54 protein-coding genes and 1 pseudogene (2 of these 55 only partly in view) are annotated in these 56,226 nt (G+C 68.2%); 26 read left to right on the forward strand and 29 right to left on the reverse strand.

The features are described 5' to 3' along the window. A protein-coding gene (mvaD, locus tag J2744_RS00550; RefSeq protein WP_209543113.1) for a phosphomevalonate decarboxylase MvaD crosses the window boundary here: on the reverse strand, positions 1-408 show its 5' end (the start). Its footprint begins 591 nt before the window's first position; only the first 408 of its 999 coding nucleotides appear in the window; the start codon lies at positions 406-408; its stop codon lies beyond the left edge, outside the window. A 412-nt stretch (positions 409-820) separates the two neighbouring features. Beyond that, positions 821-1,081, reverse strand: coding sequence for a hypothetical protein (locus tag J2744_RS00555; RefSeq protein WP_209543114.1), 261 nt, complete (start codon positions 1,079-1,081; stop codon positions 821-823). A 156-nt stretch (positions 1,082-1,237) separates the two neighbouring features. Between J2744_RS00555 and J2744_RS00560 the strand changes: the two genes are divergently transcribed. Continuing rightward, the gene (locus J2744_RS00560; protein ID WP_209543115.1) at positions 1,238-1,579 is read left to right on the forward strand and encodes a 2Fe-2S iron-sulfur cluster-binding protein; all 342 of its coding nucleotides are present in this window, start codon (positions 1,238-1,240) and stop codon (positions 1,577-1,579) included. Between the two features lie 72 nt (positions 1,580-1,651). Here J2744_RS00560 and J2744_RS00565 read toward each other — a convergent pair whose 3' ends face one another. The 4 genes from J2744_RS00565 to J2744_RS00580 all read right to left on the reverse strand — a co-directional run bounded on the left by J2744_RS00565 (position 1,652) and on the right by J2744_RS00580 (position 4,774). Then, positions 1,652-2,167, reverse strand: a complete 516-nt coding sequence (locus J2744_RS00565; protein WP_209543116.1) for a hypothetical protein — start codon at positions 2,165-2,167, stop codon at positions 1,652-1,654. Between the two features lie 155 nt (positions 2,168-2,322). After that, positions 2,323-2,808 carry a hypothetical protein gene (locus J2744_RS00570; RefSeq protein ID WP_245203109.1) on the reverse strand — a complete coding sequence of 162 codons (486 nt, stop codon included), beginning with the start codon at positions 2,806-2,808 and terminating at the stop codon, positions 2,323-2,325. Positions 2,809-2,880: 72 nt separating this feature from the next. Further along, entirely contained in the window at positions 2,881-4,350 is a 1,470-nt protein-coding gene (locus J2744_RS00575; RefSeq protein WP_209543119.1) for a short-chain fatty acid transporter, read from the reverse strand. A gap of 106 nt (positions 4,351-4,456) precedes the next feature. Continuing rightward, positions 4,457-4,774 carry an ASCH domain-containing protein gene (locus J2744_RS00580; protein WP_209543120.1) on the reverse strand — a complete coding sequence of 106 codons (318 nt, stop codon included), beginning with the start codon at positions 4,772-4,774 and terminating at the stop codon, positions 4,457-4,459. Positions 4,775-5,538: 764 nt separating this feature from the next. Between J2744_RS00580 and pyrB the strand changes: the two genes are divergently transcribed. The 3 genes from pyrB to J2744_RS00595 all read left to right on the forward strand — a co-directional run bounded on the left by pyrB (position 5,539) and on the right by J2744_RS00595 (position 8,126). Continuing rightward, entirely contained in the window at positions 5,539-6,486 is a 948-nt protein-coding gene (gene pyrB, locus J2744_RS00585) for an aspartate carbamoyltransferase (protein WP_209543121.1), read from the forward strand. Beyond that, positions 6,483-6,941, forward strand: coding sequence for an aspartate carbamoyltransferase regulatory subunit (pyrI, locus tag J2744_RS00590; RefSeq protein WP_209543123.1), 459 nt, complete (start codon positions 6,483-6,485; stop codon positions 6,939-6,941). Before pyrB ends, pyrI begins: the two co-directional genes overlap by 4 nt. A 324-nt stretch (positions 6,942-7,265) precedes the next feature. Then, the gene (locus J2744_RS00595; RefSeq protein ID WP_209543125.1) at positions 7,266-8,126 is read left to right on the forward strand and encodes a glycoside hydrolase family 10 protein; all 861 of its coding nucleotides are present in this window, start codon (positions 7,266-7,268) and stop codon (positions 8,124-8,126) included. Positions 8,127-8,141: 15 nt separating this feature from the next. On the opposite strand, the gene J2744_RS00600 is transcribed toward J2744_RS00595, so the two are convergent. Both J2744_RS00600 and J2744_RS00605 read right to left on the reverse strand, forming a co-directional pair. Next, entirely contained in the window at positions 8,142-9,968 is a 1,827-nt protein-coding gene (locus tag J2744_RS00600; RefSeq protein WP_209543974.1) for a cation:proton antiporter domain-containing protein, read from the reverse strand. A gap of 669 nt (positions 9,969-10,637) precedes the next feature. Further along, positions 10,638-11,381 carry a ThuA domain-containing protein gene (locus J2744_RS00605; protein WP_209543127.1) on the reverse strand — a complete coding sequence of 248 codons (744 nt, stop codon included), beginning with the start codon at positions 11,379-11,381 and terminating at the stop codon, positions 10,638-10,640. A 92-nt stretch (positions 11,382-11,473) separates the two neighbouring features. Between J2744_RS00605 and J2744_RS00610 the strand changes: the two genes are divergently transcribed. Beyond that, positions 11,474-11,689, forward strand: coding sequence for a hypothetical protein (locus tag J2744_RS00610; protein WP_209543128.1), 216 nt, complete (start codon positions 11,474-11,476; stop codon positions 11,687-11,689). Positions 11,690-11,704: 15 nt separating this feature from the next. On the opposite strand, the gene J2744_RS00615 is transcribed toward J2744_RS00610, so the two are convergent. Further along, entirely contained in the window at positions 11,705-12,091 is a 387-nt protein-coding gene (locus tag J2744_RS00615) for a TlpA family protein disulfide reductase (protein ID WP_209543130.1), read from the reverse strand. 489 nt (positions 12,092-12,580) lie between these two features. Between J2744_RS00615 and J2744_RS00620 the strand changes: the two genes are divergently transcribed. From J2744_RS00620 to J2744_RS00630, 3 genes are all read left to right on the forward strand, one after another. Next, positions 12,581-13,498 carry a PLP-dependent cysteine synthase family protein gene (locus J2744_RS00620; RefSeq protein ID WP_209543133.1) on the forward strand — a complete coding sequence of 306 codons (918 nt, stop codon included), beginning with the start codon at positions 12,581-12,583 and terminating at the stop codon, positions 13,496-13,498. Between the two features lie 251 nt (positions 13,499-13,749). Then, positions 13,750-14,967 (forward strand): MFS transporter, encoded by a 1,218-nt coding sequence (locus tag J2744_RS00625; RefSeq protein WP_209543135.1) that lies wholly within the window; start codon positions 13,750-13,752, stop codon positions 14,965-14,967. 96 nt (positions 14,968-15,063) lie between these two features. Further along, positions 15,064-15,849, forward strand: a complete 786-nt coding sequence (locus tag J2744_RS00630; protein ID WP_209543138.1) for a PHP domain-containing protein — start codon at positions 15,064-15,066, stop codon at positions 15,847-15,849. Positions 15,850-15,972: 123 nt separating this feature from the next. Here J2744_RS00630 and J2744_RS00635 read toward each other — a convergent pair whose 3' ends face one another. The 5 genes from J2744_RS00635 to J2744_RS00655 form a co-directional block, all read right to left on the reverse strand. After that, entirely contained in the window at positions 15,973-16,233 is a 261-nt protein-coding gene (locus J2744_RS00635; protein ID WP_209543140.1) for a hypothetical protein, read from the reverse strand. Between the two features lie 44 nt (positions 16,234-16,277). Further along, positions 16,278-17,522: an RNA-guided endonuclease InsQ/TnpB family protein gene (locus tag J2744_RS00640; protein ID WP_209543142.1), complete on the reverse strand. Its 1,245-nt coding sequence runs from the start codon at positions 17,520-17,522 to the stop codon at positions 16,278-16,280. Next, on the reverse strand, positions 17,522-17,929 hold the full coding sequence (tnpA, locus tag J2744_RS00645) for an IS200/IS605-like element ISHko3 family transposase (RefSeq protein ID WP_209543143.1): 408 nt from the start codon (positions 17,927-17,929) through the stop codon (positions 17,522-17,524). The genes J2744_RS00640 and tnpA overlap by 1 nt, the downstream gene beginning before the upstream one ends. A 246-nt stretch (positions 17,930-18,175) precedes the next feature. After that, positions 18,176-19,558 carry an ATP-binding protein gene (locus tag J2744_RS00650; protein WP_209543144.1) on the reverse strand — a complete coding sequence of 461 codons (1,383 nt, stop codon included), beginning with the start codon at positions 19,556-19,558 and terminating at the stop codon, positions 18,176-18,178. Between the two features lie 334 nt (positions 19,559-19,892). Continuing rightward, positions 19,893-21,131: a mandelate racemase/muconate lactonizing enzyme family protein gene (locus J2744_RS00655; protein WP_209543145.1), complete on the reverse strand. Its 1,239-nt coding sequence runs from the start codon at positions 21,129-21,131 to the stop codon at positions 19,893-19,895. Positions 21,132-21,229: 98 nt separating this feature from the next. Between J2744_RS00655 and J2744_RS00660 the strand changes: the two genes are divergently transcribed. Continuing rightward, positions 21,230-21,712 (forward strand): TRAM domain-containing protein, encoded by a 483-nt coding sequence (locus J2744_RS00660; RefSeq protein ID WP_209543146.1) that lies wholly within the window; start codon positions 21,230-21,232, stop codon positions 21,710-21,712. Positions 21,713-21,726: 14 nt separating this feature from the next. Here the strand turns inward: J2744_RS00660 and J2744_RS00665 are convergent, their stop codons facing one another. Continuing rightward, the gene (locus J2744_RS00665) at positions 21,727-22,827 is read right to left on the reverse strand and encodes a geranylgeranyl reductase family protein (RefSeq protein WP_209543147.1); all 1,101 of its coding nucleotides are present in this window, start codon (positions 22,825-22,827) and stop codon (positions 21,727-21,729) included. Positions 22,828-22,885: 58 nt separating this feature from the next. Further along, positions 22,886-25,126, reverse strand: a complete 2,241-nt coding sequence (locus J2744_RS00670; RefSeq protein ID WP_209543148.1) for a thioredoxin domain-containing protein — start codon at positions 25,124-25,126, stop codon at positions 22,886-22,888. Positions 25,127-25,294: 168 nt separating this feature from the next. Here J2744_RS00670 and purD point away from each other — a divergent pair, with 168 nt between their 5' ends. Beyond that, complete coding sequence (gene purD / locus J2744_RS00675) at positions 25,295-26,578, forward strand: phosphoribosylamine--glycine ligase (RefSeq protein ID WP_209543149.1); 1,284 nt, start codon at positions 25,295-25,297, stop codon at positions 26,576-26,578. A gap of 94 nt (positions 26,579-26,672) precedes the next feature. Then, entirely contained in the window at positions 26,673-27,248 is a 576-nt protein-coding gene (locus tag J2744_RS15385) for an acyltransferase (RefSeq protein ID WP_209543150.1), read from the forward strand. On the opposite strand, the gene J2744_RS00685 is transcribed toward J2744_RS15385, so the two are convergent. Next, positions 27,245-27,589: a DUF5798 family protein gene (locus J2744_RS00685; RefSeq protein WP_209543151.1), complete on the reverse strand. Its 345-nt coding sequence runs from the start codon at positions 27,587-27,589 to the stop codon at positions 27,245-27,247. The two genes, J2744_RS15385 and J2744_RS00685, sit on opposite strands and share 4 nt — an antisense overlap. A 126-nt stretch (positions 27,590-27,715) precedes the next feature. Between J2744_RS00685 and surE the strand changes: the two genes are divergently transcribed. Continuing rightward, the gene (gene surE, locus J2744_RS00690; RefSeq protein ID WP_209543156.1) at positions 27,716-28,510 is read left to right on the forward strand and encodes a 5'/3'-nucleotidase SurE; all 795 of its coding nucleotides are present in this window, start codon (positions 27,716-27,718) and stop codon (positions 28,508-28,510) included. 67 nt (positions 28,511-28,577) lie between these two features. Here surE and J2744_RS00695 read toward each other — a convergent pair whose 3' ends face one another. After that, positions 28,578-29,276: a nucleotide exchange factor GrpE gene (locus J2744_RS00695; RefSeq protein ID WP_209543158.1), complete on the reverse strand. Its 699-nt coding sequence runs from the start codon at positions 29,274-29,276 to the stop codon at positions 28,578-28,580. Positions 29,277-29,367: 91 nt separating this feature from the next. Further along, the gene (locus J2744_RS00700; RefSeq protein ID WP_209543160.1) at positions 29,368-30,927 is read right to left on the reverse strand and encodes a trehalase family glycosidase; all 1,560 of its coding nucleotides are present in this window, start codon (positions 30,925-30,927) and stop codon (positions 29,368-29,370) included. A gap of 156 nt (positions 30,928-31,083) precedes the next feature. On the opposite strand from J2744_RS00700, the gene J2744_RS00705 reads away from it, so the two are divergent. Genes J2744_RS00705 through J2744_RS00715 form a run of 3 tightly spaced genes read left to right on the forward strand, consistent with a single transcriptional unit; the run spans position 31,084 to position 34,072 of the window. Further along, a complete protein-coding gene (locus tag J2744_RS00705) occupies positions 31,084-32,133 on the forward strand; it encodes an ABC transporter ATP-binding protein (protein ID WP_209543162.1) in 1,050 nt (349 codons plus the stop codon). Between the two features lie 4 nt (positions 32,134-32,137). Continuing rightward, positions 32,138-33,076: a carbohydrate ABC transporter permease gene (locus J2744_RS00710; protein WP_209543164.1), complete on the forward strand. Its 939-nt coding sequence runs from the start codon at positions 32,138-32,140 to the stop codon at positions 33,074-33,076. A gap of 6 nt (positions 33,077-33,082) precedes the next feature. Beyond that, complete coding sequence (locus J2744_RS00715; RefSeq protein WP_209543166.1) at positions 33,083-34,072, forward strand: carbohydrate ABC transporter permease; 990 nt, start codon at positions 33,083-33,085, stop codon at positions 34,070-34,072. A 90-nt stretch (positions 34,073-34,162) separates the two neighbouring features. On the opposite strand, the pseudogene J2744_RS00720 reads toward J2744_RS00715, so the two are convergent. From J2744_RS00720 to J2744_RS00730, 3 genes and pseudogenes are all read right to left on the reverse strand, one after another. Next, positions 34,163-34,360 (reverse strand): annotated as a pseudogene (locus J2744_RS00720) (DNA-directed RNA polymerase subunit M); the annotation flags it as partial. 122 nt (positions 34,361-34,482) lie between these two features. Continuing rightward, on the reverse strand, positions 34,483-34,788 hold the full coding sequence (locus tag J2744_RS00725; RefSeq protein ID WP_209543168.1) for a hypothetical protein: 306 nt from the start codon (positions 34,786-34,788) through the stop codon (positions 34,483-34,485). A 2-nt stretch (positions 34,789-34,790) separates the two neighbouring features. Next, a complete protein-coding gene (locus J2744_RS00730; protein ID WP_209543982.1) occupies positions 34,791-36,032 on the reverse strand; it encodes an ABC transporter substrate-binding protein in 1,242 nt (413 codons plus the stop codon). Between the two features lie 195 nt (positions 36,033-36,227). On the opposite strand from J2744_RS00730, the gene J2744_RS00735 reads away from it, so the two are divergent. From J2744_RS00735 to J2744_RS00750, 4 genes are all read left to right on the forward strand, one after another. Further along, the gene (locus J2744_RS00735) at positions 36,228-37,583 is read left to right on the forward strand and encodes a sulfatase family protein (RefSeq protein ID WP_209543169.1); all 1,356 of its coding nucleotides are present in this window, start codon (positions 36,228-36,230) and stop codon (positions 37,581-37,583) included. 140 nt (positions 37,584-37,723) lie between these two features. After that, positions 37,724-38,821, forward strand: a complete 1,098-nt coding sequence (locus J2744_RS00740; RefSeq protein WP_209543171.1) for a TrmB family transcriptional regulator — start codon at positions 37,724-37,726, stop codon at positions 38,819-38,821. Between the two features lie 237 nt (positions 38,822-39,058). Further along, positions 39,059-39,382, forward strand: coding sequence for a BolA family protein (locus J2744_RS00745; RefSeq protein WP_209543173.1), 324 nt, complete (start codon positions 39,059-39,061; stop codon positions 39,380-39,382). Positions 39,383-39,421: 39 nt separating this feature from the next. Beyond that, entirely contained in the window at positions 39,422-39,949 is a 528-nt protein-coding gene (locus J2744_RS00750) for a hypothetical protein (RefSeq protein WP_209543174.1), read from the forward strand. A 13-nt stretch (positions 39,950-39,962) separates the two neighbouring features. Here the strand turns inward: J2744_RS00750 and J2744_RS00755 are convergent, their stop codons facing one another. Beyond that, positions 39,963-40,565 carry a hypothetical protein gene (locus tag J2744_RS00755; RefSeq protein ID WP_209543176.1) on the reverse strand — a complete coding sequence of 201 codons (603 nt, stop codon included), beginning with the start codon at positions 40,563-40,565 and terminating at the stop codon, positions 39,963-39,965. 193 nt (positions 40,566-40,758) lie between these two features. Here J2744_RS00755 and J2744_RS00760 point away from each other — a divergent pair, with 193 nt between their 5' ends. The 7 genes from J2744_RS00760 to J2744_RS00790 all read left to right on the forward strand — a co-directional run bounded on the left by J2744_RS00760 (position 40,759) and on the right by J2744_RS00790 (position 49,614). Further along, on the forward strand, positions 40,759-42,168 hold the full coding sequence (locus tag J2744_RS00760) for a class II fumarate hydratase (RefSeq protein ID WP_209543178.1): 1,410 nt from the start codon (positions 40,759-40,761) through the stop codon (positions 42,166-42,168). Between the two features lie 54 nt (positions 42,169-42,222). Next, entirely contained in the window at positions 42,223-42,915 is a 693-nt protein-coding gene (locus J2744_RS00765) for a CPBP family intramembrane glutamic endopeptidase (RefSeq protein WP_209543180.1), read from the forward strand. A gap of 128 nt (positions 42,916-43,043) precedes the next feature. Further along, positions 43,044-44,189, forward strand: coding sequence for an ADP-forming succinate--CoA ligase subunit beta (gene sucC, locus J2744_RS00770; protein WP_209543182.1), 1,146 nt, complete (start codon positions 43,044-43,046; stop codon positions 44,187-44,189). After that, the gene (gene sucD / locus J2744_RS00775) at positions 44,186-45,055 is read left to right on the forward strand and encodes a succinate--CoA ligase subunit alpha (protein ID WP_209543184.1); all 870 of its coding nucleotides are present in this window, start codon (positions 44,186-44,188) and stop codon (positions 45,053-45,055) included. The genes sucC and sucD overlap by 4 nt, the downstream gene beginning before the upstream one ends. A 101-nt stretch (positions 45,056-45,156) precedes the next feature. Next, positions 45,157-47,745: a hybrid sensor histidine kinase/response regulator gene (locus J2744_RS00780; protein ID WP_209543186.1), complete on the forward strand. Its 2,589-nt coding sequence runs from the start codon at positions 45,157-45,159 to the stop codon at positions 47,743-47,745. A gap of 79 nt (positions 47,746-47,824) precedes the next feature. Then, entirely contained in the window at positions 47,825-48,145 is a 321-nt protein-coding gene (locus tag J2744_RS00785; RefSeq protein ID WP_209543188.1) for a helix-turn-helix domain-containing protein, read from the forward strand. A 92-nt stretch (positions 48,146-48,237) separates the two neighbouring features. Continuing rightward, positions 48,238-49,614: a tRNA (N(6)-L-threonylcarbamoyladenosine(37)-C(2))-methylthiotransferase gene (locus J2744_RS00790; protein ID WP_209543190.1), complete on the forward strand. Its 1,377-nt coding sequence runs from the start codon at positions 48,238-48,240 to the stop codon at positions 49,612-49,614. Between the two features lie 51 nt (positions 49,615-49,665). On the opposite strand, the gene J2744_RS00795 is transcribed toward J2744_RS00790, so the two are convergent. The 6 genes from J2744_RS00795 to J2744_RS00820 all read right to left on the reverse strand — a co-directional run. After that, on the reverse strand, positions 49,666-50,844 hold the full coding sequence (locus J2744_RS00795) for a sensor histidine kinase (protein ID WP_209543192.1): 1,179 nt from the start codon (positions 50,842-50,844) through the stop codon (positions 49,666-49,668). A 63-nt stretch (positions 50,845-50,907) separates the two neighbouring features. Then, a complete protein-coding gene (locus tag J2744_RS00800) occupies positions 50,908-53,028 on the reverse strand; it encodes an AMP-dependent synthetase/ligase (protein WP_209543195.1) in 2,121 nt (706 codons plus the stop codon). Positions 53,029-53,211: 183 nt separating this feature from the next. Further along, positions 53,212-54,195 (reverse strand): DUF7260 family protein, encoded by a 984-nt coding sequence (locus J2744_RS00805; RefSeq protein WP_209543196.1) that lies wholly within the window; start codon positions 54,193-54,195, stop codon positions 53,212-53,214. A 163-nt stretch (positions 54,196-54,358) separates the two neighbouring features. After that, positions 54,359-54,853 carry a hypothetical protein gene (locus tag J2744_RS00810; RefSeq protein ID WP_209543198.1) on the reverse strand — a complete coding sequence of 165 codons (495 nt, stop codon included), beginning with the start codon at positions 54,851-54,853 and terminating at the stop codon, positions 54,359-54,361. Between the two features lie 119 nt (positions 54,854-54,972). Continuing rightward, the gene (locus tag J2744_RS00815) at positions 54,973-55,815 is read right to left on the reverse strand and encodes a translation initiation factor eIF-2B (protein WP_209543200.1); all 843 of its coding nucleotides are present in this window, start codon (positions 55,813-55,815) and stop codon (positions 54,973-54,975) included. 117 nt (positions 55,816-55,932) lie between these two features. After that, on the reverse strand, positions 55,933-56,226 hold the end of the coding sequence (locus tag J2744_RS00820; protein WP_209543202.1) for a DUF726 domain-containing protein. The gene runs 444 nt beyond the window's last position; 294 of the gene's 738 nt are visible here — the last part of the coding sequence; its start codon lies beyond the right edge, outside the window — the gene reads right to left on this strand; its stop codon occupies positions 55,933-55,935.

Genomic DNA, 56,226 nt, shown 5'->3' on the forward strand with positions numbered 1-56,226 from the left:
GCGGGCGACGGTGGATACCTCGGGGAGCGACATGTCGAGTCCGGCGGCTTCCACCAGGGCGAGCGCGGCGGCCGCGAACCCTGACGACGAGGAGCCGAAGCCGATGTTCGACGGGAAGGAGTTCTCGCTTTCCAGCCGCACGGCGGCGTCGACGCCGGCCAGATCGCGGACGTGGTCGACGACCATGTCGATTCGCTCGGCGGCGCGCCCGTCGACTTCCTCGTCGCCGATGACGTAGGTGTCCTCGCTCGCGTCGGGCTGCCACTCGACGGTGGTCGTCGTCGCGGTCGGCGCGGTACAGAGGCTGATGCTGTCGTGGTATGGGAGCCGCAGTTCCTCGTCGCGCATCCCGTGGTACTTGACGAGCCCCTGGATCGGGTGGGCTCGCGCGGTGGCCTTGCCGGTCATACCTCGGGAAGCGTCCGGCGGGGGATTAGTCGTTGCGATGAGCGGGAGGGAGAGTATGACAGGTGCGATTGCGACACGATGAGTCGATCGAGAGAGAGAGATGCGGTGGCGCGTGCCTGCGAGCGGCCGCCCCCGGCGGCCGCGAGGAGCACGCGCGAGGGAGTCGATGGTCCGGAGCGAAGCGGAGGACCATCGACGAGGCTGGGGAGGCGTGAGGTGCGGGGCGGTCGGGTGGGACTCAAAGGGGCAGCCGTGAGGCGGGCGTAGCCGACGTAAGCACTGGAACGAGGAGCGAACGCAGTGAGCGACCGAGTGAAGCGCGCAGCGAGCGTACGCCCGCCTCACGGCTGGGGCTTTGGAGGCGTCTGCCGGTGATCCGCGATCAGTTATTCATGAACAAGACGTATCACGATCACTCCGAATTCCGAAGCAGCAGATAGATCACGACGACCAACAGCATCACGTCCAGCCCCGCGATCACCGTCAGCGGGGTGCCGAACCCCCACTGCCACGCCCAGTCGTTGTCCCGGGCCGTCGCGTCGTTATACATCCATCTGCCGAGCGTCGCCCAGAGGACGAGCAGCACCGCCAGCAGGAACAGTTCGTCGCGGACGACGGTGGCGCCCCAGATTCGATACGTCGGTAGCTGCGCGACGGAGGGTGCGAGGACCATCGATGCGTTCGGATATTCGTCCCGTTTATAAAAAACCGGTATCGGAAAATTACCTCTGACCGGATAACTCACCACCTCCCTCTCCCGCTTCCGTCCCCGCGACGGCGACGCGATCGAGGGGAACCCTTTTTGACCGGCCGGCGGGTACTCCGCGCCATGACCGAGTACACCGTCGAGTTCGTCGGCACCGACGAGACGATCGAGGTGACCGACACGGAGACGATCCTCAGCGCCTGCTTCGAGGAGGGGATCGCCCAGGAGTACTCCTGCCGCGTCGGGATGTGTCTCGCCTGCTCCGCCGAGATCGTCGAGGGCGAGGTGACCCAGCCGGCGGCCCGCGGTCTCACCGACGAGGAGGCGGAGAACTACGCGCTCACCTGTATGGCCCGCCCGCAGTCCGACCTGAAACTGGATCGCGGGAAGTACCCGCCGAGCATCGAGGACGACGCCGCGGTCTCCGCGGAGGACGGCGACGGCGCGGCCGCGGACGACGACTGAGAACGCGGCTATTCGACCCGACCGATCCGAATCGCCCTCTCCGTCAACGCCGTGCGAGGCAGGGCGGACGGGTCAGTCGAGTTCGGCTTCGAGCTTCGGATTGCGGTTCGTCGTGGGAATGTCGGACTCGATGAGCGCTCCGCACGCGTCGACGAACTCGGCGTCTCCGATCTCGCCACAGAGGACGTGTGTCTCCGCTTCGGTGGTGATGTACACGTCGATCACGTCGCGGTTCGAGTGCGACAGGAAGTCGTAGGTGGTGTTCCAGCCGCCGACTGCGAACAGCGACAGGAACGCGACGAGCGCGATTTCGGTTCGGGTCTCGACCTGCCCCTGGTAAACGAGAACGGCCGTTCCGACGGTGAGGACGAGCGAGACGAGGAGAAAGAACAGGCCGAGGAACACGTGTCGATGGAGACTGGTGTCCCGGTCGAACTCGACGTGTATCGCGTCGCTGACGGGAATCGATACCGCGGCGTCCGCTCCCGGTCGGGCGTACGTGAGTTCCCCGTCGGACGCGGCAAACACCGCCGTGTCCTCGCTGTCGATGATGTATTCGTCGACGTGTGCTTCCGTTTTGAAATCCATGGCAGGCGGGGTGTGTCGTGGTGATACCGTCGCCTGCCCGGTATGTAATCTTTGATACCTGTCCGGTTCCGTTCGTTTCGTCGGTATCCGGAGTATACGACCTACCGAGCACTCCTCTGCGACTCGTCGAATCCCCGCCGTTCGGATCCCTTGACCTACATCGCGACCGCGACGGCGTTGAACAGAACGAACACGCCGACGAGAGCGAGGAGGGCGCTCGCGACGGCTCGACGGGGGTGTTCGCGACGGAACGTCCCGGCGAGACCGTAGGGGACGCCCAGACCGAGCGTCACCGCGAGAAACGTCGCGATGTTCCGGAGAAGCTCGACTCCGGCACCCGGATAGCCGCCGGGCGTTCCCATCGTCGCCAGAAACCCGACGAAGGTCGCGAGACCGATACTAACCGCTCCCCAGGCGGCTAAGAGGGTGATTTCCCACCAGACGACTGTCTTCGCGAATCGGACGTACGCGACCAGCGAGGTCGCGAGCGGGAGCGCGAGGACGGCGAACAGCTGGAGGTTCGAGCTTCGAAGCGGGGACCCGGGGACGTTCGCGACGGGGAGGACGATTCCGAGGGCGATCAATCCTATCAGGACACCCGACACTATACGGGTGTCAGGCGTTTGTCTGGAGGGCGCCATACGCGGGTGTCTCCTCGAAGAGCGTAAATATTTTTCTGCGATCCGTTCGACGGAGCCGAAAACGGTTCGCCCTCAGTACGGCACCGCGTACAGCGAGACCGCGAGGAACGGGATCAACGCGATCAGCATCGCGATGGCGTAGCCGAACATCTCGCGCGCCTTGACGTTCGTGATCGCGAGCAGCGGTAGCGCCCAGAACGGGTTCAGCAGGTTCGTGTGCGCGTCGCCGACCGCGTACGCGATGGTGGCCTGCCCGTAGGGGACGCCGAGTCCCTCGGCGGCCTGAAGCACCGACGGGCCGACGACGAGCCACTCGCCGCCGCCCGAGGGGACGAACAGGTTCGCGACGGAGCCGACGATCCACGCCACCACGGGGTACGTCGCCGCCGTCGACACTTCGAGCAGCCCCTCGGCGAGCAGCAGCGCCAGTCCGGAGTCGGCCATGATCCCCTGAATCCCGGCGAAGAAGGGGAAAAGCAGGACGATTCCGGCCGCCGCGCCCGCGGCCTCGTTGAACCGGTCGCGGTAGTACGCCGGGCGCTGGTAGATTAGCAGACCGGCGAAGAGGAACCCGAAGTTGACGGCGTTCAGGGTGAACGCGCCCAGCCCCTGGCCGGCGAACTGGAGCGCGAGGATCGCGACGCCCGACAGCGCGACCAGCCCGCCGATGATCCGGCTGTTGTTCATCCGCTCCGCGGGAACGTCGTCGACCTCGGCCGGCGGCTCGTCGACCGGGTCAGCGGCGTCGGCGGCGTCGGTGCCCCCGTCGGTGACCGCGTCGTCAGCTGCGCGGCCCCCGTCCGCACTCGTGTCAAACAGTTCCGCCTCGTCGACGTACTCCGTGATCCCTTTCGCGCGGCTGCCCGAGGGCGCGAGGACGTACAGCACGGCGCTCGCGAAGACGATGGAGAGCGCGGTGAGCGTGAGCGCGTACGGGTGGAAGATGGTCTCGGCGGCCGGCACTGTCGACGTCAGGAACTCGAACCCGGTCCCCTCGCCGATGTTGTTCGCGTCGGTCAACTGGAGCGGCGCCGACCCGGAGATGCCCCAGTGCCACGTCAGGCCGAGTCCCATGTAGCCCGCGACCGCGAGCAGCGGGTAGTGAATATTGATGTCCTTCCGGTGGGCGACCTTCCCCATCTCGCGAGCGAAGATGGCGCCCATGATGAGGCTGAACCCCCAGTGGACCCACGCCAGCGACATCGAGATGAAGCCGACGAACGCGGCGGCCTGCGCGCCGGTGTTCGGTATCTCGGCGAGCCGCTGTAAGATCGCGTTGACCCGCGGGTGATACGCGATGACGAACCCCGTCATCAGGATGAGCACCATCTGCATCGAGAACCCGAGGAACGCCCAGAAGCCGCCGTACCAGAACTCCAACAGTTCTACCGGGCCGGAATCGGTGGCTACCAGCCCGGCCACGTAGACGATATACGTCAACAGGATAGCGAAGACGAACGGACTGGGCATCCACCGTTCGACGACCTCCGACATTCGGAATCCGATGCGTTCGATGACTCCCGCCCCGTCGCTCGTTGTCATACTCGCCGTATCCAGTATCCCACACTATAAATAATGGGATACGAACGCGACGGGTGACACGTTCGTCGTCCGGGGGATCGAAGACCCCGACGGCTCTGATCCTACCCTACTCGACCCGCTCGAACCGGTGTCGCACCACGTCGGCGTCGTCGTCCCACTCGAAGTTCCCGCTGTGCGCGCGAACCATCCGTTCTTTGTACGCCGAAAGCGACGGCGACCCCTCGCGCTTCGCGTCCTCGTCGGTCATCTCTCCGAGTGTACGCTCCGTCACCTCGGTCAGCTCGAAGGCGACGCCGTCGACTTCGAACGTGTCGCCCTCGTCGCCGTATCGATTTCCGCGGTGGAGCTGGGTCACCTCGCCGTCGAGGGCCGCCTGCTTCACGCGGTCGTTCGGGAGCAGATCGCTCGGATCGGTGTCGGTCATGCGATCCCGTTCGGACCGCGACGGCTTATAGAGACTAGAAGGCGAATACACCTGCCTTCAGGCGGGTGATGAAGCCGACATGGTGGGAAGCAATCCACTAGTCGAGTGTCTCTACCGAGTTTCACAGACGGAGATTTAACCGACAGGCCGCTCTATACGGAGCTAGGAATCGGTCGGAACGGAGCGGATTCCGAACCGTCCTTCGGAGGTCGTTCGAGAGAGCAAAGCTCTCTCGTGATGACGAAAATCTTCGATTTTCGAACCACGGCCTGTCCGCCCGCGTAACGAGGCAGTATCTGAAAGGGCAGTTGGTGAACGCTACATCCTCGAAGGGTGTGTCTGTGCCGACTGCTCAAAGCAAACCAGACGATACCCCCAAGTTCGTTGATGCTTGCCGGCGTCCCCCTGGCAAAAACAACACTGGGACGCCGTACACGGTCGAGGATAGGGGTAACGGCCAGTTGGCATGGCCACCAGTCCACCAGTCCGACACTGTGGGACTACCCGTGCCCGAAAGGTCTGGTAGTCAACTGACTGGACTGTAAACCTGAAACTCCCACCGCTCGGGATTCCTCCGCGTTTACGTGGAGGAGGATGTCAAGCGCGGCGGGGAGAGGCGTCGGTCCCACCTCCCAGGATTCTCGACGAACCGCGCTGCGTTACGGATCTCGAAACCGCCGCATCGTCGGTGTTCACGTCCGTGAACATCGGTTTCGCGTTCCGAGCCGAGGGATTCAAGATACTGCCGACACCCTTCTCCGATGATGCGACAGGACCACCTCATCACCGCGACCCAGCTCTCGCGGGATGACATCGAGACCGTACTCGACCGGGCCCGAGCGGTCGCCGACGACCCCGCCGCCTACGCAGACCGGCACGCCGGCCGCGTGCTCGCGCTCTGCTTTTTCGAGCCGAGCACGCGCACCCGGATGAGCTTCGACAGCGCGGCCAAGCGCCTCGGGATGGACACGATCGACATGGGCGACGTCGACTCCTCGTCCGTCTCGAAGGGCGAGTCGCTGTCGGACACCGTCCGCGTCATCGAGGGGTACGCCGACGCGCTCGTCCTCCGCCACCCCAGCGAGGGGGCCGCGACGCTCGCGGGTGAGCGCGTCGACGTCCCGGTGGTCAACGCGGGCGACGGCGCGGGCCAACACCCCTCGCAGACCCTCCTCGACCTCCACACGATCCGCGAGGACCACGGCCTCGACGACCTCACGATCGGGATCATGGGCGACCTGAAGTACGGGCGGACGGTCCACTCGCTGGCGGCCGCGCTCACGGAGTTCGACGCCAACCAGCACTTCATCAGCCCCGAGTCGCTGCGGCTCCCCCGCTCGGTCCGGTTCGACCTCCACGAGACGGGCGCGCAGATCCGCGAACACGAGGAGTTGGAACCGGTCCTCGACGAGCTGGACGTGCTGTACGTCACCCGGATCCAGAAGGAGCGGTTCCCGGACGAGAACGAGTACCACCGCGTCGCGGGCGAGTACCGGATCGACGCCGACACGCTCGACGACGCTGCCGACGACCTCACTGTGATGCACCCGCTGCCGCGCGTCGACGAGATCGCGCCCGACGTCGACGAGACCGACCACGCGCGCTACTTCGAGCAGGCGCACAACGGAGTTCCGGTGCGGATGGCGCTGCTCGACACGCTCGTAGAGAACGCGAACCTCGACGGCGACGAGGGGACGGAGGTGGACCGATGAGCGAACACGAGCTCCGCGTCTCGAAGATCCGCGACGGCACCGTCATCGACCACGTCGAGGGTGGGCAGGCGCTGAACGTCCTCGCGATCCTCGGCATCGACGGCTCCGAGGGGTTCGGCGTCTCGGTCGGGATGAACGTCCCCTCCGACCGCCTCGGCCGCAAGGACATCGTGAAGGTCGAGGACCGGGAGCTGTCCCAGTCGGAGGTCGACGTGCTCTCCCTCATCGCGCCCGAGGCGACGATCAACATCGTCCGCGACTTCGAGGTCGTCGAGAAGAACCGCGTCACCCGCCCCGACAGCGTGACGGGCGTGCTCTCCTGTCCGAACCGCAACTGTATCACGAACGCCGACGAGCCGATCGAGACGCGGTTCGACGTCGTCGCCGACGGCGTCCGCTGCGACTACTGCGCGACGATCCTGCGGTCCGACATCGCCGAACACATCGACGTGTGAGGTGGCGGCCGGCGTGAGCCGTCGGCCCGTGACCTGTCTCGGTCCGGTAAGTTTTAGCGCCCGCCGCACGAAACGGCGGGTATGAGCAAGAAAGCCAAGCTCGTCCTCGTGCTGTCGCTCGTCGCGCTCGCGTACTTCCTGTTCGCCGGCGACAAGGAGCCGGTCGAAGTCCAGTAACCGCGCAACGCCGCGCTCGCGACCCCTCCGAGCCGAATCGACCGCCGAACCGCACAGCTCTCCGACTCGCGTCGCGCGTCGGCTCGTTCCCCGCCCTGACCGCCGCGATACCGTCCGTTTTTACCGACCAGTCACGTAGCCGGCTCCATGTACGGGGTCGTCACGCGCAACGCCGACGAGGTCTCGATGGAGCCGTTCGACCTCGGCTTCTACGAGGTGAAAGACGTCACGGGGCGGGCGGCCGAGCCGCTGCCGAACGCCGTGAACATGGTGTCGTGTTTCGGCGACAACGCGGCCGCGAGCGAGAACGACGACCTCGTCCCGGTCGACGAGCGCGGCGAGCCGGCGACCCGCGACCGCGAGTACTTCGACTGGGCGTACATCTGCCCGACGCACCCGGAGTACCGCGAGGGGCTGCTGGAGATCATCGCGGACTGCGCGGCCGAAAACGAGGCCGTCCGCCTCGACGACGTCGGGTTCCCCCGAGAGGGGTTCTGTCACTGCGACCGCTGCGAGCGCCGCTTCGCCGAGAGCGACCGCGACGACTTCACGGACTGGCGCGCGGACGTGATCACCGAGTTCGTCGCCGAAGCCGCCGACCTGATTCCCGGCCGCCTGCTGCTCACGCTGTACCCCGACCCCTATCCCGACCACCTCCGGGCGCGCGCCGGTCTCGACCTCGACCGGCTGGCCGACCACGTCGACGAGTTCGTCGTTCCGCTGTACGACACGGAGTACGCGACGACCTACTGGCTGGAGACGATCGCCCGCGGGTTCCGCTCGCGGCTCGGCGGCGACTACGACCTCCACGGCGCGCCGCCGGAGACGCCGTTCTCGCTGGAGCTGTACGCGGTCGACGTCGACGTCGACGACCTGATCCACGCGACCGAGGTCGCGGAGACGTACGCGAAGGACGTGTTCTTCGGCTACGACGCGAACAACGCCGCCGCCGCGGTCCGCCGGAAGGACGCCGACTCGCGCGACGGCGAGGTCCACCGGCCGGAGTGAGTCGACCGCGCGGTGCTACCCCTCCGTTACGAGGGCCACTCCCTCCTGAACGTCGTCGTACTCGCCGACCAGCGTGAGACGGTCGCCCTCGCTGAGTTCGTACGTGGCCTCGGGGACGAACGTCTCCTCGCCGTGGGTGACGAGTACGACGAGGCAGCGCCCCGGGAGCTCCGGACCCACCTCGTTGAGCGGTCGGCCGACGAACGCCTCGTTCCGGAGCGTCACCTCTTGGACGTCACCCTCGTCGCCGAGCATGTTCACCCACTGCGCCATCGCCGGGCGCTCGATGACGTCGTCGATGGCCTGCGCCACGGTGAACGTCGAGGAGATGGTGTCCACGCCGAGGTCGTCGAACGCCTCGACATTGCTCGGGTCGTTGGCGCGACAGACCACGCGTTCGACGTCGAAGTTCGTGGTCGCCTGCTGGCCGACGAACAGGTTCACCTCGTCGCTGCCGGTCGCCGCGACGACGGTCTTGGCGCTCTCGATGCCGGCCGACCGGAGCGTCTCCACGTCGGTGCCGTCTCCCATGTGGACCGTCAGCCCCTCGCTCCGCGCTCGCTCAACGGCTGTCTCGTCGTTCTCGATGACGACGACGTTCTCTCCCCTGCTCTCGAGACGGGCGGCGACCTCGCGGCCGACCCGCCCGCTGCCGATGATGAGTACTCGCATTGGTATCACGTCGAGGTGTTCCGCGATCCGGCGGGCGAACCCGCCCTGTAGCGCGACGGTCGAGAAGATGACGAGGAAGACGGTCCCGACCAGCAGCGTCGCGGCCTCCGTCTCGCCGCTGTTCTGAAGCTCGACCGCGAACAGCGTCGCGACCGACGCCGGAATGATGCCGCGCGGCCCGACGAAGCTGACGAACAGCCGCTCGGAGCCGGTGAGGTTCGTCCCCTTGGTCGAGACGAGCACGTCCAGCGGCCGGATGACGAAGATGACGGCGGCGGCGACGACCGCGCCGCCGACCCCGAGGGCCATCAGGTCGCCGAACTCAAGTAACGCCGCCAGCGCGATGAACACGAACGAGAGCACGATGAGCGTCACGTCGCCCTTGAAGTCCGCGATCTGCTCTTCGTACGGGATGTCGGCGTTGCCGAGGATGATCCCCGCCGTCGCGGCGGCGGCCACGCCGGCCTCGCTGGCGACCGTGTCGGCGGCGCCGAACGCGACGAGCGCGCCGGCCAGAACGACGAGCCGGGCGTTCCGCGGCGCGTCGCCCGGCGAGAGGTCGATGTACCGGAGCACGACCCAGAGGGCCGCCGCGACGAGCACGCCGACGCCGACGCCGGTCCCGATCCGGCCGATGAACAGTTCGAGGAACGCCGCGACCGTCGGCTCCTCCAGCCGCATGATCTTGAAGACGACGACGGCGAGGATGGCCGCGGTCACGTCGTTGACGATCCCCTCGGTCTCCAGGGCGGTCCCGACGCGGTCGCGGACCGGGACGACGCGGAGGATCGGCGATATCACCGTCGGACCGGTCGCGACGAGCAGCGCCCCGATGAGGAACGCCACGTCCCAGTCGGCGCCGAGGGCGAACCGGACGACGACCGCCGTTCCGACGAGGGAGATGGCAGCGCCGACCGTGACGAGGCGGACGCTCACCTTCGTGGCCCGCCGGATGTCCTCCGTCCGGAGGTGGAAGGCGCCCTCAAAGACGATGATCGCGACCGAGAGACCGACGATTGCGGGGAGCGATGCGAACGTGTCCGGCGTGATGACGCCGAGTCCCTCGGGTCCGAGTCCCAGCCCCGCGATCAGCAGGAAGACGATACTCGGGACCGCGAGGCGGTCGGCGAGCAACTGTGCGAACACTCCAATGGCGATGATCGCCGCCACCAGCGGGATCAGCTGGGCCGACACAGTTGGACCTCTGAACCCGTTCGGCGAACGCACGAATAAACCTACTGAATATCCCGAGACGGCTCCCCGTCGGTCGGGCACCGCTGTCGGCGCCCGCCGTCCGGCCGGCGTCCGGACGCGCCCGCTTCCCCGCCTCCGTGAACGAGGGTTTATCAGTGGCCGCGGCCGAGACCCACGTGACCGGCCGCCGGCGTGCGACACATCCGGTCGTCTCGCGTTCGCGCGAGGCGGTCGCCTTTCAACGTCCGCGCCGTAGCGGCGGTCACTCTACAGCGTTGAGCCGCCGGCCCGTCGACTTCTTCTGCCTGTTGGAATCATCAAAGCGGCAGCCATACGCTATTTAAAACGAGCGAGCGACGGAGGCGATTGTTTATGAAGATAGGCGGTGGCGCGTGCCTGCGAGCGGCCGGTAGGCCGCGAGTCAGCACGCGCGAGGTCGCCGGCGCGTAGCGCCGGCTTCCAGAGGGACCTCCGGTCCCTCGCTGGAGTCAATCGCCGGAGCGAAGCGGCGGCGACCGACGAGGCTGGGGCTTTGGAGGTGCTCGCCGTCGTTCCGCAGTCGACTATTTATAAGCGAGCGCCTGGGGCTTTGGAGGCGTTCGTCGTCGATCACTTGTCAATTATCCCGTAAACCGCCGATCCCGATCAGTGAACCGTCCGGTCGTCGCTCGTGTCGATCTCCTCGATCGGGTCGGCGTTGCCGAACTCGGGCGTCGGCCCGTCGCCCGGTTCCGCCCAGTCGACCGCGTTCCGGAGGACCTGCCGAACGTCCTCGTCGTGGTAGATCGGGTACGTCTCGTGGCCCGGGCGGAAGTAGAACACCTTCCCGCTCCCGCGGCGGTAGCAGCAGCCGGAGCGGAACACCTCGCCGCCCTCGAACCAGGAGGTGAAGACGAGCGTGTCGGGTGCCGGCACGTCGAAGCGCTCGCCGTACATCTCCGCCTCGTCGAGTTCGATCCGCTCACCGATCCCGTCGGCGATCGGGTGACTCGGCTCGACCGTCCACAGCCGCTCGCGCTCGGCGGCCTCGCGCCACTTCAGCGAGCAGCTGGTGCCCATCAGCCGCTTGAAGATCTTCGAGTAGTGCGCGGAGTGGAGGACGATCAGGCCCGTCCCGTCGAGGACGCGCTCGTGGACGCGGTCGACGACCGCGTCGCGCACCTCGTCGTGGGCGGCGTGGCCCCACCAGACGAGCACGTCCGTGTCCGCTAAGACCGCCTCGGTGAGTCCGTGGTCCGGTCCCTCGTCGAGGGTCGCGGTGCGGACCTCGTGGCCGCCCTCGCGGAGGGCGTCCGCGACGACGGCGTGGATCCCGTCGGGGTACACCTCGGCGACGGCGTCGCTCTCGCGCTCGTGTCGGTGCTCGTTCCAGACCGTGACGCGTGCCATACGCCGGGTGGACGCCGGACCGACTTGAGCGCTCGCCCGCCGCGCGGCGCGGGGACCCGAAGGCACTTGACTCTCGTCCGACAGGATGACATATGGCCGGTCCCCGGCAGCTGTATCGACGCGCCGACGACTGGGCGCGCGGCCTCTCTCGGTTCCGGTACGCCGTCCTCGCCGGCGTGATCGTGACGACGACGCTCCTCTCGGTCGGGGTCCTCCTCGACATCACCACGACGGTCCAGGCGGTTACGATGGGCGTCACGATGGCCGTGCTCTACTACGCGTTCGACGTGAACGCGGAAGCTGACTGAGCGGCGGGTGTCGAGTCAGGCCGTCGCTTCGACGTCAGCGAGCCGCTCGGCGAGGTACTCCGCGATGGAGACGGCCTCTTCCTCGACGAACCGCGCGAGCTCCTCGCCCTCGGGCGACTCGACGACGACCGTCGGGATCAGTTCGACCCCGTACTCCTCGACCAGCTCGCCCTCCTTGCCGTCCGGCCCCTTCGTCACCGGGAACGCTTCGATCCGGTCGTCGGGGACGCCGGCGGCCGCGAGCGCGGCGCCGAACTCGGGGAGCTGTCGCTGGCAGTCGCCGCACCAGTCGCCGCCCCACACCTTGAAGACGTAGTCGTCGGCCGCGAGCGCTTCGAGAACGGCGTCGTCGAACGCGTCCGCGTCGAGGTCGGCGGCGGGCGCGAGCGTTTCGAGCGTCATACTCGTCTTTGGTCGCGGAGGCACGTAAACGGCGCGTCGGTGGCAAGACGAAGTTCGGGTCGTCTACGATGGAACTGTTCCCGTAGTCCGGAAGTACGTCGGTCCGATTGTTTTTAACTCATAACCTGTCACGAACACCGCCGAAGCCCCGGGCGCGAGGCGGGCGCACGCTCGGGGCGGTCCTCGCTCGTTCGCTCCGCTCACTCGCTGCGGTCCTGCCTTCGCCTGCGCCCGCCTCGCGCCCGCCCCTTCGAGTCCCGCCCCACACGGCACCTCGGCCTCCCCAACCTCGGCGGACGCCCCGGCGCGGGCGGGGCCGCGCCGGACCGCCGCCTCCCTCGCGCGTGCGGCTCACGCCCTTCGGGCGTTCGCCGGCACGCGCCACCGCGTCAGTCTCGGTTGCGATTTACAAATCGAACCGGTCGTTGCTCCGACATCGATTGCCGGAGTCCGCGGGGCCTTTGGGCCGCGACCGCCTCATGTCGGCTAATGGACGACGATATCCTGTCGACGCTCGGCTCGCCGCTGGTGCGAGTCGACGCGCCCGCGGGGACCACGGTGGCGGCGAAAGTCGAGTCCCGAAACCCGGGCGGCTCGGCCAAGGACCGCCCCGCGCTGTACATGGTCGAAGCGGCCGAGGAGGCAGGCGAGATAGAGCCGGGCGACCACATCGTCGAACCGACCTCGGGAAACACCGGCATCGGCCTCGCGATGGTCGGCGCGGCGCGCGACTACGACGTGACCCTCGTCATCCCGGAGGGGAAGTCGATCGAGCGCCGCCGACTCATGAAGGCGTACGGCGCAACCGTCGAGCTCGTCGACGGCGACATCTCGGACGCGAAGGAGCGCGCCGACGAACTCGAAGCAGACCCGGACACCGTCCAGCTCCGGCAGTTCGAGAACCCCGCCAACCCCCGCGCCCACTACGAGACGACCGGCCCGGAGATCCTCGATCAGGTGGGCGACCGGACCGTCGACGCGTTCGTCGCCGGCGTCGGGACGGGGGGAACGCTCTCCGGGATCGGCCGCCGACTGCGCGAGGCGTTCCCGGACGTCCGGATCGACGCGGTCGAGCCGGCGGACAACGCCGTCCTCTCCGGCGGTCCCGCGGGAAACGACGGCTTCCAGGGAATGGGACCGGGGTTCGTCGCGCCGAACCTCGACGTCGACCTGATCGACGAGGTCAACACCGTCGAACTCGCTGACGCCGAGACCGAGTGCCGCCGCCTCGCTCGCGAGGAGGGGATCCTGGTCGGGCAGTCGTCGGGCGCCTCGAACCTCGCCGCGAAGGACGTCGCGGCCGAGCTGCGCGAGCGCGGCGCGTTCGCGGGCGAGGAACCCCTCGTCGTCACCGTCTTCTGGGACAGCGGCGAGCGCTACCTGACGGCGGGGACCTTCGACGGATGACCGCGGCGTTGATTCGGACCGGCCCGCCCCTCGCGGAGCGGGAGTGCGCCGCGGACCGAGAGTGCGCCGCGGACCGAGAGTGCGCCGCGGACCGAGAGTGAACCCCCGACCGCTCTCCGGGAGACGACGGTTTATACGGGCCGCGCGCGACGGCGGAGACGAGACGTGAACCGCGCGCTCGACGCCACGGTGTCGCGAGCGTCCGCGACGACGACCCGGTCGATTCCGACGGCGCGGAGGGGGTGGTCGGCGTGAACTGGCGCTACCGCCACACGGTGTTGACGCTGTGTATGCTCGCCTTCTTCGTGACGTACTTCGCCCGGCTGGCGATCAGCCCGGTCGTTCCCCTCATCATCGACGACTTCGGGGTCTCGAACACGGCGGTCGGGGTCGCTCTCTCCGGCATGTGGTTCGCCTACGGGCTCTCGCAGTTCCCGAGCGGAATCTTAGCGGACCGGTACGGCGAGCGCCGGGTCATCCTCGTCGCGGTCGGCGGGACGACGGCGATGAGCCTCCTCTTGGCCCTCGTCCCCGTCTTCCCGGCGTTCGTGCTGGCGGCGGTCCTCCTCGGACTCGCGGCGGGGCTTCACTACGCCGTGGCGACCACGCTGCTCTCGCGGACGTTCGACGACCTCGGCACCGCGGTCGGGCTACACTCGCTCGGCGGGCCGCTGGCGGGGCTGGTCGCGCCGGTCGCCGCGACGTGGGTCGGATTCCGCTACGGGTGGCGCCCCGGCGTCGCGCTGGCCGCGGTCGTCGGCGTTCCGATCTTTGTTCTGTTCGCGCGGCGCGTCCGCCCCACCGAGCCGCGGCGCCCGGACCAGCCGATGTCGGAGCGGCTCCGGATCGGGCCGCTGCTCGAACTGGTCGGCCGCCGCGAGATCCTCGTCCCGCTGGCGGTCGCGACGCTCGGCACGTACGTCGCGCAGGGCGTCATCTCCTTTCTCCCGACGTTCCTCGTGGAGTTGCGGGAGTACACGCCCGCGTTCGCCGGCGGCGTCTTCTCCGCGTTCTTCGTCGTTCGCGCCGGGGCGCAGGTCGGACTCGGTCGGCTCTCCGACCGCGTCGGTCGCGACGCGAGCATCGCCGCGTCCCTCCTCGGCGGGGCGCTCGGTCTCGCCGGGCTGGTCGCGCTCCCCGACCTCGCCCGGCTTCCGGTCGCGGTCGGGCTGCCGGCGCTTCCCGAGGTCGTCGCGCTCGGGGTCGTCGTGTTCCTCGCCGGACTCGGGTCGAGCTTCTTCTCGGCGATCGACCCGCGGTTCATGGACGCCCTCGGCGACGCGGAGCGGGGGGCCGGCTTCGGCCTGATCCGGACCGTTTACACCGTGATCGGCTCGGCCGGGTCCGTCGGCGTCGGTCTCGTCGCGGACCTGTTCGGCTGGGGCGCGTCGTTCCTCGTCATCGCCGGGATGGCCGGGGTCGCGTTCCTCGTCATCTCGGTGAACGCGCTCGTCGGCGAGGGGCGGTGAGGCGACCGACTCCGCTGCCGACGGGAGTGGGACGCGGCGTGTCAACCCCTCCCGCCCGACCCGAACCTTCGAGTCGACCCGGGCCGAAGTCGGACTGTGTACGACTATCACGCCCACACGAACTACTCGGACGGGGCGTTCCTGCGCTGGATGGTCGACGCCGCGGCCGAGGCGGGCCTCGACGGGATCGGGTTCGCCGACCACTGTAACGTCTCGCCGGCGCCGACCGCGCGGCGTCACAAGCGCGCGTTCGGGTTCAACCTGGACCTGACCTACGAGCGGCGCCGCGAGGCGATCGAGGCGGTCCGCGAGGACGCCGACGTCGACGTGTTCGACGCCGTCGAGATGGACTACGACCCCGCTCACGAGGACGCGATCGCGGCGTTCCTCGACGACGCGGGCTTCGACTACGCGGTCGGCAGCGTCCACGAACTCGACGGGGCGAACGTCCACACGCGCTCGCACTTCGTCGACAAGCCTGAGTCCGAGCGGCGGGCCCTGGTCGACCGCTACTTCGAGACGCTGGTCGCCTTGGTCGAGTCGGAGCTGTTCGCGATCGCCGCGCATCCCGACCTGATCGAGCGGAACCCGCACCTCCGCGGCTTCGCCACCGAGGACCACTACGCCGCGGTCGCCGACGCGTTCCGCGACTCGCGGACCGTCCCGGAGATCAACGCCGGACGACTGCTCGGCGACTACGGGGAGTTCCACCCGGCGCCCGCGTTCCTCGACCGCCTCGTCGACGTCGGTGTCGAGGTGACCGTCGGGACCGACAGCCACGAGCCGAGCGAGATCTCGCCTCGGGTTCGGGAAGTTGAGGCCGAACTCGATCGGCGCGGGCTGGAGCCGCTCCGACTCGACCGAGTGGCGAAGAACGCCTGACCCGACCGTCTATCGAGCTGGGCGAAGTTTCGCCTCATCAGACGACTCGGCTCTGTTGAATTCCTCAGGAACTGACGGATACCGGCTGCCGAACACGGAGCGAGGACCCGGAACGAGGCCGCGCTATTCGCTTTGCGTTTCTTCGGCTTTCAGCGGATTGAAACTGCCCAGTATGATCCATACGAAACCGACGACGAGCAGGCAAATTGTTACTGCTATCGCGAAGACGGAGTTCACGGCTACCCATAGCACGGCGCCGACGCTGACCGCAGGAGCGACCGTCGCCGGGACCCGGAAGCTATCGGCCCGGTAACTGTAGGCTGCGAGGGCCGCGAGCACGAGACTGAACAGGCCACCGAAGGGAAGCAAGAGGTAGAGATACATTCCTGCCCCGAGCCCCGCTCCGTACCCGAGTGAACTACCCTACCCTACTCGCTCACGGCTGACGCCGTTCGCTCCTTGAGGGTAGGGCTTCCTGTTTCCACGACGCGCTTTGCAGGAACAACCTCAGTTCCCGTAGGGAGCGCAGTCTTCACAGGCGTTGATTCGGAGTCTCCCACTCCTACATCTTGTAGACCGCGAGAAAGGATGTTCCACGCCGCGTTCGCGTCCCTGTCCGCCTCGAACCCGCAGGCGGGACAGGAATGTTCACGGACCCACAGCGGCTTCTCTGTCGAGACGCCGCACGCCGCACACTCTTTCGTCGTCCCTCTCGGGTTGACCGCCACGAAGTGCGTTCCTTCACGGTCGCACTTGTATTCGAGCAACGAGAGAAACGTTCGCCAGGCGGCAGACGCCGTGTTTCGGCTGTTCGACGGACTTTCCATCATCCCCTTCACGTTCAGGTCTTCGACCGCCACGAGGTCGTACTCCCGAGCGTAGTACGCCGAGAGCTTGTGGAGAAAGTCGCGGCGTTTCCGTCGGAGGTCGGCGTGACACTCCGCGACCCGCCGCCGTTGCTTCTCCCAATTGTTCGACCCGTGTTCCTTCCGTGAGAGGGACCCCTGTTCGCGTTCCAGACGGTCCCGTTCGTCCGAGAGGTCGAGCGACCCGACGGCGGTCCCGTCGGTGTCGTGGGCGTACTTGAGAATTCCCACGTCAATGCCGACGCACCGCTCGGGATTCTCAGGCGGTTCGGGCGGTTCACGGTCTATTTCGACTCCGAACGTGGCGAACCACTCGCCCGTCGGTTCCTTCTTGATCGTGACCTGTTTGAGCGTCGCGTCGTCAGGGATGGCGCGGTGGAGCCGAATCGGGATGTCCGCGAGTTTCGAGAGGGACAGCACAGCCTGACCGCCCTTCTTGTCGAGCTTGAAGCCAGACTGGCTGTACGTGAAACTGCGGAACTCCCGTGGCGGCTTCCACTTGAGTTGACCGACGCCGTAGCCGTTCTCCTTGAGCGCGGAGAGTCCTTTGAGGTTGTCAAACAGGCGTTCCACGACGGTTTGGAGCACCTTCGAGTACACGTCGGAGAGGCCATCCCACCACTGCTTGAGGTCGGGGAGTTCCGACCGAAGCGTGGTCATGGACGGCAGTTCGCCGTGTTCGTCTTGGTACTCGTTGAGGCGGTAGAGCGTGTGGTTGTAGAGTTGCCGACAAATATCGCGGTGGCGGTCCAACTCCTTGCGGTGGGCGTCGGACGGCTTGAGGCGGTACTTGTAGGCGTAGTACATCAGCTCTCCCGCTGGTCTTCGACATACTGTTTCAACACATCCAGCGACACCTGCCCCGTCGAGATAAGACAGTACGAGTCGTTCCAGAACGAGTCGCCCCACAGTTCGGTCTTCAGTTCATCCTCGTACTCGTTTCGGATACGGCGAGCAGTCGCCCCCTTTACCGTGTTGATGAACTTCACGAGGTCCGTGGTTGGTTTCGCTCGGAACAGGATGTGAACGTGGTCGTCCTCTCCGTCGAGGTTCGTCAGTTCGACGCCGTAGTTGTCCGTGAACCCGCTGATGACCCCGCGAATGAATTGGGTTCGCTCCTCGGTTAGCACCCCACGACGATACTTCGTGGTGAGTATCAGGTGGTAGTGTAGGGAGTACGTTGAATGCGCTCCCGAATCGAGGTCGTATTTCATTGGGTTCGTACTATTATACGTTACCCCAATAAAAAATGTTGCGACTACGTGGCCTGTGGGCCTGTAACCGTATTGCTGTATGAATAGGTGATGACGGCGCTGTATCCCCACCCTACTCCGCTCCCTTCGGTCGCTCCGTTGAGGGTGGGGGCTTAGCGCCTATATCCAGCTAATCCCTTGCGTGATGCGGCATATGCTTTGTGTGGGCCTCCTAACGACGTATTTTAGTGGATCAAGGGTGGATTCTCAGGCGTGTCGCGTAATGTCAGCCAAGTCAAACAGTCGTACGTCATCGCGCTCGGACACAGCTTCCTGAACGGACTGTGTCGAACCCTTCCGGGTGAATAAGGCGTACTTGGTGGTTCTCTCATCGCCGTCCGGCGTCCAGCGTATCTCGGCGGCATGGTCTTCAAGCGAGGCGAGAGCTCCGTAGTCAAGCGGTGCGTTCGTGAACTTACATTCCCCCACGACCATCGTCCCGTCCGTGGTGAATCCGACGACATCTACCTCGTGTTCCTTGTACCACCATCGTCCGAGATCCAGGAACGTTTCGTCGGGGTAGAGGCCAGGGAGTGCGTCTTGACAAAGCCGCTCGAATTCGCGACTCACGAAATCCGGAAGTTCCGGCTCAATGACCGCGTCGTAGGCATTCTCTCCGAGCCGTTCGTATCGATCTTCCTTGCCGTAGACGAAACGGAACCAGAACCGGAACAGGGGATCGAGGATTCGATAGCGCCCCCGGCGTGATTTTGCCTTCTCTTCAGTGATCGGGACCTCCCGCTCGATGAGCCGCAGACGCTCCAACTTCTGTGTGTACGTCGAGATCTGCTTCCCATCGATTCCTATCGCCTGAGCGATCTCGTTCGACGTCGTCTTTCCAGCAGCGATGGCGGTGAGGATCGCAAAGTATCGGTTCGGGTCCGTGAGTTCGGTACGGAGCACGTACTCCGGTTCGTTATGGAGGTATCCCTTCTGGGAGAGGAGTTCCTCGGTGAGGACTGTTCCGAGGCTCTGTCCGCGACCGACGTCATCGAGATAGTACGGAACGCCACCGAAGATTCCCCACGTGAAAATCCGTTCTTCGGGCGAACACTCGTCCGGAACGAACTCCTGTGCGGCAGCGAAATCGAGGGGCCGAAGGTCGAGTCGTTCCGTGAATCGTCCGTACAGTGGACTGTTTCCGAGAAGCGTCGCTTCCTCCATCATGCTGATCGATGACCCGACTAACACGAGCGTCCCCGAAGTGTTTTGGAGCCGCTGGTCCCACAGTCGCTGAATGACCGAGGGGAGACTCTCGTCGGCGTCGATGAGATAGGGGAACTCGTCGAGAACCACGATTGCGTCCTGATCCCCCAGATATCCGAGCAGCGCTTCCCAGTTCTGTTTGATTTGTGTGATCCCCGGGAACGATTCGGAGGCGACATCGACGAACTCGTCAAGCTGTATCTGCGAGGTGGTCTCCGTGGCCTGATAGACGACTGCGTTGTCACGGTCGGAGAGCGAGTGCTGGACGAGTTGCGTCTTCCCGAGACGTCGCCGACCGAAAATCACGACCATCTCGGCGTCGTCGGATTCGTAGCATCCGCGTAGCCGAGAGAGTTCATCCTCCCGATCCACGAAGTGGTCCATACACCCTCTCCGTCTGGACGGAGAATAATACTTCCGAATAGCCTATCTCAAAATAGGCTAATATTAGATTGTCTATTACTCACGTCTACAGCCCCCCTCGATCTAGAAAGAACGTTCTGATCAGTCGATGTATCCTCTGTACTGACCAGTTCGGGCTACCGCTTCCCGGCAGCGGTTCGGTGCGAGATACGCGCGCTGCTGGCTCGACGAAGCTACGCTTCGTCGAACACGGTGAGACGATCGCTCACTCCGTTCGCGCTGCGACCCACCTGCTCGATCCGGCTTACGCCGGATCGAACTGCGAAAATCGGAGATTTTCGCGCTTGACTTCGGCTTACGCCTCGTCAAACAACGTCTCGCCCTCGACCATGTGCTCCTCGACGGTGTCCATGTCGAGCGTGACGCCGAGACCGGGCTCCTCCGGCACCTCGATGTAACCGTCCTCGATGACGTCCTCCTCGACGAGGTCCTCCCACCAGCCCAGCTCGTAGGAGTGGTATTCGATCGCGAGCGAGTTCGGGATGGAGGTGCCGACGTGGGCCGCCGCCATCGTCGCGACCGGCGAGGCGACGTTGTGCATCGCGACGGGGACGTAGTACTGGTTCGCCACGTCCGCGATCTTGCGGGTCTCGCGCATGCCGCCGACCTTCGGCAGGTCGGGCGCGACGATGTCGACCGCCTGGTTCTCGATGAGGCGGCGCAGTTCGGTGACGCGGTAGCGGTTCTCGCCGACCGTGATCGGCGTGGTCGTGTTCTTCGTGACCTCCTCCTGAACTTCGAGGTTCTCCGGCGGCACGGGGTCTTCGAGCCACCACACGTCGTACTCCTCGATGGCGTCCGCGAGGCGCTTCGCGGAGCCGCCCGAGAACGTCCAGTGGCAGTCGAAGGAGACGTCGGCCTTGTCCTTCACGCGCTCGGTGACCTTCTCGACGATCTCCGCCTTGTGACGGATCTCGCCGGGGCGGAGGTGGCGGTTCGCGCGGTCCTTCTCGAAGCCCGAGGGGACGTCGAGGTCGAACTTCAGGGCGTCGTAGCCCAGCTCGTCGACGACGCGCTCGGCCTCGTCCGCGCACGCCTCGGGGTCCGCCTCCTCCTCGGTGTGGCAGTCGCAGTAGACGCGCATCTTGTCGCGGTACTTGCCGCCGAGCAGCTGGTAGGCGGGCACGTCGAGGATCTTGCCGGCGAGGTCGTGGAGCGCGACCTCGATGCCGGAGATGGCCGTGACGGTGACGCCCTCGACGGAGCCTTCGCCGGACATCTTCTGGATCAGGTGCTCGTAGAGGCGGTCGATGTCGAGCGGGTTCTCGCCGACGACGAACGGCTTCATGCGCTCGACGAGTTCTGGGACGCCGGCTCCCCAGTACGCCTCGCCGGTGCCGACGACGCCGGCGTCGGTGTAGACGCGGACGAGCGTCCACGGGAAGTTCCCGTCGACCATCGTCGTCTGAACGTCCGTGATCTCGACGTCGCGGCCGCCGCCGCGCGTCCCGGTAGTCCCCATCGTTTCGGCGGAGAGCTCCCGCATCGTGTACTCCGCGTTCGGGTCGTGGAGCGACTCGTAGTTTCGGCTCATACGACCCCGATTCATTCGGGACAGGGTAAACGTTTACCCTCGTACGCGGCACGCTCCGAACAGATGGCTTTTCATCCCCGTACGCGCAATGGGCGGCCATGGTCGAAATCACTGATTCTCTCGCGTGTCTGTACACGGGCCGAGTGGAGTCTCGGGGCGACGAGTACGTCGTCACCGTTCCCGCCTCTGAGATCGAACACGGTAGCGTCAGCGTCGGCGAGACGTACCGGATCGCCGTCCTGGACCGCGCCGGACCCGAGGAGGGGGAGTCGGCGTCTAACGCAGACGGCGGCGCGTCCGTTCCCGACGGCGACGGTGCCTCGACCGGAACCCCGTCCGAGGACGGGAAACGCCCCACCTCTCGCGGTGCCGCCGGCGCCGTCCAGCCCGATCCGCCCGTCTCGGAGGGCGAGGTCCGCGACGTGACGATCGAGACGCTCGGCGACAAAGGCGACGGGATCGCGAAGATCGAACGCGGCTACGTCGTCATCGTCCCCGACGCCGAACCCGGCGAGGAGCCGACCGTCGAGATCACGAGCGTCCGCGAGAACGTCTCGTTCGCGAACGTCGTCGAAGAGTAGCGGCGCGTTTCTCCTCACTCGGGCGGGTCGCCCCGCGAGAACAGCGACCGGAGGTTCGACGCCGAGAAGAACGAGGACGGCTCGTCCATGTGGACGCCGATCTCGCCCGACAGCGCCCGCAGGCCGACTCGCTGGACGGGTTCCGGCAGCGAGTAACACCGTCGAATCGCCTTTCCGAGACGGATCTCCGTGGCCAGCTCCTCGCGCCATCCGGACTCGTAGTCGGCGAGCGTCGCCGGGTCGCGCGGGTCGATGGCGGCCGCGGCGATGTCCGCGGCGCGCATCCCGTAGAGGATGCCGCCGCCGGTGAACGGCTTCGTCTGCGCGGCGGCGTCGCCGATCAGGAAGCCGCGGTCGCTCGTCGTCGACGCCGGCGGTCCCACCGGGATCGCGCCCGAGCAGCGGTGGTCCGTGGTCGCGCCGTACGCGTCGGTGAGCCGGTCGAACCCGGCGGAGACGTCCTCGCTCGGCGGAGCCGCCAGCCCGTACTCGACGCCCGCGTCGCCGCGCGGGATCCGCCACGCGAAGAACGTCGGCGCGGTGAGGTGGACGTCGACGTAGTCGCCCGCGTCCGACTCCTCGTCGAACGCGAGGACGCCGTGGAGCAGTTCGCCCGGCTCGGGAAGATCGAGCGACCGCCGGACGCGCGACGTGGGACCGTCGCAGCCGGCGACCATTCGGGTCTCGAACCGCTCTGTGTCGCCGTCCGCGAGGCTGGCCTCGACCGCGACCCGGTCGTCGCGCTCGTCGACCGAGACGACGGTGTGGCCCTCGCGGAGGTCCGCGCCCGCCGCCTCGGCGAGGTCCGCCAGCGTCCGGTCGAGTCCGACGCGGTCGATCACGTTCGACACCGGCTCCCGCTTGTAGAACGGGTAGGCGGCGGAGTCCGGCCCGCCGACGTGGAACCGCGCGCCGAAGACCCGGTTCTGTCGGAGCCGGTCCGGCGCGTCGCCGTCGACGTACTCCCAGATGTCCGTCGAGACGTGCCCGGAGCAGGCCAGCGGCTTCCCGACGGTCCCCGACTCCAAGAGGAGGACCTCGCGGCCCGCCTCGGCAGCCCGGCGCGCGAACCGCGACCCGGCCGGCCCGGCTCCGACGACGACGAAGTCGTACACGCCCGGAATCACCGCCCCGAGGCGGCTAAACGGTTCCGGCTCTCGGTCGGCGCCGCGGTCACTCGTCGCCGCCGAGCCAGCCGAGCGCGGCGTCGAGGTCGGTCCGCGGCGGCGAGCAGGTGAACCCCTGACAGACGTAGGCGGTCGGTTCGCCGTCGGTCGCGTCCCGGTCCGCCCAGATCGGCGGGGCCTCTGCCATCCCGAGTCGGTCGAGCCACTCGTCGAGTCCCGCCGCCGTGGCCGGGCGCGGCGCGACGAGGGCGCCCGGGAGGTACCGTCCGCCGAGCGTCTCGCGCCACTCGCCGGGCACCTCGTCGGCGGCGATCGTCACCTCGACACCGCCGGTCTCGACCAGGTCGGCCGCCCGGACGAGCGAGGCGTGTTCCAGCGGTCCCCCGCGGATCCGGTCGGCGTGGGTCGTCACGACGCGCTCCGCGATCTCCCGGAACTCCCCGTCGGTTCGGAACCCGTCGAGGAGCGCGAGCGTCTCGGCCGCGACGCCGAGGCTCGACGGCGTCGACCGGTCGGTGAACTCCTGCGGGCGCGCGATGAGGGGGCCGGCGTCCGCGGTCTCGGCGCCCTCGCCGCCATCCGCGCCCCCCTCGTCGTCCAGATCTCGCGTGAAGTAGATCGTCCCGTCGTCGGCGTCGTAGAACTCGTCGACGAGGTCGTCGGCCAACTCCAGCGCAAACCCGAGCGGCTCCGGGTCGCCGGTCGCGGCGTAGACGTCGAGCGCGCCGCGCGCAAGGAACGCGTAGTCGTCGAGGTAGCCCGGTCCCCGCACGTCGCCGCCGAGCCAGCGACGCGCGAGCGCGCCGGTCTCCGCGTCGGCGTCGTAGAGGCGGTCGCGACAGAAGTCGAGCGCCTCCCGCGCGATTTCGGCGTACGGCTCGCCGAGGGTCCCCCCGGCCCTCGCGAACGCGGAGACGGCCCGCCCGTTCCACGAGGCCAGCACCTTCTCGTCGCGGGCGGGTCGCGGCCGCGACTCCCGGGCGTCGAACAGCGCCGCATGCGCCTCGGTCAGCGTCTCCCGAACTTCCTCGGGCGACAGGTCGCGGTCCGCGGCCAGCTCCTCGACCGACGCGGCTATCGTCGGAACGGTCGTGCCGCGCTCGAAGTTGCCCCCGGGCCGGATCCCGTACCGCTCTTTCGCCAGCGACGCCGCCGGCTCGTCGAGGACGGCGTCGACCTCCTCGGGGGTCCAGACGTAGAAGGCGCCCTCGACGTCCTCGTCCTCGGCGGATTCACTCTCGTCTTCGCCCCGGCGGCTCGCGGGCCGCCGGCTCCGCGCGTCGAGGGTGCTGAAGAAGCCGCCGTCGTCGTGGCGCAGTTCGCGGTCGAGGAACGCGAGCGACTCGCTCGCGACGCGGGCGTACGCGGGGTCGCCCGAGAGCCGGTAGCCGTCGAGGTAGGCCATCGGCAGTTCGGCGTTGTCGTACAGCATCTTCTCGAAGTGGGGCACCGTCCACTCGCGGTCGACCGCGTAGCGGTGGAACCCCCCGCCGACTTGGTCGTACATCCCGCCGCGGGCCATCCCGTCGAGGGTCCCCGTCGCGGCCGACAGGAGCGCGTCGCGCCCGCGACCGGCGTACGCTCGCATGAGGAGGTCGATCCGACCGGGCATCGGGAACTTCGCGCCGCCGCTCCCGAAGCCGCCGTACTCCTCGTCGTAGCCGCGCAGCGCGGCCGCGGCGGCCGTGTCCAGCAGGTCGTCGCCGGGCGGGGAGGGGGCGCCCTCACCGTCCGGACCCGCCGCGTCCGGCGTCGGCACCGACTCCAGTTCGTCGCGCGCGCTCTCGGTCCACTGGTCGGCCCGCCGCTTCATCTCCTCGCGCTGCTCGGGGTCGCTCCAGGAGTCGGCGATTCGCTCACAGAGGTCGCGGAAGCCGGGCTGGTTCCGCCGCGGCTCGGGCGGGAAGTAGGTCCCGACGTAGAACGGCTTCCCCTCGGGCGTACACCACGCCGAGAGCGGCCACCCGCCGCCGCCGGTGACGAGCTGGCAGACGGTCATGAACGTGCTGTCGACGTCGGGGCGCTCCTCGCGGTCGACCTTGACCGGGACGAACGACTCGTTCACCACCTCCGCGACCGACTCGTCCTCGAAGCTCTCCTCGGCCATGACGTGACACCAGTGACACGAGGAGTAGCCGATGGAGACGAACACGGGCACGTCGTGTTCGCGGGCGCGCTCGAACGCCTCCTCGCCCCACGGCTGCCAGTTGACGGGGTTGTCGGCGTGCTGCTGGAGATAGGGACTCGCCTCCCCGTCGAGGCGGTTCCGCTCGGTCGGCTGTGACATACGCCCGGTTCGGCCCGGCGGGGCAAAAGGCGTCCGCACCGGGACGGACGCCGCCGGTCCCGCCGCCGCCGGTCCCGCCGCCGCGACCGCGATGGGTATCCACGAATAAGCATACATCTGTCTGAACAGAGAGTAAGGTTTACACTACCGTGCGGACACCCGTCGGGCATGACGGAGACCGTACTCCTGGTGGGGGGCGGCGGCCGCGAACACGCGATCGCCCGCGCGGTGGCGGACGACTGCGCGCTGTACGCCTGTGCGAGCGTCCGGAACCCGGGGATCCGACGACTCGCTGACGGCTTCGAGGCGATAGACGAGACCGACGCCGCCGCGGTCGCCGACTACGCGCTCGACGCGGGCGCGGACCTGGCGGTCATCGGGCCGGAGTCGGCGCTGGAGGCCGGGGTCGCGGACGCGCTCGACGACGCCGGCGTCTACGCGTTCGGCCCGCGGGCCGAGGAGGCCCGGCTGGAGACGGACAAGGCGTACCAGCGCCGGTTCATGGAGGAGAACGCGATCCCCGGCTGCCCCGACTACGCGGTGTTCGACGACACGGAGGCCGCCTGCGAGCACATCGACGAGTACGACGGGGACCTCGCGGTCAAGCCCGCCGGACTCACCGGCGGCAAGGGCGTGAAGGTGATCGGCGATCAGGTGACCGCCGAGGAGGCGAAGGCGTACCTCCGCGACTCCGACTACGACCGCGTCGTCCTCGAAGAGCGGCTCGTCGGCGAGGAGTTCACGATTCAGGCGTTCGTCGCGAACGGCGACGCCCGGACGACGCCCGCGGTCCAGGACCACAAGCGCGCCTACGAGGGCGACGAGGGACCGAACACCGGCGGGATGGGGTCGTACACGGACACCGGCTTCTCGCTGCCGTTCATGACCGAGGGCGACTACGACGCCGCCGTCGACGTGCTGGACGCCGTCGTCGACGCGCTCCCCGACTACAAGGGCGTCCTCTACGGGCAGTTCATGCTCACCGACGAGGGACCGAAGGTGGTCGAGTTCAACGCGCGCTTCGGCGACCCGGAGGCGATGAACACGCTGCCCGTCCTCGACACGCCGTTCGTCGACGTGCTCGCCGCCGCGCGCGACGGCGAGTCGCTTCCCGAACTCTCCTTCTCGGGCGAGGCGACCGTCTGTAAATACGCGGTGCCCGACGGCTACCCGACCGACCCCGACGCGGGCGCCGAGATCGCGGTCGACGAGGAGAGCGCGGGCGACGCGCTCCTCTACTACGCGAGCGTCGACGAGCGCGACGGCCGACTGTACACCACCACCTCGCGGGCGTTCGCGGTCGTCGGCCGCGGCGACTCCATCGCGGCCGCCGAAACGCAGGCGGAAGACGCGCTGGCGGCCGCGGGCGACCGCGTCCGGATCCGCCACGACATCGGCACGGCGGCCCTCGTGGAGCGCCGGATCGAGCACATGGACGAGCTGCGGAGCTGAGGCCGCGGGTCCGCCGGGCCGCGGTCGTCCTCCGAACCGTCGAGACCGGAGACCGGGAGCGACCCTTTTATTCTCGCCGTCCGAACGGCGTGACGTGACAGACGACGACGCGGCCGCGACGCGCGACGATTCGGACGCGACGCGCGACGGCGCCGACCCGGCCCGGAGCGACCGCCTCGACCGGTTCCCGACGCCGGGAGCGCGCAACTCCCTGTGGTCGTGGCCGGACGCGAAGTCGCCGCTCGCGGTCGTCCGCAACTACGTGGTGATCGTCCTCGCGCGGATCTGTCCGAGCCTCCGGCTGAAGAACTGGCTGCTGCGGCGGATCGGCGTCACGGTCGGGACGGGCGTCGCGTGGGGGTTGGAGTCGACGCCGGACGTGTTCTGGCCCGAGCGGATCCGCGTCGGCGACGACGCGATAATCGGGTACGACGCCACGCTGCTGTGCCACGAGTTTCTCCACGAGGAGTACCGGCTCGGCGACGTGGTCGTCGAGGACGAGGCGATGATCGGCGCTGGCGCGGTCGTGCTCCCCGGCGTCACGGTCGGCGAGGGGGCGCGCGTCGCCGCGAACTCGCTCGTCGCGGAGGACGTGCCCCCGGGCGCGACCGTCGCCGGCGTTCCCGCGGACGTGGTCTCGCGGACGGACGCGGCTGCCAGCGACGATTAAGCGGCGTCTTCGTCGCCGCTCACTTCGTCGTTGCTCTCGTCGTCAGCGTCGGCGTCACCGTTTTCCTCGTCCCTCGCGGCGGCGGCCGTCGCTTCCGCGTCCGTGATGTGCGCCTCGGTGCTCACGCGCTCCAAGTCGACGCCGACCTCCTCGGCGACGGCGTCGAGGACGGCCCGCTGTTCGGCCATCTCGTTTTCGAGCCCCTTGACGCGCTCCGAGGTGTCGATCACGGTCGTCTGCGTCTCCTCGACCTCCTCGCGGAGCTCGTTGATCTTCTTGTAGGTTCGCTCCGCGCGGTCGGCGAGCGTCTGGATCTTCTTGGCGGTGTCCCCGAATCCCATACCGGACGGTCGCCCCGGCGATACGTGTGCTTTTCCGTTCGGCTCGGAGTCTCCGGCTGCTCCGGTCGCGTCGCGCTCCCCCTCCACCGACGGTGGACTTTTGCCCGACTCGCCCGTGTTACGGGTATGAGCGTCGACCGGATCCTGTTGACCAACGACGACGGCGTCGACGCCGCGGGGCTGCGCGCCCTCTACGACGCCCTCGCGGCCGAGTACGCGGTGACGGTCGTCGCGCCGGCCGACGACCAGTCCTCGGTCGGTCGCCGCCTCTCCGCCGACGTCGCCGTCGACGACCACGAGTTGGGGTACGTCGTCGACGGCACCCCGGTGGACTGCGTCGTCGCGGGACTCGACGAGCTCGTCCCCGACGTGGACCTGGTCGTCGCCGGCTGTAACGAGGGCGCGAACCTCGGGGCGTACACGCTCGGCCGGTCGGGGACGGTCTCGGCGGCGGTCGAGGCGGCGTTCTTCGGGGTTCCCGGGGTCGCGACCTCGATGTACGTGCCCGGCGGCGACGACTGGTGGAAACGCGAGTTCGAGACCGACGACTTCGCGCACGCGGTCCGCACGACGCGGTTCCTCGTCGACGAGGCGGTCGGCGCCGGGGTGTTCAACCGCGCGGACTACCTCAACGTCAACGCCCCCATCGCGGACGCGGACCGCGCGCCGCTCCGCGTCACGACGCCCTCGACGTGGTACGGGATGCGCGCGGAGCGGAACGGCGACGGCCGCGTCGGCTTCTCCGACCCGATCTGGGACCGGATGAACGACGGCGACGTGCCGGACCCCGTCGGGACCGACCGCCGGGCCGTCGTCGACGGCGAGGTCTCGGTGTCGCCGCTGTCGGTCCCGCACGCGGCCGAACCGAACGCGGGACTCGACGAACTTGTCGACGCCTACGAGACGACGGTTCGGTCCTGACCCGGACCGGCGGATCGGCCGTGAAAAACGATTCGCGCTGCTCGCCGTCGCTCTACTCGCCGTCGCTCTACTCGCCGTCGCCGGTACTCACGGTCACCTTCGCCTCGCTCAGCACGCGGTCGCCCATCTCGTAGCCCGGCTCGTACACCTCGTGGATCGTTCCCTCCGGTCGGTCGCTGTCGACGCGGAGCATCACCTGATGGCGCGCGGGGTCGACCTCCTCGCCCGGCTCCGGCTCTATCGAGTCGACGCCCTCGTCGGCGAGCACCTCGTCGAACTTCTCCAGCGTCGACTCGACGCCGGGACGGAGGTCGCTCCCCTCGTCCTGGTCGAGCGCGCGCAGGAGGTCGTTCCTGACGGGCGCGAGCCGCTCGACCAGCCCCTCTGAGGCGCGCTCGCGGATCTCCTCCTGCTTCCGCTTCGCGCGTTCCTTGTAGTTGCTGAAGTCCGCCTTCACGCGGGCGAGCTTGCTCGTCAGCTCCTCGACCTCCTCGTCGCGCTCGCGGAGCGCCTCTCGGGTCTCGGCGAGGTCCGCCTCCAGCGCAGCGACCTCCCGCGCGAGCGCCTCGTCGTGCTCGGCGACGGCCGTGGCGAGCGCCTCCTCGTCCCGGCGGGCGTCGCGGTCGGTCGGCTCGCCGTCCGCCGACTCGCCGTCCGCCGACCCGCCGCTCCGTTCCTCGGCAGTCGCCTCCGCCGTACCGTTCGTCCTCGCCGCGTCGCCCTCGTCGTCGGGGGACTCGACATCGACGGCGTCGTCGTCGCTCATACCCGATCGAAGTCGGTCGTCGGGCATAAGCGTTCAGAAGCGCGACGCGGCGAGTCCGACGGGCCACCGGAACCGGACCGGCGGCGAACCGCTACTGCCGGGCCGACAGCGCCGTGACGACGCCGTTCGTCCAGCCGAACCCGTACTGCGGGTCGTACTCGCCCAGATCGGTCGTCTCGCCGACCGAGCGAACGTCGTACTTCTCCGCCATGCGGCCGGTCTCCTCGAAAGAGCTTCTCGCGAGGTCGACCCAGCGGTTCGCGATCTCGTCGGCCAGGGCGTCGTGGCCGTACCGGCGCAGGCCGGTGACGGCCATCCAGTGGAGGGGCGCCCAGCCGCTCGGCGCGTCCCACTGCTCGCCGGTGTCTTCGAGCGTCGTCACCAGCCCGCCGGGCCGGAGGAAGTCCCGTCGGAGCCGGTCGGCGACCGCTGCCGCCCGGTCCTCGGTCGCGGCCCCGGTGAAAAGCGGCGCGACGGCGGCGAGGGTGAGCCGGTCGCTCCGGCGCTCGTCGACCCACGAGTAGTCGACGTAGAAGCCGGCGTCCGGGTCCCAAAAGTACCGGTTGATCGCCTCGCGGCGGTCCGCGGCTAGGTCGGCGTACCGCTCGCCGGCGGCCGGCTGCCCGACGCGCGGGAGCCACTCCGCGAGGGCGGTCTCCACGCCGTAGAGGACGGCGTTGAGATCGACCGGCACCAGATCGGTCGTCCGGATCGTGGTGAGGTCGTCGCCCGCGAGCCACCGGGAGCTGAAGTCCCACCCGGACTCGCAGGCGGCCCGGACGTCCCGGAACAGGTCGGGCCGGTCGTCGACCGGGACCCGGTCGGCGAGGCGACGGTCCTCGTGATAGGACTCCGGTCGCGGGCGAGCGCGGTCGTCCCAGTACCGGTTGAGGACCGTCTCGTCCGCGACCCCGACGACGCGGCGGTGCGCCGCGGCTCCGTCGGCGTCGGGAGCACCGTCGCCGCCGGGGGCACCGTCGCCGCCGCCGACGCGGTCGGCCCCGTCCATCCAGAACTCGTGTTCCGTCCGGAGCGCCTCCACGTGAGGGGCGACGGCGTCGAATCCCTCCTCGCGCTCCAACACGCGGAGCATGCGGTAGAACAGCGGGACCTGCGACCGGCTGTCGTAGTACGCTCGGTTCCCGAGCGGGACGAACTCGAAGCGGTCCAGGAGCGACGCGACGTTCCCGACCATTCCCCTGATCAGGTCGGTCCGGCCGGCCGCCGCCAGCCCCTCCGCGGTGAAGTAGCTGTCCCAGTAGTACATCTCGCGGAAGCGGCCGCCGGGGACGACGTGCGGGTTCGGGAGGGCGATGATCGTCGACCCCGTCGAATCGGCGTCCTCGAACGTCCGGGTCAACGTCTCCCACAGCGACGACACGTGGTCCTCCATCGACCGCGACGGGGCGAGATCCGGCGCGGCGGAGACCGGCTCCGGCAGCCTGAACTGGTCTTCGACGAACGACTTCAGGTCGAAGTCGGTTCGGTCCCGTCTCGTCAGATACCGCTCGAACAACAGATCCGGAGGGACGCGCGGCTCGGCGTCGACGAACCGCTTGTCGTCGTCGAAGAGGTCCCGCCGCTGGACGGTGCGAAAGAGTTCGCCGGAGATCTGGGGAAAATGACTGTAGTCGAAGAGACCGGAACTCATCTCCAACACGTAGTGAAAGGATTGCTAAGTAATTACTGAAATAGCCGGGAAGAGAACGAATAGCGCGCACCGGCGGCCGTCCTCTTATCCATGGTCCATGATTAATTATAAGTGTAATAAATGAATATCGGCGGATAGTCGATGACCCGTATTAGCATGCGATCGGTGAGCAAGTACTTCGACGGGGGTGACACGGTCGCCAACTACAAGCTGGACATGGAGGTGGACGACGGGGAGTTCGTGGTGTTTCTCGGGCCGTCCGGCTGCGGAAAGACGACCGCGCTCCGGATGATCGCGGGGCTGGAAGACCCCTCGGAGGGCGAGATCTACTTCGACGACGACCGCGTCGACGGGACCCCGCCCGCCGACCGCAACGTCGCGATGGTGTTCCAGAACTACGCGCTGTATCCTCACATGACCGTTCGGGAGAACATCGAGTACCCGCTGAAGGTCAGGGGCGTCCCGCCGGAGGAGCGCGACGAGCGCGTCGCGCAGGTCGCCGAGCTGTTACACATCGAAGACCAGATGGACAGCGACCCCGGCGAGATATCCGGCGGGCAGCGCCAGCGGACCTCGCTCGCGCGGGCGATCGTCCGCGAGCCGTCCGTGTTCCTCCTCGACGAGCCGCTCAGTAACCTCGACGCGAAGCTCCGCCTGGAGATGCGCTCCGAGCTGAAGCGGATCCAGAACGAGCTGGGGATCACGACGGTGTACGTCACGCACAACCAGGAGGAGGCGATGAGCATGGGGGACAAGATCGTCGTGTTGAACGACGGCACGATCCGACAGGTCGCCGACCCCGAGGAGCTGTACGAGCGACCGCGGACCACCTGGGTCGCGAAGTTCATCGGGTCGCCGCCGATGAACCTCTTCGAGGGCGAGAACCGCGACGGCGTCGTCCGGCTCGCCGAGGACAACACACTCCCGATGCCGGCAGAGACGTCGTCGCAGACCGTGTCGGTCGGCGTCCGGCCCGAGGACATCGACGTGTCGACCGGCGCGCCCGACACGGACTGGACCGTGCCGGGCACGGTGAAGACGGTCGAACCGCTCGGGGAGTACGTGCTGGTCAACGTCGAGGTGGGCGGCTCCGTGGTGAACGTGAAGGTCCCGCAGACGGACGCGGAGGCGGGGGACCGCGTCCACCTCACGTTCGATCCGACCGACGCGTACCTCTACGACGAGGACGGGGAACTGGTGGCCTGATACCATGTCAGTCGGATCGTACCTCGAGGACCGGCTCGACCGCGACGTGAACCGGGAGAAGCTCACGGCGATCCTCGTGTTCATGCTCCCCGGTCTCACGCTGTTCGCCGTCTTCTCCGTCGGCCCGATGCTGTACTCGGCGGTCGGGAGCCTCTTCACCTGGGACGGGTTCACTATCGGGCAGTTCGCCGGGTTCGAGACGTGGATCGCGACGTTTCAGGACGACGCGATCATCAACTGGGACAACCTCCTCGCGTTCGAGTACCCGATGGGGGCGCTCCCGCAGAACATCATCTGGATGGTCGTCCACGTCCCGCTGAGCACGCTGCTCGGACTCGGACTCGCGCTGCTTTTCGCCGACCTGCGCGGCCGGAGCATCCTCCGCTCGATGGTGTTCTTGGCGTTCACGACGCCGACCGTCGTGATCGGGCTGGTGCTTTTGTTCGTCTACGACCCGCAGGCCGGGATCTTCAACGGGCTGCTCCGGTCGATCGGGCTGGAGGGACTGGTCCGGAACTGGGTCCAGGAGCCGCAGATCGCAATTTACGCGCTCATCGCCGGCGGCGTCTGGGTACAGACCGGGTTCAGCATGCTGTTGTACAGCTCCGCGCTCGCGGGGATCGACCCCGCGCTGCTGGAGTCCGCCCGCGTCGACGGCGCGGGGCGGTTCCGGCGGTTCAAGGACATCATCTGGCCGCTCGTCAAGCCCGTGACGGCGGTCGTGGTGATCATGAGCATGATCTGGGTGATCCGGATCTTCGCCATCGTCTACGCGGCCGGGGGTCCGTCCGGCGGTCCGGGCGGCGTGTTCTCGGTGCTCGGCCTCGAGGTGTATCAGGCCGCGTTCTCGACGCCGATCGAGTACAGCAAGGCGATGGTCGTCGCGCTCATCGAACTGGTGATCGCGCTCCCGATGGCGTGGTACATCGCGTCAATGGACTGACCCACAATGACTGACACACACAACCCGGACGACCCGACCGATGCCGGCAACGAACCGCGGTCCGACGCCGACAGCGAGCCGAAGACCGACGGCGGACGCGTGTACCACGAGCCGCCGGAGACCGCACCGATATCCGACCGCAGTCCCGTTGAGCGCGTTCGCGCGGCCGTCCCGAGCGGTCCGCGCGCGCTGCGATACGCGATCGCGATCGGCGTCGCGCTCCTGTGGCTCGTCCCGCTCGTGGGGCTGTTCATGGCTTCCGTCCGCCCGCTCGACCAGATCATCCAGGGCTGGTGGAACTTCGAGACGCTCACCGTCACCTTCGAGAACTACGCCCGCGCGTGGACGTTCCAGTCCGGCCCGATGCGGCAGGCGATGTGGAACACCGCGATCGTCACGATCCCGTCGGTCCTCGCCGTGACGCTGCTCGGCACGATGGTCGCGTACCCGTTCGCCCGCTTCGACTTCCCGGTGAAGAAGTGGCTGTTCTTCCTGCTCATCGTCGTCATGGCCGCGCCGCCGGAGCTGGTGGCGATGGGGAACTACAACACGCTGCGGACGACCGGCCTGTTCGACACGTACATGGGTCTCATCCTGGTCCACATCGGCTGGGGGATGGGGTGGGTCGTCATGTTCCTCCGGAACTTCCTGCTCGGACTCCCGGAGGAGCTGGAGGAGGCCGCCCGGATCGACGGCGCGTCCCGGTACCAGATATTCAAGTCGATCGTGTTGCCGTACTCCGCCCCGGCGCTCGTCTCCGTGGCCGTCATCCAGTTCACGTGGGTGTGGAACTCCTTCTTCTTCCCCCTCGTGTTCATGCGGTCACGTGAGAACCAGCTCGCGCCGCAGGTGCTCCCGCTGATGAAGGGGCGGCTCCAGATCGACTGGGGCCTCGTCGCCGCCGGCTCGGTGCTGACGATGATCGTCCCCATCGTCCTGTTCGTCACCCTCCAGCGGTACTACAAGCAGGGGATGGTGGCCGCGGTCGCGGACTGAGTCGGCGTCGTCGATCCGTATTCCGTCGGGACGCCGGCCGTTTTTTCCGCCGTTATGACTCGCGCTACCCGTTATGACTCGCGCTACCCGTCAGGACTCGCGCCACTTGTGACCGCACTCGACGCAGGTGAACAGCCGAACCTCGTAGGAGCCGCCGGGCTTCGGTATCATCTCGTAGTTGGCCCGGTCGCCGTCGCAGTCGTCCGCCCGGCAGGGAACCTCCATCGTCTCGGGGGAGTCCCGGGTCGCGTCGGCGACGGCGGGTGCCCCGTCGTCCCGCTGTCCGTCCCAGGCATCATCGAACCGCACGCCTCACAGAACTTCAGACGAGAGTGGGACACGCCGCTGTCGGATATCTGTGGTAACCACCGGCCCGCGGTAGTTCGAAAAGGGAGCCGCGCCGCTCCGTCTCAGTACGGCAGCAGGCCCGTCACGGTGCCGAGCAGCGCGACGCCGATGGCGAGCACCTGCGCGACGAAGAACGCCTTCGAGGAGGCCCAGCCGAAGTACAGCAGCGCGGCCATCGGGACAGCGCCGATTGCCGCCGGCCAGAACCCCATCGTGAACAGGATCGCGAGGAGACCGGTCGTCGCGAGGATGAGCACGTCCATCCCGAGCGAGACGAGGTTGCGTCGGCGAAGCTCCTCGGGGTCGAACATCCGCGCCAGCGACCCGCGCCGGTCGCTTCGGTCGTCCGCGGTCGACGTCGACTCCATCGTCAGTCGTTAAGCGTCTCCTGGTGGGCGTCGTCGAGCGCGCCGACGATGTCCTCGGTCGGCGTGTCCGGCGAGGCCCACAGCCCCTTGAGCTGCGACCAGAACTCCGCCTGGAACGGGTTGCCGAGCGCGTCGTCGAGGTCCGGAACGACCGTCACCTCGGCGGCGAGGTCGGGCAGGTTCGCCATGACCTCGATTTCGTAGGCGTCGTCGGGCACCGCGGTGTTGGAGGCGATGAACCCGCCGTCCTCGACCCACACCTGCTGGCCCTCGGCGGAGACGAACGAGCTCAGGGCGTCGCGGGCGGCGTCGACGTTGTCCGAGTACGTCGGCACGGTGAACCAGTTGACCGACGAGGAGATGCCGTCGACGCCGGGCAGCCGGAAGACGCCGAGATCCGACGGGTCCTGGACCGCGTCCTGCGCCGGGGTGAACGAGCCCATGAAGTACAGCGGGAGGCTGTTGTCCCAGAAGTACTCGTACTGGACGCCGAAGTCGCGCGTCTGGCTGAAGTACCCCTCGTCGTGGAGGGTTTTGATCTCGTCGAACGCCGTGGCGACCCGGTCGTCGGTCATGGAGGCGTCGCCGTCGATGAGCCCCTGCTGGAGCGACGCGCCGTCCTCCTGCCGCATGAAGAAGCCCTCGGTGAGGTCGCTCAGCGGCCAGCCGGTGCCGTTCCCGGAGGCGATGGGCGCGTCGACGCCGTCGACGGCCGCGATGTCGTCGAGCAGCGTCATGAACTCGTCCCAGCTCTCCGGCTCGGAGAGGTCGTGCTCGTCGAAGAACGACTGCCGGTACCAGAAGCCGGGCTTGAGGTCCATCTTGAACGGCGCGGCGTACACCCTTCCGTCGACGGTCACTCGCGAGGGATCGACCGCGAAGTTCTCCGGATTCCACGCGTCGCCGACCGGCGCGAGGTGGCCGTTCTGCGCGTCCGAGATGATCCGCGCCGGCGAGGGCATCACGACGATGTCCGCGGAGGCGACGCCGGACTCGTAGTCCATCAGCGTCCCGGTGAGCAGGCTGTCGGTGTCGCGCGGGAAGTACTCCAGGCTCATTCCCGTCGACTCCTCCACGAAGTCCATCACCTTGCTGAACGACTCCTGCTCGCCGCCGGACCAGACGCCCGTTATCTCGAGGTTGTCGCCGCCGCTTCCGCCGTCGTCGCCGTCACCGCCGTCGGATCCGTCTCCTCCGTCGCCGCCGTTGCCAGAGCAACCGGCCAGCGCGACGCTGCCCAGCACCGACGCGGTCCCGGTCGTCTTCAGTACGCTCCGCCGCGTAGTACAGGATCGATCATTGGACATGTCGTCCCAACCCAGTCGACCCACTTACTTCAAATTTGCTTATTAATTACCGCTATAGTTACTAATCACAATCGAACTGACGCGAAACGCGATCACGGCTATTTATGGGAGTATCGAGGGTTAGTGGTGGATATGACCAACGGAGGCCACGCCTCTCCAGACACGTCGAACCGCCCGAACCTCGTACTTGTTCACTGTCACGACCTCGGACAGCACCTCGGCTGTTACGGCGCCGACGTCGACACGCCGAACATCGACCGGATCGCGGGCGACGGCGCGCGGATGGCGAACAGCTTCTGTTCGGCCCCGCAGTGTTCGCCGAGCCGCTCCAGCATGATGACCGGCTACTACCCCCACGAGAACGGCGTCATGGGACTCGCGCACATGGGCTGGGCGCTCGGCGACGACTGGGAGACTCTCCCGAAACGCCTCCGAGCGGCGGGGTACGACACCGCCCTGCTCGGCTTCCAACACGAGGTCCCGGACGAGCCGGAACGGCTGGGATACGACTACGTCGACAGCGGGACGAAGCGCGCGCGCGAACTCGTCGACGTCGTCGACGACTTCCTCGCAGCGCGCGCCGACGCCGACGACCCCTTCTTCGTCTCGATCGGCATCGAGGAGCCGCATCGGCCGTTCCGCCGGGAGTACCTCCCCGAGGGGACGTACGACTCCGCCGACCCCGACGCGGTCGACCTCGACGACTTCCCGTACCTCCCCGACGAGCCGGGGGTCCGCGAGGACGCCGCCGACCTCGGGGCCCTGATCGAGGAGGTGCTCGACCCGGCGGTGGGCCGCTACCGCGAGTCGCTCGCGGACGCCGGGCTGGCCGAGGAGACGGTCTTCGTCTTCACGACCGACCACGGGCTGGCCATCCCGCGCGCGAAGGGTACCTGCTACGACCCGGGGATCGAGACCGCGCTCCTGGTCCACCAGCCCGGCGTCGTCGAGGGCGGCGAGGTCCACGACGCGCTCGTCACCAACGTCGACTTCACGCCGACGATGCTCGACTTACTCGGTATCGACCCGCCGACGGACGCGTCGGGCGAGTCGTTCGCGCCGCTGCTCCGGGGGGAACCGCACGACGGCCGCGACCGACTCTTCGCCGAGATGACGTGGCACGACCGGTACAACCCGATCCGCGCGGTCCGGACGGAGCGGTACAAGTACGTCCGCAACTTCTCGGTGCTCCCGAGGGTGTTCGTCCCGATGGACGTCGCGCCCACCGCCTCGGGCCGCGAGGTCCACGAGGAGTTCCACGTCCCGCAGCGCCCGACCGAGGAGCTGTACGACCTCGAAGCCGATCCGAACGAGACGGAGAACCTCGCCTCGGACAGGAAGCCGTTCGAGACGGCGACGGAGGCGAGCGACCCCGACCCGGCCCACGTCGACGCGCTCGATCGGCTCCGCGACGAACTGGAGACGTGGATGGCGTCGACCGACGACCCGCTCCTCGACGGTCCCGTCCCGTACCCCGACGTGGAGTGAGGCGTCCGGCGGCGTCGACGACGCCGTCGAACTCGGTCTCCTTCGCCTCCAGCTCGGCCTGACGGGTCTCGGGACGGTCGCCCGCTCCGTGACGGCTCATCTCGGTGTTTTTTGTGTACCGAGGTAGTTAATCGATTGTCATGGACACCGAGGAACTCCTGGAGACGCTCCAGGCGGCGGATCTCTCTTACTATCAGGCGAACGCGTACGTCACGCTGCTCGAACTGGGGACCGCGTCCGCGACCGAAGTCGCGCAGGCCAGCGACGTGCCCGACGCGCGGATCTACGACGTGCTCCGCGACCTCGACGACTTCGGCTACGTGGAGCTGTACGAACAGGAGACGTTCCAGGCGCGCGCGACCGACCCGGAGACGATCGTCTCCGGGCTCACCGACCGCGCGAGCGCGCTGGAGTCGGCGGCCGCGGAGATCGAGGAGCGCTACGAGCGACCGACGCTGGACACCCAGACGGTCAGCATCGTCAAGCGGTTCGACACCGTGCTCGAGGCGGCCCGGACGTTCGTCCGCGACGCGGACACCCAGGTCCACGCGACGCTCACCCGCGACCAGTTCGACGCGCTGCGAGGCGACCTGGCCGACGCCCGCGACCGCGGCGTGACGGTCAACGTCACGCTCCTCGCCCGCGACGGCGACGAACCGCTCACGGACGCCGACTACGAGGGAGCCGTGAGCGTCGCGCACCGCCTCTCTCGACCCGCCCCGTTCGTGCTCACCTCCGACCTCCGGCGCACGGCGTTCGCGCCGAACCCAGCCGCCGTCGAGGACTACGGTCTCATCCTCCGCAACCGGTCGTTCACGTACGTCTTCTTCTGGCACTTCCTGCTTTTCATGTGGCTCCCCTCGACCGTCGCGTACGAGGCCGACGCGGCGGGTCCGAAGCGGTACGCCGACATCCGACAGTTCCTGCTGGAGAACCGCGATCGGATCCACCGAGACGAGCCGCTCCGGGTCGAGATCGAGGGCCGTGAGACCGACAGCGACCGGTCCGTGACCCTCTCCGGCGAGGTCGTCGACGCCGAACACGTCTCGGAGAGCGACGGCGACGCCGACCGCGCCCCGAGCGTGATGGCGCTGACGGGCACCGCCTCCATGGTCGTCGACGACGGCGAGAAGCGGTGGACCGTCGGCGGCTGGGGGGCGACCTACGAGGACGTGGAGGCGAACCGGATCCGCGTGACGGACGCGCCGACCGCGACCGAGGCCGAGCCGGCGGAGTGACGTCCGCGGAGTGACCCCGGTGTCGTGACGTCGGTGCCGTCGTCCCATCGACGACGCCCGCGACGCGCTGGAGGCGCTCCGGGGCGAACGCTCCCGGGTCGACCGGGTGTAGCGACCGCGTCCGGATCGGGCCGGGTCGACCGGGTGTAGCGACCGCGTCCGGATCGGGCCGGGTCGACCGGGGACCCCGCCGCACAGGGCCGGTCGACTTTTGCCCGTCCGCGACCGAGCGGGACCATGACCATCGAACCCGACGCGGTCGCGGACCTCATCGAGGAGCACCTCCCCGACGCGGTCGCCGACGTGACCGCGCCCCGGATCCACGACGACGAGGACGAGGACGCTCACTTCGCGGCGGTCGTCGTCTCACCGGCCTTCGAGGGCGAGTCGCTCGTCGACCAGCACCAGCGCGTGTACGACGCGGTCGGCGACCACATGACCCGGTCCGTCCACGCCCTGGAGATCAAGACGTACACCCCCGAGGCGTACGCGGAACACGGGGACGGCGCCCTCGCCGACGACCTCCGCGAGGCGGGGCTGTTCCCGGTCGACGAGGCCTGACGCCGACGACACGGGCCCGTCACCCAATCCCTCCACACGATGCGCTCCGCCATCGCTCGCGCCCTCCGCGGGACCCTCGCCGCGGTCTCGCTGTTGGCGTTCGTCGGGCTCTTTTTCGCCCTCGAAGCGCGCGTCACCTCCCCGGCCGTCCTCCTCGGACTCGCCGCGGTCGGCGTGGTTTCGCTCCTCGCGGCCGCCGGTCGTTCGGGGGTTCGGCGGTTGCTCGGGCGGGCCGACTCGGACCCCGGCAGTCACGGAGAGACGGCCGCCGAGGACGACGCGTGGCTCGACGAGTCGGCCGGCGACACGCCGTGGACCGACCGGACGGACCGCGCCGACGCCGAGACCGACTGGTGGCTCGCGCGGCTCGAACCCGCGCTCGACGACGCGTGGAACCGGTGGTCGGACGCCGCGCTGACGGTCGGATTGGCGGCGCTGGGGGGCGGCTCGCTCGTCCTGATCGCCACCTACTCGGGCGGAGATCCCCCGCTCGGGCTGCTGTTGCTGGTCGCGTTCGGACTCAACGGGGCGCTCGTGACGCTCCCGTTTCTCTTTAAAAAAGACTGAGGTGGACTTCAGGTCAGGCGTCGTCTCGGTCGTCCGTCGCGGCCGCCTCGCGGGCTTCGCCAGCGTCGTCAGCGTCGTCGACGCCGTCGCCCGCGACGCGGTCGGCGACCGCCTCGGCCAGCGGGTCGACGGTGACCGTCAGGCGGGCGACGAGGAACACCACGGGGACGAGCGCGACGAACAGGAAGACGGCGTCGTACGCCCACGCGGCGTCGTTCAACAGGGGGATCGCCGCGCCGGCGAGCCCGCGGTACGCGACGAGGACGGCCCCGAAGACCACGAGCCAGTAGGCCATTCCCCCGGCGTTCTCGGCGATCCGGCTCGGCGGCGCGTCGGTCTCCGCGTCGACTCCCCGCCCGCCGAGCGCCAGCCGCGTCAACAGCGCGAACTTGGGCGCGGCGTACAGGAGGATGCCCGCCACCGCGAGGGCGACCACGGCCGTCGCGACCGCGGCGAACGTCACGGGCGCGAACGGGACGAGACGGTCGATGCCCGGCAGCAGTGTGACCACCGCGAGGACGCCGACGATCGCAATCGCGGCGATCAGGAGTTTGCTCGCGGACTGAACCGTGTCGCGGTCGAGCGCGCTTCCGATCGTTGAGTCGTTCGAGCTCATGTGCGCCCGGCCGTTGGCGACGGATACTTATATAAAGGGCAAGCGTTTGCGCCGATTTTCGGCCGTTTCGCTCGATTTTACCCGTCGTCCTTTCCCTGTTGTGTGTTACCAATCATCTCGGTATTCGGATGCGCGTTCCCGCGCGCTGGCGGCTTCCAATAGCTTTTACAGCGTCTCGCGGGAAGGTCAGCGCATGGGTGACGACTACCGCACGGAGGAGGACAGCCTCGGCGAGATGCAGGTGCCGGCGGACGCTTACTGGGGCGCACAGACCCAGCGCGCCGTCGAGAACTTCCCAGTCTCGGGGATCGGAATGAGCCGCCGGTTCATCCGCGCGCTCGGCGTCGTCAAGAAGGCCGCGGCGCAGGCGAACCGGGACCTGGACCTCATCGAGGCGGACACCGCGGAGGCGATCGTCGCCGCCGCCGACGAGGTCATCGCCGGCGAGCACGACGACCAGTTCCCGGTCGACGTGTTCCAGACCGGCTCCGGCACCTCCTCGAACATGAACGCCAACGAGGTGATCGCCAACCGCGCCGCCGAGATCGCGGGCGCGGAGATCGGCGACCGGGTCGTCCACCCCAACGACCACGTCAACTACGGCCAGTCGAGCAACGACGTGATCCCCACCGCGATGCACGTCGCCGCGCTCGAAGCCGTCGAGAAGGACCTCGTGCCCGCCCTCGAGACCCTCCACGCCGAACTCGAAGCCAAGGAGACCGAGTTCGACGGCGTCGTCAAGACCGGCCGCACGCACCTCCAGGACGCCACGCCGATTCGACTCGGCCAGGAGTTCAGCGGCTACCGGACGCAGGTCGCGAAGGGTATCGAGCGCGCCGAGACCGTTCAGTCGAACCTCCGCGAACTCGCGCTGGGCGGCACCGCGGTCGGGACCGGACTCAACACCCACCCCGAGTTCCCCGAACTCGCCGCGGAGTACATCTCCGACGAGACGGGCACCGAGTTCCGCGAGGCGGAGAACCACTTCGAGGCGCAGGCGGCCCACGACGCGATGGCGGAGGCCCACGGCGCGCTGCGCACGATCGCGGGCAGCCTCAACAAGATCGCCAACGACCTGCGGCTGCTCGCTTCGGGACCGCGAAACGGTCTCGGCGAGGTCGAACAGCCGGAGAACCAGCCCGGCTCCTCGATCATGCCCGGGAAGATCAACCCGGTCGTCGCGGAGTCGGTCAATCAGGTCCACAAGCAGGTCGTCGGCAACGACGCCGCCGTCTCGGCGGGCGCCGCGCGCGGCGAGATCGACCTGAACCTCTATAAGCCCGTCATCGCGCACAACTTCCTCGAATCGGCGGAGCTGCTCTCGAACGTCGCGGCGACGTTCGGCGAGCGCTTCGTGGCGAAGCTGGAGGCCAACGAGGAGCACTGCGAGACGCGCGTCGAGCAGTCGATGGCGCTGGCGACCGCCCTGAACCCCGCGATCGGCTACGACAAGGCCTCGAAGGTCGCGAAGAAGGCGCTCGCCGAGGACAAAAGCGTCCGCGAGGTCGCCGTGAGCGAGGGGTACCTCACCGAGGCGGAGGCCGACGAGGTGCTCGACCCCGAGTCGATGACCCACCGCGTGATCCTCGGCGACGACGACTGACGGGCCGAAATCGCCGGATCACGTTTATGTCCCCGCGGCTACATTACGGGGATGATGCCCGACGCGGATAGCCCTCCCCCCGAGACCGCGGACGGTCTCCTGTCCGGGGTCACGGAGATTCCGCCGGTGACGCTCGCTAACGTCGCGGTCGCGCTCTTCGCGCTGCCGCTTTTCTCCTTCCTGAGCCAGTCGTTCGTCGAGATCGGTCCGATCGGCGAGCTCGCGGTCCAGTGGACCGTCGCCGCCGCGGTCCTCGGCGTGGCCGTCGCGGTCGAGGGGCAGTCGCTCCCGGACGTTGGCTTCCGGCGTCCCGCGTGGATCGACCTCGGCTACCTCCTCGCGGCCGCGGCCGCGGCGCTGCTCGCGTTCGCGGCGACCGATCCCGCGATCGAGGCGCTGGGACTCCGGGTCGCCGACGACGCCGGAACGATGACGGCGGGCGCGAGCCTCGGCGTCGCCCTCGCGGGCGCGGTGACCGCCGGCGTCGTCGAGGAGGTCCTCTTCAGGGGCTACGCGATCGAGCGTCTGCTCGCGTACACGGGGCGCCCCCTCGTCGCCGGCGGGATCGCGTGGGGGGCCTTCACCGCGGCGCACGCCGTCGTCTGGCCGGTCGGGAACCTCGTCCAGATCGCGGCCGTCGCCGCGGTCTTCACCGCCGTGTACGTCCGCCGCCGCACGCTCGCTCCCGTCGTCGTCGCACACGTGCTCGTGTGGGGGATGTCGGCGTTGGGGCAGGCGTACGGGTGAGCCGGCCCGCCGACTGCTGTCGGACGGCTCCCCGACGCGCGCGACCGAGCGGGCGACGGGGGCGGTCGCGCGTCCGTCCGCGCCGAATCGGAACCATTTAAGCCGATGTCGGTACCGATCCCACACGGATGAAACTTCACGAATATCAAGCGAAGTCTATCTTCGCGGACGCCGGGATCCCGGTTCCGGACTCCCGGCTCGCGACGAGCGTCGACGAGGCGCTCGACGCCGTCGACGAGATCGGCTACCCGGCCGCGATCAAGGCGCAGGTCCACGTGGGGGGCCGCGGGAAGGCCGGCGGGATCAAGATCGCGACGGACCGCGAGGAGGCCGAGGCGTACGCCGACGAGATCCTGGGGATGGACCTCAAGGGATACACCGTCGACCGGGTCCTCGTCGAGGCCGGCGTCGACTTCGTCGACGAGCTGTACGTCGGCGTCACGATGGACCGCGGCGAGGGGAAGCCGGTCCTGATGGTGTCGACCGAGGGCGGCGTGAACATCGAGGAGGTCGCCGAGGAGAACCCCGACGCGATCGCGCGCGAACACGTCGACCCCGCGTTCGGGCTTCACCCGTACCAGGCCCGGAAGGTCGTTTACGAGGCCGGCGTCGACGCCGACGTGGCACTCGACGTGGCGTCGATTCTCTCGACGCTGTACGACCTCTACGAGGAGAACGACGCCTCCGAGATCGAGGTCAACCCCGTCATGATCACGGAGGACCGCGACGTCGTCGCCGCGGACGCCGTGATGAACATCGACGAGGACGCGCTGTTCCGCCAGCCCGACCTCGCCGAGATGGCCGAGGAGTCCTACGAGGACGACCTCGAACGCAAGGCCGGCGAGTACGGCTTCGACTACGTCCGCCTGTCGGGCAACGTCGGTATCATCGGCAACGGCGCCGGACTCGTGATGACGACGCTCGACCTGGTCGACTACTACGGCGGCGCGCCCGCCAACTTCCTCGACATCGGTGGCGGCGCGAAGGCCGAGCGCGTCACGCAGGCGCTCGACATGGTGTTCTCCGACGACAACGTCGACGCCGTCGTCTTCAACATCTTCGGCGGGATCACCCGCGGCGACGAGGTCGCCAAGGGGATCAACGAGGCCTTAGCGCAGTTCGACGAGATCCCCAAGAAGGTCGTCGTCCGACTCGCCGGCACGAACGCCGAGGAGGGGATGGAGATTCTGAACACCGACCTCGTCGAGGTCGAGAAGACGCTGGAGGACGCGGTCCAGCGCGCGGTGAAGAACGCCGAGGAGGTGACCCAATGAGCATTTTCGTCGACGACGACACGCGCGTCGTGGTACAGGGTATCACCGGCGGGGAAGGCAAGTTCCACGCCGGCCAGATGATCGAGTACGGCACCAACGTCGTCGCCGGCGCGGTGCCCGGCAAGGGCGGGCAGGAGGTCGACGGCGTCCCGGTCTACGACACCGTCGACGAGGCCGTCGAGGCGGAGGACGCGGACGCCTCCGTCATCTTCGTGCCGCCGGCGTTCGCCGGCGACGCGGTGTTCGAGGCGCTCGACACGGACCTCGACCTCGCGGTCGCGATCACGGAGGGGATCCCGACCCAGGACATGGCGAAGGTGAACAAGCGCCTGAGCGAGACGGACACCCGCCTTCTCGGCCCGAACTGCCCCGGGATCATCACGCCCGGCGAGGCGAAGCTCGGCATCCTCCCCGGCAACATCTTCTCGGACGGCAACGTCGGGCTGGTCTCCCGCTCGGGCACCCTGACGTACCAGGTCGTCGACAACCTCACCGAGCGCGGGCTGGGCCAGTCGACCGCCATCGGCATCGGCGGCGACCCGATCATCGGCACCTCCTTCGTCGACGCCCTCGAGGCGTTCGAGGCCGACCCCGACACCGACGCGGTCGTGATGTGCGGCGAGATCGGCGGCGAGGACGAGGAGCAGGCCGCCCGCTTCATCGGCGAGCACATGGACACGCCGGTCGCCGGCTTCATCGCCGGGCGCACGGCGCCGCCGGGAAAACGCATGGGCCACGCGGGCGCCATCGTCTCCGGCTCCGGCACGGGCACGGCGCAGTCGAAGATCGACGCGCTCAACGACGCGGGCGTCCCCGTCGGCGACACCCCCGAGGAGGTCGCCGACCACGTCGAGGAGTTCCTGTAAGCGGCCGTCTCATCGGCGACCCCCTCCGTTCGCCGCGACCCGGTTTTCAATTCCGGTAGCTGGAGCGAAAGCTAAAATTACCGGTAGGGCAACTAACGGACATGAATGCCGGTCCCGGCGGCTCGTCGAAAGAGACCGACTCGGCCGCGTCAGACCCGTCGGGATCGGGCGGCGACGGGCTTCGGCGCGTCCTGTTCGTCGACGACGAGCCGGGGGCGGCCGACCTCGCCGCGACCCACGTCGAACGGCTCGTCGAGGACATCGAGACGGTCACCCGGACGTCGCCGGACGAGGCGCTCGACGTGGTCCGAGACGGGCGTGTCGACTGCGTCGTCAGCGACTTCGACATGCCGGGCCGCGACGGACTCGAACTCCTCGAGGGGGTCCGTTCGATCGATCCCGGTCTCCCGTTCGTGCTGTTCACCGGGAAGGGAAGCGAGGAGATAGCGAGCGACGCCATCTCGGCCGGCGTCACCGACTACCTCCAGAAGGGGACCGGCCGGGACCGCTACGAGATGCTCGCGAACAGCGTCGCGAACGCGCTCGGACGCCGCCGGGCCGAGCGCGACCTCCGCGAGGTGAACGCGAAGGTCACGGCGATCCACGAGTTCGCGACGGAACTGGCGTCGGTGACCGACGTCGCGACGGTGTTCGACCGCACGGTCGACGCGGCCGAGGAGATACTGGAGTTCGACCGGTGCGTCACCGCCCGCCGGCGCGGCGATCGGGTCGTCCCCGCCGTCCTCTCCGAGAGCGTCACCGAGGATGAGGTCCGGACGTTCGACGTCGGCGAGGGCGTCGTCGGGACCACGGTCGCCGAGCAGGAGACGATGGTGGTCGACAACCTCAGCGTCGATCCCACGGACCCGGACCAGCTGGAGGACCCCTCGTCTCCGGGGCAGGCGTCGGCCCGGGCCGACCGGCGGGAGGGGTCGGAGGTGGCGGACCCGGTCGCGGACGACATTCGCTCGGCGATCAGCGTCCCGATCGGCTCGCACGGCGTGTTACAGACCGTCTCGAACGGCTACGCCGCGTTCGACGAGCGCGACGTCGAGTTCGCGGAGCTACTGACGGCCCACGCGGCCAACGCCATCGAGCAGATCGAGACGGAGAACGCGCTCCGTCGGGAGCGGGACCGGCTGACGGCGCTGTTCCACGACCTCCCGCTCCCGGCGGTGCGAACCGTCGCGCTCGGCGACGGCGCGCGTCGGCTCGACGCCACCAACGAGGCGTTCGAGGAGACGTTCGGGTACGGCGCCGACAGCGGGTACGAGCAGATCCGGGCGGAGATCATCCCCGACGGCGGCGACCGGCTCGACCCGGCGGCGGTGCTCGAACGCGACGAACCCTCACGGCTCGAGGTGCGTCGCCGGACCACGGAGGGGTTACGCGACTTCATCCTCCACGTCATCCCGGTCAAGCGGTCGAACGAGACCGTTATCTACTCCGTCTACGCCGACATCGGCGAACAGAAGCGCGTCGAGCGAACTCTCAGGAAGCTCCACGCGACGACTCGAGGAATGTTCGACGGCGAGGACAGAGCGGAGATCGCCGGACTGGCCGCCCGCGCGGCGATCGACATCCTCGAGTTCCCGAGCAGCGGCGTTCGGCTGTACGACCCCGACGCGAACGTCCTCTGCCCGACGGCGATAAGCGAGGAGGCGACCGAGGCGTTCGGCGACCGACCGGCGTTCGGTCCGGGAGACGGTCGCGTTTGGGAGGCGTTCGACGCCGGCGAGCCGGTCGTCGTCGACGACCTCGACGCGGTCGACACCGCGGTCGGATACGGCGAGCTCCGGAGCCTGCTCGCCGTGCCGCTCGGCGACCACGGCGTCATGCCGCTCGGCTCGCGCGAGCCGGACTTTTTCGACGAGACGGACCTCCAACTGGCCCGCGTCCTCGCCGCGAACGTCACGGTCGCGCTCGATCACGCCGAGCGGACCGAGCAGCTGCGCGACCGCGACGCCGCGCTCCAGCGGGAGATAGAGCGGTTGGAGAAGTTCGCCGGGCTGGTTTCTCACGACCTGCGGAGCCCGCTCAACGTCGCCGCCGGCCGGACCGATATGGCTCGGTCGTTGACCGACGACGCGGCCGTCCTCGCCGAGCTCGACCGGGTCGAGGACGCACACCACCGGATGACACAGCTGATAGAAGACCTCCTCGCGCTGGCGCGACAGGGCCGAACGGTCGACGAGATCGAGTCCGTCCCGCTCGACGCGGCGGCCGAGCGCGCGTGGGGTACCGTCGACACCGCGACCGCGACGCTCGACGTGTCGGAGGCGACGTCCGCGGTCGACGCCGACCCGGAGCGGCTCCGGACGCTCTTCGAGAACCTATTCGCGAACAGCGTGGAACACGGTTCCACGAGCAGTCGGGTGGAACCCGACGACAGCATCGAGCACGGCTCGACGGGCAGCCGGACGGAGTCCGGCGACAGCGTGGAACACGGCTCGACGGACGACGGACTCACCGTCTCCGTCGGCTCGCTCCCTGACGGGTTCTACGTCGCGGACGACGGGTCCGGCTTCGACATCGACCCGGACGAGGCGGCGACCTACGGGCGGTCGAGTACGCCGGACGGGACGGGGTTCGGTCTCGCGATCGTGCGCGAGATAGCGGCCGCACACGGCTGGGAGATGTCGATCGACGGCGACGGCGGCGCTCGCTTCGAGTTCCGGACCGACAACTGATATATAAAAACGGGGTTGACGTGCGTGGTGGGCGCACAGGCGGGCCACGGTTATGCGCGATTCGCCCCTATAAATCGATATGGACGAAGGAACTCGCGAGCTGCTCGAACCGCTCCCGCCGAGCGCCAAGCTGGTCTACTACGTGCTCGACGCGGAGGGCCGGTTCGACCAGACCGGTCTCGCCGAGGAGACCCGTCTCTCCACTCGAACCGTCCGATTCGCGGTCGAGAAGCTCACCGAGGTCGGCCTCGTCGAGGAGGGGCTGTGCCCCCGAGACGCCCGCCGGTCGGTCTACCAGGCCGTTCCGCCCGCGGAACGCGACGCCGTCGGCGAGCCTGACGCCCCCGCGGAGTCGGTCTCCGAGACCGACGCGCCGACCGCCGCGGTCGCCGAGGACTGACCCCCCGAGGTCCGGACTCGTCGCGCTGCCGCGGCCCGGACGCCCGGATCCGTCGCGCTTTTGCCCCCGGGACCGGTAGTGAGCGCACTCAGATGGCGACGTACCACATCGAAACGTACGGCTGTAGCTCGAACCGGGGCGAGAGCCGGGAGATCGAGCGCACCCTCCGCGACGGGGGCCACCGCCCGGCCGACGGCCCGGAAGACGCGGACGTCGCCATCCTCAACACCTGTACCGTCGTCGAGAAAACTGAACAGAACATGCTCCGCCGCGCCGAGGAGCTGTCGGAGACGACCGCCGAACTCGTCGTCACCGGCTGTATGGCGCTCGCGCAGGGCGAGCTGTTCGCGGAGGCGGACGTCGACGCCGAGATCCTCCACTGGGACGAGGTCCCCTCCTACGTGCTCAACGGCGAGTGCCCGACGGTCACCCCCGACGCCGAGCCGGTCTTGGACGGCGTCGTCGGCATCCTCCCCATCGCGCGCGGCTGTATGAGCAACTGCTCGTACTGTATCACCAAGTTCGCCACCGGCCGGGTCGACTCCCCGCCGATCGAGGAGAACGTCGAGAAGGCGCGTGCCCTGGTCCACGCCGGCGCGAAGGAGATCCGCGTCACCGGTCAGGACACCGGCGTCTACGGCTGGGATAACGGGGACCGGAAGCTGCCCGACCTGCTCGACCGGATCTGCGACATCGACGGCGAGTTCCGGGTCCGGCTGGGGATGGCGAACCCCGGCGGGATCCACGGGATCCACGAGGAGCTGGCGGACGTGTTCGCCGAGAACGAGGAGCTGTACGACTTCATCCACGCGCCCGTTCAGTCCGGTTCCGACGACGTGCTCGAAGACATGCGCCGGCAACACCGCGTCGAGAAGTTCCGCGAGGTCGTCGAGACGTTCGACGACCGGCTCGACCACTGGACGCTCTCGACAGACTTCATCGTCGGCTTCCCCACGGAGACCGAGGCGGACCACGAGCTGTCGATGGACCTCCTCGCCGAGGTCCGGCCGGAGAAGATCAACGTCACGCGCTTCTCGAAGCGCCCCGGCACCGACGCCGCCGACATGAAGGGACTCGGCGGGACCGTCAAGAAGGAGCGTTCGAAGGCGATGTCCGAGCTGAAGATGGAGGTCGTCGGCGAGGCGTACGAGTCGATGGTCGGCGAGACGTTCGAGGTGCTCGTCGTCGAGGAGGGGACCGGCGACTCCGTGAAGTGCCGCGACGGCGCCTACCGCCAGATCATCGTCCAGAACGCGAACGACCGCGGGGTCGAGGTCGGCGACTTCCTCACCGTCGAGGTGACCGGCCACAACACGGTGTACGCGTTCGGTGAACCCGTCACGGCGGCGGCGACCGAAAGCGACCCGGCCGAGCGCGACCCAACCGGGCGCGACCCAACCGGGCGCGACCGCGTCGACGACTCCGTCGAGCGCGACGACCGCCCGGAATCGACGGTCTCCTCGGCGTAGCGGTTCGGGAACCGAATCGGCTCGTCGCCCGCGAGGAGCCGGCGGTCCGACTCATTCGGCTTCGCTTGAGTTCGCCTCGTCCGATTTCGGATCGTCCGATTTCGAGCGCCCCGACCTCGGAGCGTCCGACTGCCACTGCTTCGGCTCAGGACCCCTCGGTTTCCCGCCGACCGAACGGGGCGATCCGGGTCGGTGGGGGAGCCGGATCTGGACGACGGTCCCCCGCGGGTCGTTTTCGGCGAACTCGACCGTTCCGCCCGCCCGCGTCACGGTCCAGTAAATCAGCCACATCCCGAGTCCCTCGGTGTGTTCGAGAGCCGTTTCTTCGGCGTTCTGAAGCGTCCGCCGTTCGATCTGTGGGATTCCTCGTCCGGTGTCTTCGATGACGAGCGTCGTCGCGTCCTCGTCTCGCCGCACGCGAACCGTGATCGTCAGGTCGTCGTCGTTGTGTTCGATCGCGTTCCGAAGCGCTTCCTCGAACGCGAGCGGGAGCGACGGATGCGTCCGAACAATACAGCTGTCCGGGAGCTCCGTTCGAACCGTCACTCCGGGCGCCTCCGCGGTCAACTGGCCCACTCGCGCCTCGACGACGGTGACGATGTCGAACGACTGGAGCGTCTCGGTCCGCCAGATCGACGCGATGCGGCGCGTTCGCTCGCTCGTCTCGACCAGCTCCTCCAGGTGGCTCCGAGCGATTCGCGCTCGGTCCCCGATCTCCGATCTGTCGGCCGCGTCCTCGATCCCGTCGAGGTGGCCGAGCGCGACCGAGAGCTCGTTGCGGATGTTGTGGCGGAGCACGCGGTCGTTGATCGAAAGCAGGGTCGCCAGCTCCTGTGCCTCGATGAGCTGTTCGTCGGCCTTCACCGCGTACAGCCCCGCCCGCGATCCGACCGCCGCTCCGAGGCTGGCCGCGAACGAAAGCAGGAACGAGAGCTTGAACGGCTGCTGTTCGAGCAGCCAAATGAGCCAGACGACGACGGCGAGCGCCGCGAACGTGGCGGCGGTCCCGACGCCGATCCGCACCGCCCGCCACCGTCCGGACGGCGAGACCTCCCACCGCGGGAGGTCGTACGCGGTGTAGAAGGCCACACCGGAGAGTCCGACGATCAGCCCGAACTCGAGCAGCACGCCCGCGCCTCCGCCGTTGAACGCCAGGTGCCGCGCGCCGAGCCCGGCGCAGATCCCGCCGAGCGCGACGAACCCCGTTCGGGGGGAGACGAGGGAGGCCATCGAGAGTCGTACTCCCCCGCGACGTTTATGGGTTTCCCGGGGAGTCGGAGCGTCTCGGCGGGGCTACTCGTCGTAGATCAGCTCGACCTCGTCGGCGAACCGGTCGAGGATGTTCCGCCGCTTCTTCTTCATCGTCGGCGTGAGCAGGTCGTTCGCCTCGGTGAACTCCTCCTCGACGATCCGGAACCGCTTGATCTGCTCGTACGACTCGAACTCCTCGTTCACGCGGTCGACCTCCGCTTGGATCCGCTCGCGGACGCGGTCGTCGCGGCAGATCGCCGCGGGGTCGTCGGGGAGGTCGATCCCGCTGTCGTCGGCCCAGGCCGCGACCTTCTCGAAGTTCGGGACGATGAGCGCGGAGACGAACTTCCGGCCGTCGCCGAGGACGACGCACTGCTCGACGAACTCGTTGGCGGCGAACCGATCCTCGATCGGGCCGGGCGCGACGTTCTTCCCGGTCGAGAGCACGAGCAGCTGCTTGGCGCGCTCGCGGAAGGCGACGTACCCGTCCGGGCGGAGCTGGACGATGTCGCCGGTGCGGAACCACGGCTCCGCGGCCGCGGTCGACTCCCCGTCGTCCGTTCTGTCCCCGCCGATGCCGACGCGCTCGTCGGGAGGCGTCCCGGCGGTGACGACGCTCTCGGAGAGTTCTCCGGCGTCGACGAACGCCTCCGCGGTCGCGTCCGGCCGGTTCCAGTAGCCGTCGGTCACCTGCGGGCCGCGAACGAGCAGTTCGCCGACGTTGCCGGCCAGGTCCGCGACCTCCTCGCCGACGACTCCGCCGTCGATCGCGATCTCCGTGTCGACGACCGGCGGGCCGATGGTGCCGACCTTCGGCCGCTCCGGCGGGTTGACGCTGATGACGGGCGACGTCTCCGTCAGACCGTACCCCTCTAAGATCGGCAGGTCCATCGCGTGGTACAGCGCGCAGAGCTCGGCCGACAGCGACCCGCCGCCGGAGATGAAGAAGTCGATGTTACCGCCGATCGCCTCCCGGACCGACGAGAAGACGAGCCGGTCGGCGACCGCGCGCTTGGCGTCGAGGAGGGCGCCCGGGTCGTCGGTCTCGTGGTGGGCGCGGCCGACTTCGACCGCCCACTCGAAGATGCGCTCCTTGACCGGCGACTCGCTCGCCTGCTCGCGGATCGCGTCGTACAGCTTCTCGTAGACGCGCGGGACGCTCGTCGTCGTCGTCGGACGCACCAGTCCGAAGTCCTCGCGGAGGGTGTCGGGGCTCTCCGCGTACGCGACGGTCGCGCCCGCGGCGAACATCATGTAGTGGCCGGCCATCCGCTCGAAGACGTGCGCGAGCGGGAGGAACGAGAGCGTCGTCGACTCCGCCGAGATCCCGGGCACCTCGGGGTCGCGGTCGGGCCGGTCCGCGAACCGCCGGTAACACTGCGAGACGTTGTCGCGGAAGTTCGCGTGCGTCAGCCGGACGCCCTTCGGCTTCCCGGTCGTCCCGGAGGTGTAGATCAGGCTGGCGAGGTCGCCGGCGTCGACCGCGTCGAGCCACCCCTCGTAGGTCGACTCGCCGAACGCCGCGTCGCCGAGTTCGTGAACCTCGCCGAGCGTGTACACGTCGTCGACCGATTCCGCATCGCCGACCGACGCCTCGCCGTCGGCCGTCGATTCCCCACCCCCTATCTCGGCCGCGACCGCCTCGGCGTCAACGTCGTCGATCGTCACGATCGCGTCGAGTTCGTGTTCGAGGTCGCCCCGTACCCGGAGCACGTCGCCGAGCATCTCACGGTTCTCGGCGACGACGACGGTCGCCTCCGGGTCCTCCAGCAGGTACCGGAGCTGGTTCGGCGACGAGGAAGCGTACACCGTCGTGACTACGGCTCCCGCGGCCAGCGCCGCGAAGTCCGTCTGCGCCCACTCCATGCGGGTCTTCGAGTACATCGCCAGGCGGGTGTCGCCGTCGACGCCCAGCTCGCGGAGCCCCGCCGCCAGGTTCCGGACGATCCCGCGCATCTCGCCGTACGTCAGGTCGGCGTACTCCCCCGCGGGCGCCGACGGGACGACGTCTTCGGCGACGAGCGACCGGTCGTGGATCCCCCCCTTGTACCGCTGTGCGAGCCGGTCCGCGTGCCGCTCCGCGGTCCCCTCGAACATCCGCGGGAGCGTCTCTCGGGCGATCGCGGGGTCCGTGAACGCTCGTTCCGCCTCCTGCCAACTCATACGAACTCAGTCCCGCCCTACCCTCATAAACAATCCGGTAGTTTGGAGTTTCTCCCTGCGGGTCTCTCCGGTCCGGACGACCGCCCGCGTCTCCGAGCCGTTCTCACCGGTCGTCGAGCGCGGTGGCGAAGCCTCCCGATAGTCGTTCCCGACGGCGAAATCTTTCGAGAGCGCTCCCGGAGGTCAGCGGTCGGCGGCGATCCGCGTCCCGACGCCGTCTCTGTCCGTGCGGATCCGGTCTGCGAGCTCCGCCACCTGCGCCAACACCGGATAGCGCGGCCCGTCGGTGGGTCCGTAGAGGTAGCCGTAGAACGTCCGCTCGTGGTCGTCGCCGTCGAGGTTGGGGGTCAACGGCGGGTCGTCGAGCGAGGACTGTCGGTCGGCGGCGAGCTCGTCGCACTCTCGTTCCAGCTCCGCCAGTCGGTTCCAGATGTCGATCGCCGCGTCGGTCTCGCGCCCGGATCGGACCCCCTCCAGGTGAGCGAGCAGTCGCTGTCGGCGGCGGTCGATCGCCGTGAGCGTCGTCTCCCGGTCGGCCAGCTCGTCGATCTCCTCGTCGATCGCGCCCGCCAGCCGGTCGCGCGCGTCAGCGGCGCGCCGACTCCGGTCGACGAGCGCCGACTTGGCGCCGCTCGACAGCCCGCCGTCCGACGCCAGCGCGGTCGCCGTGTCCGGGCCGAGTTCGGCCGCCAGGCTCTCCGCCGCCGTCTCGTCGTACTCGGCCCGGTAATGCGGCAGCGACAGCACGGTGTCGTCGTACGCGGCCAGCACCCGCCGGAGCGTCACGTCGCCGCCGGACGGTCCGCCGTCGGGCGGGATCCCGTTCCCGGCCGAACCGATACTACCGAGCGCACCGGCGGGCACGCCGGACGGGTTCGAGTCCGTCGCGACCGGGACGGTGTCCATCTCGGCCACCCGGTCGGCGAACGCCTCGAACGCGTCCCGCTCGTCGAGGACGCGTCGTCGCTCGCCGCGGCAGGCCGCCTCGGCGTCGCGGACGTACGCGAACGCGAGCAGCGCGAGGATCCCGGCGATCGCGACCGCCGTGACCACTCCCGGCTCGGTCGCAATCGCGCCCAGTTCGCACCAGACGCTCGAACACCCCGCCGCTGTCACCCCCTGATCGGGGATCTGGAAGACCGCCGTCGACCCAGTCTGTACGCTCATTGCGTCTGTTAACACGGTACACGCACAAAGCGTTTTGGGCCGTGAGAGTGCCGCGTTACCACTCAACACGGATACCGGGTGATCGCCGACGGTGATCAGATCGATGCGGACAGGTTAGTGGACGATGCGTATCGGGCAGCTTTGCCTCCCGTCCGGTCAGATGCTATTCTTCCTTTCCGGACGTCTGGAACGATTCTTCGAGCGCGTTTCGAAGAATACTGTTGTCTAACTCGTTTTCTTCGATACCAGTACCGGTCGCTCGAAACCCGATTCCCTCGTCATTCAGAAAAGCAACAATGACTGGGTACAGTTCCTGTGTGTCTCTTTCTTGGTCCTGAATCTCATCCAGCTCCGCTATCATATCGTACGATACCTCACCGCTGTCGACTCTTTCCGGGTCCAGACCGATCCACGTGGCTATCGCTCGATCGTCCTCGTTCGTATAGCGGTGTATGACTTGATAGAAGTCGAACGGGTCTTCCGGACGTACGCCGCCCTGAACGATAGATTCCGTCACTTCGTATCCTCGTTCACGTATCCTTTCGTCGAGATCCGCGAATGGTGTGGTATCGCAGACACGCTCTAAGAGCATCTCCCCTTTCTGCCCGACCACCTGATGCCTCGAATTTTTGCGACTGTTCGCGCTGTCTTCGTCCATTTTGTATTGTTATTCTGGAATTAAAAATTGTATTTACTTATACTCATTCACCGAGACAAGTTACAGAGGGTGGTACGCGGGCGTCCGCTCGAATCTGTTCGTCCGTCCTCGATATCGACTCAGTTTCGGACGCCGTCGTCGGTGATCACGGTGTCGATCATGCCGATCGGGGTGGCGTCGTAGCTGGGGTTTTCGATCTCCACGTCCTCGACCGGTTCGCGCATCACCTCGACGGCGTCGCGGAACTCGTTCTCGAACCGGAACTCCTCGATGGTCTTCGCGCCGGAGCCGACCGCGGTGACGGGGACGCCGAGCTCGCGGGCGGTGACGACCAGCGGGAAGGTGCCGATCCGGTTGTAGTACGTCCCGCCGGTGATACAGGTGATCCCGAGGAGGACGCGGTCGCAGTCGCGGAGCGCGTACCCCATCGCGCTGTCGACGACCATCCGCGTCTCGACGCGGGACATCCCGGCGAGGACGCGCGCGGTCTTGCGACCGAGGGTCCGCGGGCGCGCCTCGGTGACGTAGACGGTGAGGTGCGCCCCGTCGCGGGCGGCGTTCTCGATGGCCTCCAGCACCGTCGTCGAGTAGTCGTGGACGAGCAGCGTGTCGCCGTCCTCGATGTGTTCGGCCGCGTTGGCGGCCGCCTCGCCTTTCGCCGTCTCGATGTCGTCGACGACCCGGGCGATCACGTCTTCGAGCAGCTGCTTCGCGCCCTCGACGCTCGTCGCCTCGCCGACGATGGAGCGCTCCACGTCGCGCATCGCGTTGTGGAGCGCGGCGTGGGAGGGGTTCGACCGGCGCAACACGCCTGCGTTGTGTTCGAGGTCGCGCTCGAACTCGTCGACGGTCACGTACTCGCGGTCGAGGAGGTCCGCGAGCGACCGCGTCGCCTTCACGGCCACCGCCGACGTGCTGTGAGTCCGCATCGCCCGAATCTCGGCGACGGTCTCGTCGATCATGCCCGAAGGGTCGGCCGGACCGGTAAAAGGGGTTCCGGGGGCAGGCCGGCGGGGTGGGATAGCGGCGAGCGGAAGCGAGGCGGGCCGGCGGCGAGGCGCTCCAGCCGCGCCGGCGGCCTACTCGAACCCGAGTCGGCCGACCGCGCGCGGCAGACACCCCTCGCCCGGTTCGACGTACGAGTAGTGGTCCGCGACGAGGTCGGTGACCTCGACGTCGGCGTACCCGTCCGGCGCGGTCGCGGCGTCCGGGAGTCCGCCGTGCCCGACCGCTCTGGTCCGGTCGGAGGCGCGATACACCCAGCCGAGGACGCGGTCGTTGCGGCTGTGGAAGTTGTAGAGCGGGGCGTCGAGCGCGGCGATCGCCGACCCGTATCGCCCGTCGGTCCCGGCGCTCTCGTTCGGGATCGCTCC

Origin of the sequence: Halorubrum trapanicum (assembly GCF_017873555.1) — an archaeon.
GTDB lineage: Archaea > Halobacteriota > Halobacteria > Halobacteriales > Haloferacaceae > Halorubrum > Halorubrum trapanicum.

Excerpts from the sequence above, each read along its gene's own strand:
- J2744_RS00565 (WP_209543116.1), bottom strand. The coding sequence starts at position 2,167 with ATGGATTTCAAAACGGAAGCACACGTCGACGAATACATCATCGACAGC.
- J2744_RS00575 (WP_209543119.1), bottom strand. The coding sequence starts at position 4,350 with ATGACAACGAGCGACGGGGCGGGAGTCATCGAACGCATCGGATTCCGA.
- J2744_RS00700 (WP_209543160.1), bottom strand. The coding sequence starts at position 30,927 with ATGAGTTCCGGTCTCTTCGACTACAGTCATTTTCCCCAGATCTCCGGC.
- J2744_RS00760 (WP_209543178.1), top strand. The coding sequence starts at position 40,759 with ATGGGTGACGACTACCGCACGGAGGAGGACAGCCTCGGCGAGATGCAG.
- tnpA (WP_209543143.1), bottom strand. The coding sequence starts at position 17,929 with ATGAAATACGACCTCGATTCGGGAGCGCATTCAACGTACTCCCTACAC.
- J2744_RS00670 (WP_209543148.1), bottom strand. The coding sequence starts at position 25,126 with ATGTCACAGCCGACCGAGCGGAACCGCCTCGACGGGGAGGCGAGTCCC.
- J2744_RS00800 (WP_209543195.1), bottom strand. The coding sequence starts at position 53,028 with ATGAGTTGGCAGGAGGCGGAACGAGCGTTCACGGACCCCGCGATCGCC.
- J2744_RS00640 (WP_209543142.1), bottom strand. The coding sequence starts at position 17,522 with ATGTACTACGCCTACAAGTACCGCCTCAAGCCGTCCGACGCCCACCGC.
- J2744_RS00655 (WP_209543145.1), bottom strand. The coding sequence starts at position 21,131 with ATGAGCCGAAACTACGAGTCGCTCCACGACCCGAACGCGGAGTACACG.
- sucC (WP_209543182.1), top strand. The coding sequence starts at position 43,044 with ATGAAACTTCACGAATATCAAGCGAAGTCTATCTTCGCGGACGCCGGG.
- J2744_RS00580 (WP_209543120.1), bottom strand. The coding sequence starts at position 4,774 with ATGACCGACACCGATCCGAGCGATCTGCTCCCGAACGACCGCGTGAAG.
- pyrI (WP_209543123.1), top strand. The coding sequence starts at position 6,483 with ATGAGCGAACACGAGCTCCGCGTCTCGAAGATCCGCGACGGCACCGTC.
- J2744_RS00710 (WP_209543164.1), top strand. The coding sequence starts at position 32,138 with ATGTCAGTCGGATCGTACCTCGAGGACCGGCTCGACCGCGACGTGAAC.
- J2744_RS00610 (WP_209543128.1), top strand. The coding sequence starts at position 11,474 with ATGGCCGGTCCCCGGCAGCTGTATCGACGCGCCGACGACTGGGCGCGC.
- J2744_RS00815 (WP_209543200.1), bottom strand. The coding sequence starts at position 55,815 with ATGATCGACGAGACCGTCGCCGAGATTCGGGCGATGCGGACTCACAGC.
- J2744_RS00750 (WP_209543174.1), top strand. The coding sequence starts at position 39,422 with ATGCGCTCCGCCATCGCTCGCGCCCTCCGCGGGACCCTCGCCGCGGTC.
- J2744_RS00650 (WP_209543144.1), bottom strand. The coding sequence starts at position 19,558 with ATGGACCACTTCGTGGATCGGGAGGATGAACTCTCTCGGCTACGCGGA.
- J2744_RS00780 (WP_209543186.1), top strand. The coding sequence starts at position 45,157 with ATGAATGCCGGTCCCGGCGGCTCGTCGAAAGAGACCGACTCGGCCGCG.
- J2744_RS00805 (WP_209543196.1), bottom strand. The coding sequence starts at position 54,195 with ATGAGCGTACAGACTGGGTCGACGGCGGTCTTCCAGATCCCCGATCAG.
- J2744_RS00685 (WP_209543151.1), bottom strand. The coding sequence starts at position 27,589 with ATGGGATTCGGGGACACCGCCAAGAAGATCCAGACGCTCGCCGACCGC.
- J2744_RS00765 (WP_209543180.1), top strand. The coding sequence starts at position 42,223 with ATGCCCGACGCGGATAGCCCTCCCCCCGAGACCGCGGACGGTCTCCTG.
- J2744_RS00695 (WP_209543158.1), bottom strand. The coding sequence starts at position 29,276 with ATGAGCGACGACGACGCCGTCGATGTCGAGTCCCCCGACGACGAGGGC.
- J2744_RS00795 (WP_209543192.1), bottom strand. The coding sequence starts at position 50,844 with ATGGCCTCCCTCGTCTCCCCCCGAACGGGGTTCGTCGCGCTCGGCGGG.
- J2744_RS00715 (WP_209543166.1), top strand. The coding sequence starts at position 33,083 with ATGACTGACACACACAACCCGGACGACCCGACCGATGCCGGCAACGAA.
- J2744_RS00605 (WP_209543127.1), bottom strand. The coding sequence starts at position 11,381 with ATGGCACGCGTCACGGTCTGGAACGAGCACCGACACGAGCGCGAGAGC.
- J2744_RS00615 (WP_209543130.1), bottom strand. The coding sequence starts at position 12,091 with ATGACGCTCGAAACGCTCGCGCCCGCCGCCGACCTCGACGCGGACGCG.
- J2744_RS00555 (WP_209543114.1), bottom strand. The coding sequence starts at position 1,081 with ATGGTCCTCGCACCCTCCGTCGCGCAGCTACCGACGTATCGAATCTGG.
- J2744_RS00560 (WP_209543115.1), top strand. The coding sequence starts at position 1,238 with ATGACCGAGTACACCGTCGAGTTCGTCGGCACCGACGAGACGATCGAG.
- J2744_RS00790 (WP_209543190.1), top strand. The coding sequence starts at position 48,238 with ATGGCGACGTACCACATCGAAACGTACGGCTGTAGCTCGAACCGGGGC.
- J2744_RS00705 (WP_209543162.1), top strand. The coding sequence starts at position 31,084 with ATGCGATCGGTGAGCAAGTACTTCGACGGGGGTGACACGGTCGCCAAC.
- J2744_RS00740 (WP_209543171.1), top strand. The coding sequence starts at position 37,724 with ATGGACACCGAGGAACTCCTGGAGACGCTCCAGGCGGCGGATCTCTCT.
- sucD (WP_209543184.1), top strand. The coding sequence starts at position 44,186 with ATGAGCATTTTCGTCGACGACGACACGCGCGTCGTGGTACAGGGTATC.
- J2744_RS00745 (WP_209543173.1), top strand. The coding sequence starts at position 39,059 with ATGACCATCGAACCCGACGCGGTCGCGGACCTCATCGAGGAGCACCTC.
- J2744_RS00725 (WP_209543168.1), bottom strand. The coding sequence starts at position 34,788 with ATGGAGTCGACGTCGACCGCGGACGACCGAAGCGACCGGCGCGGGTCG.
- J2744_RS00810 (WP_209543198.1), bottom strand. The coding sequence starts at position 54,853 with ATGGACGAAGACAGCGCGAACAGTCGCAAAAATTCGAGGCATCAGGTG.
- J2744_RS00595 (WP_209543125.1), top strand. The coding sequence starts at position 7,266 with ATGTACGGGGTCGTCACGCGCAACGCCGACGAGGTCTCGATGGAGCCG.
- J2744_RS00735 (WP_209543169.1), top strand. The coding sequence starts at position 36,228 with ATGACCAACGGAGGCCACGCCTCTCCAGACACGTCGAACCGCCCGAAC.
- pyrB (WP_209543121.1), top strand. The coding sequence starts at position 5,539 with ATGCGACAGGACCACCTCATCACCGCGACCCAGCTCTCGCGGGATGAC.
- surE (WP_209543156.1), top strand. The coding sequence starts at position 27,716 with ATGAGCGTCGACCGGATCCTGTTGACCAACGACGACGGCGTCGACGCC.
- J2744_RS00660 (WP_209543146.1), top strand. The coding sequence starts at position 21,230 with ATGGTCGAAATCACTGATTCTCTCGCGTGTCTGTACACGGGCCGAGTG.
- J2744_RS00635 (WP_209543140.1), bottom strand. The coding sequence starts at position 16,233 with ATGTATCTCTACCTCTTGCTTCCCTTCGGTGGCCTGTTCAGTCTCGTG.
- J2744_RS00620 (WP_209543133.1), top strand. The coding sequence starts at position 12,581 with ATGGACGACGATATCCTGTCGACGCTCGGCTCGCCGCTGGTGCGAGTC.
- J2744_RS00570 (WP_245203109.1), bottom strand. The coding sequence starts at position 2,808 with ATGGCGCCCTCCAGACAAACGCCTGACACCCGTATAGTGTCGGGTGTC.
- purD (WP_209543149.1), top strand. The coding sequence starts at position 25,295 with ATGACGGAGACCGTACTCCTGGTGGGGGGCGGCGGCCGCGAACACGCG.
- J2744_RS00755 (WP_209543176.1), bottom strand. The coding sequence starts at position 40,565 with ATGAGCTCGAACGACTCAACGATCGGAAGCGCGCTCGACCGCGACACG.
- J2744_RS00785 (WP_209543188.1), top strand. The coding sequence starts at position 47,825 with ATGGACGAAGGAACTCGCGAGCTGCTCGAACCGCTCCCGCCGAGCGCC.